The 55,736-nt window shown below is 54.0% G+C and carries 56 protein-coding genes (2 of these 56 cut by a window edge); 27 read left to right on the plus strand and 29 right to left on the minus strand.

Annotated elements, in window-relative coordinates; translation table 11 throughout:
• The 4 genes in view from PAT9B_RS23695 to mdcA are tightly spaced (at most 9 nt apart) and all read right to left on the minus strand, a layout consistent with a single transcriptional unit that may run on beyond the window.
• Positions 1-90: the 5' end (the start) of a biotin-independent malonate decarboxylase subunit beta gene (locus PAT9B_RS23695; RefSeq protein WP_013511830.1), read on the minus strand. It extends 747 nt beyond the left edge of the window; the window shows 90 of its 837 coding nt (coding positions 1-90); the start codon lies at positions 88-90; its stop codon lies beyond the left edge, outside the window.
• Entirely contained in the window at positions 83-382 is a 300-nt protein-coding gene (mdcC, locus tag PAT9B_RS23700) for a malonate decarboxylase acyl carrier protein (RefSeq protein ID WP_013511831.1), read from the minus strand. Before mdcC ends, PAT9B_RS23695 begins: the two co-directional genes overlap by 8 nt.
• A gap of 9 nt (positions 383-391) precedes the next feature.
• Complete coding sequence (locus PAT9B_RS23705) at positions 392-1,258, minus strand: triphosphoribosyl-dephospho-CoA synthase (RefSeq protein ID WP_013511832.1); 867 nt, start codon at positions 1,256-1,258, stop codon at positions 392-394.
• Positions 1,258-2,913 (minus strand): malonate decarboxylase subunit alpha, encoded by a 1,656-nt coding sequence (gene mdcA, locus PAT9B_RS23710; RefSeq protein ID WP_013511833.1) that lies wholly within the window; start codon positions 2,911-2,913, stop codon positions 1,258-1,260. Before mdcA ends, PAT9B_RS23705 begins: the two co-directional genes overlap by 1 nt.
• 565 nt (positions 2,914-3,478) lie before the next feature.
• On the opposite strand from mdcA, the gene PAT9B_RS23715 reads away from it, so the two are divergent.
• From PAT9B_RS23715 to PAT9B_RS23740, 7 genes are all read left to right on the plus strand, one after another.
• The gene (locus PAT9B_RS23715; RefSeq protein ID WP_223300493.1) at positions 3,479-5,434 is read left to right on the plus strand and encodes an FAD-dependent oxidoreductase; all 1,956 of its coding nucleotides are present in this window, start codon (positions 3,479-3,481) and stop codon (positions 5,432-5,434) included.
• 13 nt (positions 5,435-5,447) lie between these two features.
• Positions 5,448-5,606 carry a hypothetical protein gene (locus PAT9B_RS31000; protein ID WP_013511835.1) on the plus strand — a complete coding sequence of 53 codons (159 nt, stop codon included), beginning with the start codon at positions 5,448-5,450 and terminating at the stop codon, positions 5,604-5,606.
• A 15-nt stretch (positions 5,607-5,621) separates the two neighbouring features.
• The gene (locus tag PAT9B_RS23720) at positions 5,622-7,136 is read left to right on the plus strand and encodes a sodium:solute symporter (RefSeq protein ID WP_013511836.1); all 1,515 of its coding nucleotides are present in this window, start codon (positions 5,622-5,624) and stop codon (positions 7,134-7,136) included.
• A complete protein-coding gene (locus PAT9B_RS23725; RefSeq protein ID WP_013511837.1) occupies positions 7,120-7,896 on the plus strand; it encodes an SDR family NAD(P)-dependent oxidoreductase in 777 nt (258 codons plus the stop codon). The genes PAT9B_RS23720 and PAT9B_RS23725 overlap by 17 nt, the downstream gene beginning before the upstream one ends.
• A 75-nt stretch (positions 7,897-7,971) precedes the next feature.
• A complete protein-coding gene (locus PAT9B_RS23730; RefSeq protein WP_013511838.1) occupies positions 7,972-9,150 on the plus strand; it encodes a pyridoxal phosphate-dependent aminotransferase in 1,179 nt (392 codons plus the stop codon).
• Positions 9,151-9,176: 26 nt separating this feature from the next.
• Positions 9,177-9,902, plus strand: a complete 726-nt coding sequence (locus PAT9B_RS23735; protein ID WP_013511839.1) for a Crp/Fnr family transcriptional regulator — start codon at positions 9,177-9,179, stop codon at positions 9,900-9,902.
• A 37-nt stretch (positions 9,903-9,939) separates the two neighbouring features.
• Entirely contained in the window at positions 9,940-10,671 is a 732-nt protein-coding gene (locus PAT9B_RS23740; protein ID WP_013511840.1) for an HpcH/HpaI aldolase/citrate lyase family protein, read from the plus strand.
• Positions 10,672-10,710: 39 nt separating this feature from the next.
• Here PAT9B_RS23740 and PAT9B_RS23745 read toward each other — a convergent pair whose 3' ends face one another.
• Both PAT9B_RS23745 and PAT9B_RS23750 read right to left on the minus strand, forming a co-directional pair.
• On the minus strand, positions 10,711-11,187 hold the full coding sequence (locus tag PAT9B_RS23745; protein WP_013511841.1) for a nucleoside deaminase: 477 nt from the start codon (positions 11,185-11,187) through the stop codon (positions 10,711-10,713).
• The gene (locus tag PAT9B_RS23750) at positions 11,184-12,491 is read right to left on the minus strand and encodes a nucleobase:cation symporter-2 family protein (RefSeq protein WP_013511842.1); all 1,308 of its coding nucleotides are present in this window, start codon (positions 12,489-12,491) and stop codon (positions 11,184-11,186) included. The genes PAT9B_RS23745 and PAT9B_RS23750 overlap by 4 nt, the downstream gene beginning before the upstream one ends.
• A 134-nt stretch (positions 12,492-12,625) precedes the next feature.
• On the opposite strand from PAT9B_RS23750, the gene PAT9B_RS23755 reads away from it, so the two are divergent.
• Positions 12,626-13,516, plus strand: coding sequence for a LysR family transcriptional regulator (locus PAT9B_RS23755; protein WP_190274677.1), 891 nt, complete (start codon positions 12,626-12,628; stop codon positions 13,514-13,516).
• 407 nt (positions 13,517-13,923) lie between these two features.
• Here the strand turns inward: PAT9B_RS23755 and PAT9B_RS23760 are convergent, their stop codons facing one another.
• Positions 13,924-14,712 (minus strand): carboxymuconolactone decarboxylase family protein, encoded by a 789-nt coding sequence (locus tag PAT9B_RS23760; RefSeq protein ID WP_013511844.1) that lies wholly within the window; start codon positions 14,710-14,712, stop codon positions 13,924-13,926.
• Between the two features lie 86 nt (positions 14,713-14,798).
• On the opposite strand from PAT9B_RS23760, the gene PAT9B_RS23765 reads away from it, so the two are divergent.
• Both PAT9B_RS23765 and PAT9B_RS23770 read left to right on the plus strand, forming a co-directional pair.
• The gene (locus PAT9B_RS23765; RefSeq protein WP_013511845.1) at positions 14,799-15,695 is read left to right on the plus strand and encodes a LysR family transcriptional regulator; all 897 of its coding nucleotides are present in this window, start codon (positions 14,799-14,801) and stop codon (positions 15,693-15,695) included.
• Between the two features lie 228 nt (positions 15,696-15,923).
• The gene (locus PAT9B_RS23770) at positions 15,924-17,714 is read left to right on the plus strand and encodes a GGDEF domain-containing phosphodiesterase (RefSeq protein ID WP_013511846.1); all 1,791 of its coding nucleotides are present in this window, start codon (positions 15,924-15,926) and stop codon (positions 17,712-17,714) included.
• A 6-nt stretch (positions 17,715-17,720) separates the two neighbouring features.
• On the opposite strand, the gene bdcA is transcribed toward PAT9B_RS23770, so the two are convergent.
• Entirely contained in the window at positions 17,721-18,434 is a 714-nt protein-coding gene (gene bdcA, locus PAT9B_RS23775) for an SDR family oxidoreductase (protein WP_013511847.1), read from the minus strand.
• A 193-nt stretch (positions 18,435-18,627) separates the two neighbouring features.
• Here bdcA and PAT9B_RS23780 point away from each other — a divergent pair, with 193 nt between their 5' ends.
• The 3 genes from PAT9B_RS23780 to msrA all read left to right on the plus strand — a co-directional run bounded on the left by PAT9B_RS23780 (position 18,628) and on the right by msrA (position 20,262).
• On the plus strand, positions 18,628-18,873 hold the full coding sequence (locus tag PAT9B_RS23780; RefSeq protein ID WP_041526061.1) for a ParD-like family protein: 246 nt from the start codon (positions 18,628-18,630) through the stop codon (positions 18,871-18,873).
• A complete protein-coding gene (map, locus tag PAT9B_RS23785) occupies positions 18,870-19,655 on the plus strand; it encodes a type I methionyl aminopeptidase (protein ID WP_013511849.1) in 786 nt (261 codons plus the stop codon). The genes PAT9B_RS23780 and map overlap by 4 nt, the downstream gene beginning before the upstream one ends.
• A 76-nt stretch (positions 19,656-19,731) precedes the next feature.
• Positions 19,732-20,262: a peptide-methionine (S)-S-oxide reductase MsrA gene (msrA, locus tag PAT9B_RS23790; protein WP_013511850.1), complete on the plus strand. Its 531-nt coding sequence runs from the start codon at positions 19,732-19,734 to the stop codon at positions 20,260-20,262.
• Here the strand turns inward: msrA and PAT9B_RS23795 are convergent.
• Positions 20,259-21,173, minus strand: a complete 915-nt coding sequence (locus tag PAT9B_RS23795; protein WP_013511851.1) for a LysR family transcriptional regulator — start codon at positions 21,171-21,173, stop codon at positions 20,259-20,261. The two genes, msrA and PAT9B_RS23795, sit on opposite strands and share 4 nt — an antisense overlap.
• Positions 21,174-21,300: 127 nt before the next feature.
• Between PAT9B_RS23795 and hpxD the strand changes: the two genes are divergently transcribed.
• Both hpxD and PAT9B_RS23805 read left to right on the plus strand, forming a co-directional pair.
• Positions 21,301-22,332, plus strand: coding sequence for a molybdenum cofactor-independent xanthine hydroxylase subunit HpxD (gene hpxD / locus PAT9B_RS23800; protein WP_013511852.1), 1,032 nt, complete (start codon positions 21,301-21,303; stop codon positions 22,330-22,332).
• A gap of 11 nt (positions 22,333-22,343) precedes the next feature.
• Positions 22,344-23,309, plus strand: a complete 966-nt coding sequence (locus PAT9B_RS23805; protein WP_013511853.1) for a PDR/VanB family oxidoreductase — start codon at positions 22,344-22,346, stop codon at positions 23,307-23,309.
• Here the strand turns inward: PAT9B_RS23805 and PAT9B_RS23810 are convergent.
• Positions 23,306-23,908, minus strand: coding sequence for a LysE family translocator (locus PAT9B_RS23810; protein ID WP_013511854.1), 603 nt, complete (start codon positions 23,906-23,908; stop codon positions 23,306-23,308). The two genes, PAT9B_RS23805 and PAT9B_RS23810, sit on opposite strands and share 4 nt — an antisense overlap.
• 109 nt (positions 23,909-24,017) lie before the next feature.
• Between PAT9B_RS23810 and PAT9B_RS23815 the strand changes: the two genes are divergently transcribed.
• On the plus strand, positions 24,018-24,932 hold the full coding sequence (locus PAT9B_RS23815) for a LysR substrate-binding domain-containing protein (RefSeq protein ID WP_041526062.1): 915 nt from the start codon (positions 24,018-24,020) through the stop codon (positions 24,930-24,932).
• Positions 24,933-24,937: 5 nt separating this feature from the next.
• On the opposite strand, the gene PAT9B_RS23820 is transcribed toward PAT9B_RS23815, so the two are convergent.
• Positions 24,938-25,345: an NUDIX domain-containing protein gene (locus tag PAT9B_RS23820; RefSeq protein WP_013511856.1), complete on the minus strand. Its 408-nt coding sequence runs from the start codon at positions 25,343-25,345 to the stop codon at positions 24,938-24,940.
• A gap of 300 nt (positions 25,346-25,645) precedes the next feature.
• On the opposite strand from PAT9B_RS23820, the gene PAT9B_RS23825 reads away from it, so the two are divergent.
• Complete coding sequence (locus PAT9B_RS23825; RefSeq protein ID WP_013511857.1) at positions 25,646-25,810, plus strand: general stress protein; 165 nt, start codon at positions 25,646-25,648, stop codon at positions 25,808-25,810.
• Positions 25,811-26,191: 381 nt separating this feature from the next.
• Here the strand turns inward: PAT9B_RS23825 and PAT9B_RS23830 are convergent, their stop codons facing one another.
• From PAT9B_RS23830 to PAT9B_RS23840, 3 genes are read right to left on the minus strand one after another with little or no spacing between them, the layout of a single operon-like run.
• Entirely contained in the window at positions 26,192-27,502 is a 1,311-nt protein-coding gene (locus tag PAT9B_RS23830; protein ID WP_013511858.1) for a cytochrome c, read from the minus strand.
• A gap of 1 nt (position 27,503) precedes the next feature.
• Positions 27,504-29,276, minus strand: coding sequence for a GMC family oxidoreductase (locus PAT9B_RS23835; protein WP_013511859.1), 1,773 nt, complete (start codon positions 29,274-29,276; stop codon positions 27,504-27,506).
• 35 nt (positions 29,277-29,311) lie between these two features.
• On the minus strand, positions 29,312-30,031 hold the full coding sequence (locus PAT9B_RS23840; protein WP_013511860.1) for a gluconate 2-dehydrogenase subunit 3 family protein: 720 nt from the start codon (positions 30,029-30,031) through the stop codon (positions 29,312-29,314).
• A gap of 436 nt (positions 30,032-30,467) precedes the next feature.
• On the opposite strand from PAT9B_RS23840, the gene PAT9B_RS23845 reads away from it, so the two are divergent.
• Entirely contained in the window at positions 30,468-31,610 is a 1,143-nt protein-coding gene (locus PAT9B_RS23845) for a LacI family DNA-binding transcriptional regulator (RefSeq protein ID WP_013511861.1), read from the plus strand.
• Positions 31,552-32,013 carry an OsmC family protein gene (locus tag PAT9B_RS23850; protein WP_013511862.1) on the plus strand — a complete coding sequence of 154 codons (462 nt, stop codon included), beginning with the start codon at positions 31,552-31,554 and terminating at the stop codon, positions 32,011-32,013. Before PAT9B_RS23845 ends, PAT9B_RS23850 begins: the two co-directional genes overlap by 59 nt.
• Positions 32,014-32,016: 3 nt before the next feature.
• Here PAT9B_RS23850 and PAT9B_RS23855 read toward each other — a convergent pair whose 3' ends face one another.
• The 7 genes from PAT9B_RS23855 to PAT9B_RS23885 form a co-directional block, all read right to left on the minus strand.
• Complete coding sequence (locus PAT9B_RS23855) at positions 32,017-33,093, minus strand: diguanylate cyclase (protein ID WP_013511863.1); 1,077 nt, start codon at positions 33,091-33,093, stop codon at positions 32,017-32,019.
• A gap of 173 nt (positions 33,094-33,266) precedes the next feature.
• On the minus strand, positions 33,267-35,102 hold the full coding sequence (locus tag PAT9B_RS23860) for a methyl-accepting chemotaxis protein (protein ID WP_013511864.1): 1,836 nt from the start codon (positions 35,100-35,102) through the stop codon (positions 33,267-33,269).
• A 125-nt stretch (positions 35,103-35,227) separates the two neighbouring features.
• Complete coding sequence (locus PAT9B_RS23865) at positions 35,228-35,860, minus strand: aspartate/glutamate racemase family protein (protein WP_013511865.1); 633 nt, start codon at positions 35,858-35,860, stop codon at positions 35,228-35,230.
• Positions 35,861-35,903: 43 nt separating this feature from the next.
• Positions 35,904-37,181, minus strand: coding sequence for a beta-ketoacyl-ACP synthase II (gene fabF / locus PAT9B_RS23870; protein ID WP_013511866.1), 1,278 nt, complete (start codon positions 37,179-37,181; stop codon positions 35,904-35,906).
• Positions 37,182-37,201: 20 nt separating this feature from the next.
• On the minus strand, positions 37,202-38,761 hold the full coding sequence (locus tag PAT9B_RS23875; protein WP_013511867.1) for a DHA2 family efflux MFS transporter permease subunit: 1,560 nt from the start codon (positions 38,759-38,761) through the stop codon (positions 37,202-37,204).
• On the minus strand, positions 38,758-39,783 hold the full coding sequence (locus PAT9B_RS23880) for an HlyD family secretion protein (protein ID WP_013511868.1): 1,026 nt from the start codon (positions 39,781-39,783) through the stop codon (positions 38,758-38,760). The genes PAT9B_RS23875 and PAT9B_RS23880 overlap by 4 nt, the downstream gene beginning before the upstream one ends.
• On the minus strand, positions 39,780-40,325 hold the full coding sequence (locus tag PAT9B_RS23885) for a helix-turn-helix domain-containing protein (protein ID WP_013511869.1): 546 nt from the start codon (positions 40,323-40,325) through the stop codon (positions 39,780-39,782). Before PAT9B_RS23885 ends, PAT9B_RS23880 begins: the two co-directional genes overlap by 4 nt.
• Positions 40,326-40,611: 286 nt before the next feature.
• On the opposite strand from PAT9B_RS23885, the gene PAT9B_RS23890 reads away from it, so the two are divergent.
• Positions 40,612-41,049, plus strand: coding sequence for a VOC family protein (locus PAT9B_RS23890; protein ID WP_041526063.1), 438 nt, complete (start codon positions 40,612-40,614; stop codon positions 41,047-41,049).
• 23 nt (positions 41,050-41,072) lie between these two features.
• Here the strand turns inward: PAT9B_RS23890 and PAT9B_RS23895 are convergent, their stop codons facing one another.
• Entirely contained in the window at positions 41,073-42,086 is a 1,014-nt protein-coding gene (locus PAT9B_RS23895; RefSeq protein WP_013511871.1) for a LacI family DNA-binding transcriptional regulator, read from the minus strand.
• Between the two features lie 283 nt (positions 42,087-42,369).
• On the opposite strand from PAT9B_RS23895, the gene ascF reads away from it, so the two are divergent.
• Both ascF and PAT9B_RS23905 read left to right on the plus strand, forming a co-directional pair.
• Complete coding sequence (ascF, locus tag PAT9B_RS23900; protein WP_013511872.1) at positions 42,370-43,818, plus strand: PTS cellobiose/arbutin/salicin transporter subunit IIBC; 1,449 nt, start codon at positions 42,370-42,372, stop codon at positions 43,816-43,818.
• An 11-nt stretch (positions 43,819-43,829) separates the two neighbouring features.
• Entirely contained in the window at positions 43,830-45,260 is a 1,431-nt protein-coding gene (locus PAT9B_RS23905) for a 6-phospho-beta-glucosidase (protein WP_013511873.1), read from the plus strand.
• Positions 45,261-45,311: 51 nt separating this feature from the next.
• Here the strand turns inward: PAT9B_RS23905 and PAT9B_RS23910 are convergent, their stop codons facing one another.
• The gene (locus tag PAT9B_RS23910) at positions 45,312-46,082 is read right to left on the minus strand and encodes a type IV toxin-antitoxin system AbiEi family antitoxin (RefSeq protein WP_013511874.1); all 771 of its coding nucleotides are present in this window, start codon (positions 46,080-46,082) and stop codon (positions 45,312-45,314) included.
• Positions 46,083-46,180: 98 nt separating this feature from the next.
• Positions 46,181-47,230: an NAD(P)-dependent alcohol dehydrogenase gene (locus PAT9B_RS23915; RefSeq protein WP_013511875.1), complete on the minus strand. Its 1,050-nt coding sequence runs from the start codon at positions 47,228-47,230 to the stop codon at positions 46,181-46,183.
• A 111-nt stretch (positions 47,231-47,341) separates the two neighbouring features.
• Between PAT9B_RS23915 and PAT9B_RS23920 the strand changes: the two genes are divergently transcribed.
• Complete coding sequence (locus PAT9B_RS23920; RefSeq protein WP_013511876.1) at positions 47,342-47,773, plus strand: helix-turn-helix domain-containing protein; 432 nt, start codon at positions 47,342-47,344, stop codon at positions 47,771-47,773.
• On the opposite strand, the gene PAT9B_RS23925 is transcribed toward PAT9B_RS23920, so the two are convergent.
• Entirely contained in the window at positions 47,715-48,539 is an 825-nt protein-coding gene (locus PAT9B_RS23925; RefSeq protein WP_013511877.1) for a helix-turn-helix transcriptional regulator, read from the minus strand. The two genes, PAT9B_RS23920 and PAT9B_RS23925, sit on opposite strands and share 59 nt — an antisense overlap.
• Positions 48,540-48,643: 104 nt before the next feature.
• Here PAT9B_RS23925 and PAT9B_RS23930 point away from each other — a divergent pair, with 104 nt between their 5' ends.
• Positions 48,644-49,531: an SDR family oxidoreductase gene (locus PAT9B_RS23930; protein WP_013511878.1), complete on the plus strand. Its 888-nt coding sequence runs from the start codon at positions 48,644-48,646 to the stop codon at positions 49,529-49,531.
• A gap of 52 nt (positions 49,532-49,583) precedes the next feature.
• Here the strand turns inward: PAT9B_RS23930 and PAT9B_RS23935 are convergent, their stop codons facing one another.
• Both PAT9B_RS23935 and PAT9B_RS23940 read right to left on the minus strand, forming a co-directional pair.
• Positions 49,584-50,405: a Cof-type HAD-IIB family hydrolase gene (locus PAT9B_RS23935; RefSeq protein ID WP_013511879.1), complete on the minus strand. Its 822-nt coding sequence runs from the start codon at positions 50,403-50,405 to the stop codon at positions 49,584-49,586.
• Between the two features lie 134 nt (positions 50,406-50,539).
• On the minus strand, positions 50,540-51,178 hold the full coding sequence (locus PAT9B_RS23940; RefSeq protein ID WP_013511880.1) for a TetR family transcriptional regulator: 639 nt from the start codon (positions 51,176-51,178) through the stop codon (positions 50,540-50,542).
• Between the two features lie 93 nt (positions 51,179-51,271).
• Between PAT9B_RS23940 and PAT9B_RS23945 the strand changes: the two genes are divergently transcribed.
• Positions 51,272-51,943, plus strand: coding sequence for an O-methyltransferase (locus PAT9B_RS23945; protein ID WP_013511881.1), 672 nt, complete (start codon positions 51,272-51,274; stop codon positions 51,941-51,943).
• Here the strand turns inward: PAT9B_RS23945 and PAT9B_RS23950 are convergent.
• Complete coding sequence (locus PAT9B_RS23950) at positions 51,940-52,833, minus strand: LysR family transcriptional regulator (RefSeq protein ID WP_013511882.1); 894 nt, start codon at positions 52,831-52,833, stop codon at positions 51,940-51,942. The genes PAT9B_RS23945 and PAT9B_RS23950 overlap by 4 nt on opposite strands.
• A 97-nt stretch (positions 52,834-52,930) precedes the next feature.
• Between PAT9B_RS23950 and PAT9B_RS23955 the strand changes: the two genes are divergently transcribed.
• Positions 52,931-53,989: an SDR family oxidoreductase gene (locus PAT9B_RS23955; protein WP_013511883.1), complete on the plus strand. Its 1,059-nt coding sequence runs from the start codon at positions 52,931-52,933 to the stop codon at positions 53,987-53,989.
• On the opposite strand, the gene PAT9B_RS23960 is transcribed toward PAT9B_RS23955, so the two are convergent.
• Positions 53,979-54,899, minus strand: coding sequence for a LysR family transcriptional regulator (locus PAT9B_RS23960; RefSeq protein WP_013511884.1), 921 nt, complete (start codon positions 54,897-54,899; stop codon positions 53,979-53,981). The genes PAT9B_RS23955 and PAT9B_RS23960 overlap by 11 nt on opposite strands.
• A 112-nt stretch (positions 54,900-55,011) precedes the next feature.
• On the opposite strand from PAT9B_RS23960, the gene PAT9B_RS23965 reads away from it, so the two are divergent.
• Positions 55,012-55,736, plus strand: partial view of a M20 family metallopeptidase gene (locus tag PAT9B_RS23965; protein WP_013511885.1) — the 5' portion only. Its footprint extends 421 nt past the window's final position; the window shows 725 of its 1,146 coding nt (coding positions 1-725); it begins with the start codon at positions 55,012-55,014; its stop codon lies beyond the right edge, outside the window.

Consider the following 55,736-nt stretch of genomic DNA (forward strand, 5'->3'; position numbering starts at 1 on the left):
ATCAAGCAGTTCGCGTGCGCTGCCAGCATCCAGCAGAGCCAGCGCCCGTTGCCGCGCCCGTAACTCAATAAAACTGCTGTCGTTACGCATGAGCGACCTCCTCAAACACTTGTTCAATGCGGATACGCGCGACACCCGGTGTCGCACCGAAGTCATGAATCACCAGTTGGCCCGCAGGCAACTCGGTAAGTTGCGCCAGACGATTGAACAGAGCGTCCCAGCGCGCGTGGCTGTTATTGACTGAGGTGGTGATAGCGATGTTCAGGACGTGGCTATCATCCGCCGTGAACAGCACCTCCATATCCCCCGATCCCACCACGCCCGCCAGCGCCTTGCCGCTTAGCTTGCGGCTGGACGGGTATGACAACGTTATGTGTTCCATAGCTACCTCTTAATCATTAAATGTTGATGCCTGAGCGCCGGTGATGCGGTCAAGAAACAGCGTGGCGGCCAGTAAATCGGCAGCGCCACCCGGCGAGGCATTGAACTCCAACATCGCGTTATCCAGTTTTGCCAGCGCTCTGCGCCCAGCCGCGTCGGCATAGCCGCCAGCCGCCAGTACCTGGCGTGCACCGTCCTGCATGGCACGCAGCGCCGGTAAGCCAGCCCGGTGCAGTACGCAGGTGTCGGTCAGTGAGGTGAGAATCGCCATCAGCGCATCGATGCGTGCCGCCGTTTCATCGGCACCGGCACGGCGACTGGCATGGAGCTGCGGCAGCGCCAGCCGGGTAATATGGGGAAACCCCTGCTGGGCTTCTTCACGCGCACCGGGTACCCGAAAACGATGTACCACCCGCAACCCTTTGCTGAAGGTTCTGGGGGCAGCGCGGTCTGGCAAGGTGGCCAACCGCGCAGCAACATCGCACACTCGCTGGCTGTCACCGCCCCCCGCCAGCATGGCACCCGCGCTGACCAGCAAGCCTAACGCCCAGATGGCACCACGATGGGTATTAACCCCGGCAGTGGCGGCCATCATTTGCTTCTCACCCTCACGTCCCAGTTGTCCGATGGTTTCCCGCAGCGCGACATCCGCCGGACGCTGCCAGCTTTGCTGTGCTAACGCATAGAAAGTGGGCGTCAGGCTGCGTGCGGATCGCTCCATCAACGCCAGCGTGAGGTCGTGATGCGCCCCACTGCCACGCCGATCCACCAACCCTGGTTTGGGCGTGAGGTTCACTTCTTCAATCAGGCAATCGGTCGCTAGCTGCGCCAAACGATGCAGATGCAATTCAACCGGTGTGGGTGAGAGTCGTTTCATTACCAGCTCCGGAATTTAGCGGGCGGGTTGTAAAGGCCGTCTGACCATTCGACCAGGTCAGCCACGCTGCCAGCAGCCAGCAGTGAGCGGGTGGCATCGGAACGACGAATGCCGATATCTTCCGGGAACACCACTTTGCCGCTGCGGCGCAATTCAGCCACGCGTTTCGCATCCACACCTAAACCGATATCGGTGATACCCGCCACGGCAGCCACCATCGCCCGGCGTTCTTCCAGGCTGGTCGCGCGATACAGGTAGGCAATACCTTCTTCCGTCAGCACGTGGGTGACGTCATCTCCGTAGATCATTACCGGTGCCAGCGGCATACCGGCGCTTTTCGCGACATCAACCGCGTCCAGTTTTTCCACAAAGGTCGGTTTAACGCCCGCCTGGAAGGTTTCCACCATCTGCACCACCAGCTTGCGCCCACGTTGCAGCGGATCTGGCTCGTTGATCATTGCCAGCCACGCCGGTGTGGCATGACGACGTCCGTGCGGGTCATGGCCCATATTCGGTGCGCCGCCAAAACCGGCCAGACGACCCCGGGTGACCGTCGAGGAGTTGCCAAGGCCATCAACCTGCAAGGTGGAGCCGATGAACATGTCCACCGCGTATTGACCGGCGAGCTGGCACATGGCGCGGTTGGAACGCATCGAACCGTCAGCACCGGTGAAGAAAATATCGGGGCGGGCGCGGATGTACTCTTCCATCCCCAGTTCACCACCGAAACAGTGCACGCTCTCCACCCAACCACTTTCGATGGCAGGGATCAGCGTCGGATGCGGGTTGAGTGTCCAGTGCTTACAGATTTTGCCTTTCAGGCCGAGTTGCTCACCGTAAGTCGGCAACAGCAATTCAATCGCCGCAGTATTAAAACCGATACCGTGGTTGAGTGACTGCACCTGGTGCTCAGCGTAGATGCCCTTGATCGCCAGCATCGCCATCAGGATATGTTCCTGTTTGATCAGACGCGGGTCACGTGTGAACAACGGCTCAATAAAGAACGGTTTATCCGCCACCACCACGTAATCAATCCAGGAACCTGGGATATCCACGCGCGGCAGATCGCACTCGTCATCCACCAGTTCATTGACCTGGGCAATCACGATGCCATCGTGGAAAGCCGCTGCTTCTACCAGTGCCGGGGTGTCTTCGGTACTCGGCCCGGTATAGAGATTGCCTTTACGATCGGCTTTGTAACCGGCAATCAACGCCACGTTCGGTGCCAGATCGACATACAGGCGTGAATACAGTTCGATATAGGTGTGGATAGCGCCGATTTCGAGGATGTTATCCTCCAGTAGCTGCGAAATACGCAGACTCTGCGTCCCGGCGAAGGAGAAATCGAGTTTACGGGCAATGCCTTTTTCAAAAATGTCGAGGTGCTCGCTGCGACCGACACTGGGCATGATCATATGCAGATTATTGACTTTGGCCGGATTGACCTGCGCCAACATGCGCGAAAGAAAATCGGCTTGTTTTTGGTTGTTGCCTTCCAGCACCACCCGATCGCCCGGTGAGATCAACCGTTCGAGCATCTCTGGCATTTGATCGCTCGGTAGCACTTTACCCGCTACCTGCACGGATGCCAGTCTCCGCTGTTTTTCGATGCGCCGCGTATTCCAGACGCGCGGCGTATGCTGTCCTGATGACATGACTAACCTCCTGAATTCGCGAATCTCAATGATTGCTTCAACTGGATTCAGTCTGGCTCCCGGGGGGGATTCCATCAATCAAGCAGCGGGACAGATCGTTAGCCTGAGAGTAATGATTGGATGTGTAAAAACTTGATGAGGATCAACGACACCAATAGCAAAAGGCAGGTTGATGTCGTCCTGTTGACAGCGGAGCTGGTGACAACACCTGTCGCGCTACCTCTCCCTTTATATCTATATTTTTTTCATATCACATTTATATCCTGGCGGTTGATATTTACATGTTAAAGTCCAGCAGTCGTCAATTATCTCATTGGGTTAACACTTTTCTTCCTTTTATTTTTACTGCGCGGCATTCCCTTTTCTTATACCAGGAGACTTAATGCCATGAGTGTAAAGTAAGTTACAGATGAAAAAATTGCTCTTGCTATAAATAGCTAACCAGGGAATTCAAACTGCCGTTAGCACGGCACGAATAAAAGCTGAAATACCGGAAAACAGCACACCTGAAAATAAAATAACTTTTCCTGATGGAAAAATGTATGAAATGTTGTGGGTGCGAGGCATGCGTAAAATGAACACTGATATTTTATTTGAAAAGGTTCAGATCGGCCCTTTGCTGTTAAAAAATCGCTTTGTCATGGCACCAATGTCGGTACATATGACGCATGATGGCAGCGTAACAGCAGAGGAAATTGCATTTTATGAGCGCCGGGCACAAGGCGGAAGCGCAATGCTCATCGTTGGCTCTGTCTGTATCAAGCCTGATGGTGATTTTGGAGGACAGCTGTATATCGACCGCGATGAATGCATTCCCGGACTGAAAGCCCTCACTGACGCAGTACATCAATATGATTGTCTGATTTCCGCACAAATTCACCACTCAGGTCGTGAAACCAGCATTAATGTCACCGGTCATCAACCGGTAGCACCTTCGTATTTCGAGCCTGAAGTCTACTCAATATTTAAAGCGGAATACTCACCACCGAGAGAATTGTCAACCGCAGAAGTCGCAGAATATGTTGAATACTATGCTCAGGCCGTGTGGCGTGCAAAACAAGCAGGCTTCGATTCCGTTGAATTACACGGCGCGCATGGTTATTTGATTTGTGCCTTTATGTCGCCTCTGACCAATAAAAGAACCGATCGTTATGGCGGAAGTTTTCTCGGACGGATGCAGTTTATCAACGAAATCATGTCACGTAGCCGTGCCCTTGTCGGGGATGAATATCCCATTACAATCCGCATTGTTGGCGATGAGTGCCGTGAAGGCGGTATCGATCCGCACTTGTCGGTACGCATTGCCCAACATCTGGAGCAACTTGGTTTTGCGGCGATCAGTGTGTCTGCAGGCATGTATCCTTATATCCGCACGGTTCCCAATACTTACCACAAGAAAGGGGTAAATCTGTATCTGGCAGAAAACATCCGCGATGCCGTCTCAATTCCCGTGATGGCCGCCGGACAACTCAGTTCACCCGATATTCAGACCGAGGCGATTGTCAGAAAAAAAGCGGATTTGATTGCCCTGGGGCGAGCGTTAATTGCCGACCCGGATTATCCAAACAAATTAAAACTCGGGGCACTGGATGACATTGTTTTTTGTATCGCCTGTAATAAAGGATGCCATGACCGCACGGCAGGAGAGCGAGCCGTAAAATGTATGTTGAATGTGCAGACCGGGCGCGAAACATTGAGGAGCTATGACATCACGCCTGCCGCGCAATCCCGCAAAATCATGATCATTGGTGGCGGGCCTGCCGGCATGGAAGCCGCCCGCGTCGCTGCATTGCGCGGGCATCAGGTTTCCTTATTTGATGCCGGAGCTGATATTGGCGGTAAGATTGTCCAGTCCGCTCTGGCTCCCGGTAAAGAGAGTTATCTCGAGGTGCTGGCCTATTATCGTCGCCAGCTGGCAAAACCTAACATTAAAATTCACACCGGATATACAGTCACCCGCGAAGACATTGCTCGCTCTGGCTCAGATGCGGTCATTATCGCCACAGGTTCACTTGATAAAACCCCGGTGATTGCGGGTCTTCAGCCTGAAAAAATGCTGTCTGCGCAACAGGCTTTTTTATTTCCTCAGCAAGTGGGGCAACGCGCGGTGATCATTGGTGGCGGTGCCGTCGGGGCCGAGCTGGCACATTATATTATGTCAGTCCGGAAAGTCGAAATCTATGTTATCGATCCTCAGGAATATATTGCACACGGAATGCCGCAGGATTCAAGAATCTGCCTGCTTGATGAACTCAATATGGATACGCAGTTCCACACCATCAGCCAGGCACGTGTTAGTCGCATTGATGACGACCGTGTTTATTATCAACAACAAGGTTCCGAGCATTGTATTGACGGAATAGACAGCATCATTATTTCAACCGGTTCAACGCTCAATAATGCATTAAAAAATTCGGATGGTGATGTCATAAAAAATCTAAAAATTATCGGTGATGCGGAAAAGCCGGGGGATATGGTCAAGGCAATTCGTCAGGGTTACGAAGCAGCCTTAGCAATTTGAATGAGGTAACATCATGCAAACATGGGTAGTAATGATGGGCTGTGAATTTCTCCTTTTCGCCTTAGCAGCCATTATGGTGATTATCTGGATGCGACGTCCCGATGATCATTTAGATGAAATGCTTAAAAAAATTGAGATGCAAAACTCCTCAGACTCACGCAATGGCAGCTAACCCGGGGCGAATTACATGAGCGATCAACATTTCTATATGATATTTTTTGCCGTCTTTATCGTCATTAACCTGATTCTTGCTGTATGGGGTTGGCTGAAGATGCGTAAGGGTAAGTCGGGTGATGATGTTGAATATTTCCTCGGCGGCAAAGTTACCCCTATTGTCGTATTAGCCTTTTCCTATTGTGCCACGTCTGTCAGCGCCGGGTCATTTATTGGCGATCCGGGTTTTATTTCTACCGTCGGTTGGCCCTATTATTGGTTTACCGTCTTCACCGTACCAGGACTGGTGATTCCAGGCTTATTTGTGATCCGCCGACTGCGCTTGCAAAGTAGCCGTTATGGTTCTCTTTCGTTAACCGATTATCTGTGCTCGCGCTACAACAGCAGTAGCATGAAGATCTATATCTCTGTGGTCATGGTGATCTGCTACCTGTTTATGCTGGTCTCGCAATACAAAGGCGCTGCCCTATTGTTGCAAAGTTATACCGGTATTGATTTTTCTACCGGCTTGCTGGTGATGATGGTCGCTGTGGTGTTCTTTGTGAATGTCGGGGGCTTTCGCTCCGTTGCCTGGACTGATTTCTTCCAGGGCGCTTTCATGACCATCCTGGCCGCGGCGCTGGTAACCGTTGCGCTGATGAAGATTGGTGGCTTTACCGGTCTGGAGTCGTCTCTACAGGATGTCGCGCCCAATTACCTGCGCACTTACGATAAGGGGCCTGATGCTATTTTTCCCTGGTATTCTATTCCCTGTATCGCCTTATTTGGCTTCTTCATCATGTTTAGCCAGCCCTATATTGCCTCGCGCTATCTGGCAGTACCTAACATCAGTAGAAAGAAAATTGGTCAGTTTCTGCTCATTACCCTGGTGTTGGGAGCCATGTTCAATGCCATGATTTTCCTTGGCCTGATTGGACACGTGTTATTTCCCAAAGCCAACCCGGACTATCTCACGGTGACGATGACCAGAGAATTTTTCACGCCTGTGTTGTCCGGCATCATGATGATTGGTTTCTTCTCCGCTATGTTGTCCACCGCTTCAGGATTGTTACTGGTGATCGGACAGTCAATTGGCTCCGACCTCTATGCGCATCTCAGTAAAAAAGCCACGCCGCGTAAAACGGTATGGGTGACTCAGGCCAGCATCATTGCCTCTGCCCTGTTCGTCCTTTATTTCAATATGGTCAAACCACCTGCATTGCTACAGGTCTTTATTTTCCTGTCACTTTCCGGTGTGGGTTCGATGTTAGCCGTCCCGCTGTTTGCTGGCGTGTCCTGGCGCTACGCCCGCAAGGAAGGTGCCTGGTGTGCCCTGATTGCCGGACCTGTGTCTTATTTACTGATGGATTATGTGTTCCATATCAGTTGGACCGTCTCAATGGGGCTGTGTGTCGTACCGCCCGCCATCCTGATGGTGGTGGTGTCGATGGTGTTGAATAAAGTGAAGGGTATCGACCATAAACTGGTTGAACTGCACGGGCTTGAAGCACCCGAAAAACGGGAGATCCGCCATGAATTTGCAAAATAAAGTGATGGTTATCACCGGTGCTGGCAGTGGCATTGGCCGCGCAGCAAGTTACCGCTGTGCGGAGCAAGGAGCGACCATTGTCGCGCTTGATATCAATGGCAGCGCCGCAGAAATTACCGCACAGCAAGTACGCGACAAGGGTGGAAAAGCGCTGGCATTCGCCACCGATATCACCGATCGCCAACACGTTGCTGCCGCCATTGCCCAGGTTGTCGCGGAGTTTGGCCATATCGATGTGTTATTCAACAGTGCAGGTTCTACACGCCTCGCCACTATTGACACACTGAGTGATGAGGATTTCGATTTCATTATTGATCTCAATCTCAAAGGAACATTTATCGTATGCAGTGAAGTCTTGCAGCAGATGATTCCCAGGCGTCAAGGACGGATTATTAACTGTGCCTCTTATTGCGGTGTGCGGGAGGAATACGCCAATAGCGCGTATTGCGCCGCGAAAGCCGCGGTGATTATGATGACGAAAGTCATGGCGCTTGAGATGGGTCAACATAATATCAGTGCCGTTGCCCTCTCTCCCGGTAACATTGATACAGAACTCCTGCAATCTGCTTTAAAAACACGTGCAGAGATCGAAGGGGTGGAAATAGCTAAACTGTACCAACGTATTGGTGACAAAGTGCCACTGGGTCGGGTTGGTAACCCGGAGGAAATAGCTGCTCTTGTTGCTTTTCTGAGTTCCGACATTGCGCATTATATTAACGGTGAAAACATTATGATGACCGGCGGTTTCGTCATGTCGTAATCTACAGCACCAAACGATTCACGCCTGTGCGTACAGGCGTGAATTGATTCCGATCTATTCGAAAAAAGGTTGAAGATGAAACACGCTTTTAATCAGGCCGACAGAATGGCCAATGCACCGCTGTCTAAAATTCGCGATATTATTGAAAAGTCTTTGGCCTATGAAAAAGCGGGACATGATGTTATTCATCTGGAAATTGGCGAACCCGATTTTGACACACCAAAAAACATCACTTTATCCGCCATCGATGCATTAAATAATAATGATGTTCACTACGGCCCGGTTATGGGTAAAGTGTCATTAAGAGAAAGCATTGCTAAAAAATATCAGCAACAATATGGTCTTACATATACAGCAAACGAAATCATGATTACCCAGGGTGTCGCCCACGGTATCTTCCTGGCGATGATGGCGTATCTCAATCCGGGCGATGAAATTCTGGTTCCCGATCCAGGTTATCTTTGTTATTTCACGGTACCGGAAATCGCAGGTGCTAAAGCCATCAGCTATTCTCTGAATGCCAGTCAAGGTTATCAGGTTGATACAGCGCTTCTGGAGGCGTTAATTACCCCCAAAACGCGCATGATTCTGGTAAACAGTCCAGCTAACCCAAGTGGAAGCGTGCTGGATGAGCACTCGTTAATGGCCATTGCTCAACTGGCTATCAAACATAATTTGTTGGTCGTCACCGATGATATCTACGCTGACATTCTTTTTGAGGGTGAATTCAGCACTATCGCTATGCTGCCGGACATGCGCGAGCGTACCATTGTCTTAAACGGCTTCTCAAAGTATTACGCCATGACCGGCTGGCGTATCGGTTATCTGCTCTGCCCACAGACATTGATCGACCCGTTAATGCGACTCAGCTTCTATAGCATTGCTTGTCCGGTGAGTTTTATTCAGACGGCGGCGGAAACCGCGCTTAACAGCAATGATGATGCCAGCCGGGCCATGGTCGCAGAGTATCGCCGCCGCCGCGACTTTCTCTATCAACAACTCAACACGCTGCCCGGTTGCCGTTGCCAGAAACCCGCCGGAACCTTTTACATCATGCTTAACATAGAGGGCACCGGAATGACATCCGAGGCGTTCTGCCAATACATCCTTGAAACCTGTTACGTCACCCTGGTACCCGGCACTGTCTTTGGGGCAAAGGGAGAGGGATATGTTCGGCTTTCTTATGCAACATCGATGGAAAATCTAAAGATCGCCATCGACAGAATGAGTCAGGCGTTATTACTTATCCGTTAGCATTCATATCCATCTTAAGGAGTTGCATGTATCATCTTCCTCACATTTACCTGTCAGGCAATGAGCGTCAACCGATGGAGATTCCAAAATTTTATTTTTCGCACGTGTTTGATGACCTGAAGCCACTGTTTTTACAGCATGCTACCGGGCGTAAAATATTTAAAAAAGGTGAATTGATTTTTTCATCGGAATCACCGTTAGATTTTTGCCTGTTGATTGAGAAGGGCCTCAGTAGCTATTCTGTCATCCATGAATCGGGGGCGGTCAAAACGCTATTTTATCATGCTGAGGGCAGTCTTTTTCCGACTTATTCCTCAATGCGCACCTACCGTTTGCTGGAATACAATATGGCGGTAACCGATGTTGAAGGCATCATATTACCGCAAAAGAAACTGAGTGAATTAATGCAGCAGCATCCTGAACTCATGCAGCGGGTGCTCGCCTCTTATCTGGATATGTTCAACTTCCTGATATTTGATTCAATTAATCAGAGTTACAACAGCGCATTTGTGCGTGTGTGTAACTTTCTTTACCTCTACTCTGAATATATGCAAGATTCAGGCATGCAGTTTTATGACATTAATCTGACGCATGAAGAAATATCCAATGTAGTGGCAGTATCACGCGTTCAGGTTTCATATATTCTCAGCAAATTAAAGAAAGAGTCCGTCATTTCATCTTCACGCGGACGCATTCGTGTAGAAAATAAAGCCATGCTGGGAAAATACTGCTCAGGCGAGACGTTAGGGTGATCACGCGTTAGAGGAACAGACAACTTGAGGGTTTCACATGTTATCAACCAAGACCGGTACATTCTGTCAATTAATGAGTCCCGTGGCTGCTGAGAGCCTTTGCCTGGCAGGTTTTGACTTTCTTATCGCCGACGCTGAACACAGCGCATTATCCGACGCGGCTTTATTAAACTTTGTGCATGCAACCAGCCGATGGCCGGAAAAACTGTTTATTCGTGTGCGCGACTCCCTGCGTTCAACCCTACTTCGTAGCATGGATATGGCTCCTGCTGGGATTATTATTCCGGATGTACATACCCTCGAAGAGATCAAGCAGATTGTGCGTCACACCAAATATTACCCACTTGGTCATCGTGGTGTGGCATTTGGTCGCAATGCGGCTTATGGGATGGACCCCACGCTAAAAACGGGCATGGAAAACTTTTTTTCCGGAGTCAATACCCGTTGTCTGGTGATTCCTCAATGCGAGACGCTTGGCGCGCTGGATAATATTGAACAGTTCTGCGCTATTGATGGTGTTGACGGTATTTTTGTTGGCCCCTACGACCTCAGCGTAGCCTGCAATTTACCCGGAGAACTCAGGCATCCGGTGATTCAGGAGGCTATTGCGCGTATTTTACGCGCATGCAAGTCACAGCAGAAAATCGCCATGATTTTCGCGGCCGATAAAGTGACTGCGACGGCGTATGCGCAGCAGGGATTTGATTATATTGCTGTCGGCACCGACACGCAGTTTATGTTGCAGGGCGCGGCAACACTTCTGTCCTGACTCATGCCCCAGGGTCGGCCCCGGCCGACCCACCTGCAGTTACCTTGCGCGCCAGAACGATCGTTGCAGCGCAAAAGTCTCCTCATCCAGCGCATCAACCGGCCCCACTAAGCGGATGGCTTTCTGCCCGTGCGCAAATACCGTGGCGGCCGACAGGCTCATCGTCGGGTTCTCTTCATGGCTGCCGGTGCACGCCAGCAAACGCGTTTCACTCATGCCAAATACCACCCGACCAATATTGGCCCAGTAGATCGTTCCGGCGCACATGCAGCAGGGTTCCACCGCCGTGTAAAGCGTGCATTGCCACAAATATTCCGCTGAGAAGTTCGTCGCCGCGATCCGCGCCAGGGTTGATTCCGCATGATTCACCGTGTCGATATTGCATTGCGTCAGCAAAACCGTTTGCTGGTCTGGAGCCACCAGCACCGCACCAAACGGATGTTTACCCAGCGCAATGGCGCGTCGGCCAACCTCATTGGATAAACGCAGAAAGTGAATATCGTGGTCATTGATCATCTGCGCGCCCCGTAACCATTCAGGATGGCGTTCAGTACCACGGCGGTAAAGCCACCGAGGAAAATGCCGCTGTCGAAAATCAGTTTTAAAGACGGCGGCAGTAGGTGAAAAATCGCCGGAAAGGCCATTGGCACAATGCCGACCGCAATTGAGACAGAGATAATCAGGATATTCTTTTCATTGCTGAAATCGGTGTTTTTCAGCTCCTGTATACCGGCGCTGATGGTCATACCAAACATCAGAATGCCTACCCCACCTAATACCGGGCTGGGAATGGCCGCAATGATCGCACCCAGTTTAGGGAACACGCCCAGAACCACCAGAATCCCCCCCGCCGCAATCAGCACCACCCGACTGGTCACTTTTGTCAGCATGATCAGACCCGCATTCTGCGAAAACGCGTTGTACGGAAAGCTGTTCAGACACCCACCGAACAACGTGGACAGTCCGTCGGCGCGGATGGCATCTGCCAGGCGGCGTGAGGTGGTTGGCTGGCCGATCAGTTTGTCGATCAACAACACGTTGCCGGTGGTTTCGGTCATCACAATCAGCATCGACAGACACATCACCACAATCGGCGCAATATGAAACTCAGGCAGGCCAAAGGCGAATGGCAAGCTAAAACCCAGCCACCCGGCACTGGCAACCGCCGAAAAATCCGTCATGCCACACAGGTATGCCAATACTGAGCCACAAAACAACCCAACCAGGATGCTGAAATTACGCATTACCCCCCGAGTGACGCAGTAGAAAATCAGGGTGAGGATTAAGGTTCCTGCCCCCAGCAGCAACTTATCGATGCTGGCGAAATCAGGCGCATCGGGATTGCCACCGCCCAACCAGATCGCGGCAGCGGGCATCAGCGAAATACCGATCAAGGTAATGACACAGCCAATCACCACTGGCGGAAAAAATCGCACCAACTGGCTGAAAATCGGTGCCACCAGCAAAGTAAATAACCCACAGGCCATTGCCGCACCGAATACTGAAGTGATGCCAAATTCATGACCGACCATCAGCATTGGCCCCAATACCACGAAAGAGCAGCCCTGAATCAACGGCAAACGCGCACCAAAACGGCCGATGCCCACTGATTGCAAAATGGTGGCTAATCCCGAAGTCAGTAAACAGGCATTAATCAGTACCATGGTTTCGCTCGCTGAGAGTTTCAGCGCTGCGGCCAGAATCAACGGAACCGTCACCGTTCCTGCATACATGACTAACACATGTTGAAATCCCAACGACAAAATACGCCTGGCAGTGAGCGGATTATCTGCCTGCCCGCTGTTTAACACGTTTTCCATACCACCCCCTAAAAATGCAATATCGAATGATTGACCGCTCGACTATATGTAATTAAAAATGGCAACTGATAATTAGCTGCTTTCAATAAAACTGAAAGGTTGGGCGTCAGATGAAGTATTCATTGGATCAACTTATGACTTTCGAGCAAGTCGCTCGCTCAGGGTCATTTTCTGCGGCCGCACGGGTGATGAAGCGTTCGCAATCATCGGTGAATATGGCGATGAGTAATCTTGAGGATGAATTTAACGTCAGTCTGTTTGTACGTTCGCCGCGCCAGATCAGCCTTACCCCGGAAGGCAACACCCTGCGGGAATATGTGAAAACAGTGCTGGAACAATGCAATGCATTGGAGCAGCGCGTTAGCGCTTTCAACATCGCAACCGAGGCGCACGTCAGCCTGGCGATCGAAGTGCCCTATACCACGGTTGCCGCCGTACTATACGAATTTGCTATGCATTTTCCTGACGTGGATATCCATGTCCGCGAGCCGTTTCAGGGCGATGTGGAAGCGATGGTGCGCAAAAATGAGGTGGATGTCGGGATCTCAATGGCGCGCCCGGTGGACAGTGACACCATTGAGTTCGCGCAGTTAGGCAAACTGATCATGGTGCATGTCGTCAGTTCACAACATCCGTTAGCCCAACGCCTGCCGGTATCCTTTGCCGATCTTCACCGCTGGCGGCATATCACGTTTGGCGAACAGCAGAAGACCATTTCTACCACCGAATATCTCGGCAGCCCGATGACCTGGCGCGTGGAGAGTTATAACGCCATGATTGATGCTGCAATTGCCGGCCTGGGCTGGGCCTCCCTACCCCGCATATTTGTACAACGTGAATTGGAACAAGGCGTACTGACCGAATTGCGGCAACAGGAATATCCGCATACCGACTGGATTGTGGGCGTAGATCTGTTGTGGTCACGCAAAAAGAAACCGGGTCGGGCGCTAAGCTGGCTGATCGATCGTTTAATTAAAAATAAAATATTTGAACGCGATGCAGCAGGAAATAGCACAACACTTTAAACAACAGGAACAGTAACGGGTATGGATTTTCATTGGGTCGTCCATTAAAATATGGATTAATTACAGTACGTTATATCAGTTTTCACTTCCTTTTCTCGATAATTTCCTTCACGCTGATTATTATCACAGCCGAAAATGATAATTATCGGGTTGATAGCATCAGGTTAATTCATCGTTTTTATTTATGTCTTTATTCATTCACACGCACTAAACCCTCGCCTGGGATTAAAAATCTAATCATCACGGTCAATTTAATTCGCCGATCATTATCTGTACACCGCTGTCCTCGTTGCTATTATAGCGACGCAAAGCACACACACAGCAACGTGCTGCGTACGAGATTTTTCCTTAATTAACTGTGCAGCATTTCAACCCGCCTCGTGCGGGTTTTTCTTTTATGTCAGCACTCATTTGATGGATAAATTACGTTGACCGAAAATTTCCTTCGCAGCAAAAATCCCGTTAAGCGCCGCCGGGAATCCGGCATAAATCGCCATTTGCTGAATAACCTCAACAATTTCTGACGGCGTTGCTCCAACATTTAACGCAGCACTAATATGTACTTTTAACTGCGGTTGGGCCGTTCCCATGGCGGTCAGCATCGAAATAATCACCAGCTCTTTGGTGCGGTTATCCAAAACGGAGCGCGACAATATATCTCTGTAGGAGAACTCAACCACAAATCGGGCCAGGTCAGGCGCAATATCCTGCAGGCTTTGCACCACGTTCTTCCCTGCACCAGCACTTATCGTTTCAAGAGCGGCCATTCCTACGGCATAACGATCAACCGCAGCAGCCTGTGATTCAGGCATAAAATGCAGTTTGCGCGCGGTAAAGACTTCATCTGCCAGTCCCACGGCGTTTCCAGCAGCAGGAAAACCGGCAAAAACCGCACACAGCATAACGATTTCGATGATAGCCTCCGGCTCGCATCCCACATTGAGTGCGCCTGCCAGATGATATTTGAGTTGTGGCTGCGCATTTCCCATCGCTGCAAGCGCCGCAACAGTGCACAGTTGGCGCGTCGGCAAGTTAAGTTCGCGACGAGTCATAATCTCGCCGTAGCAAAACTCAACGATAAAACGAGCCAGATCCGGTGCGACTTCCTGCATTTTCTGCAGTGGGCCATCATAATTTTCCCCACCCACCCACTGCAAAATTTCCAGACCTGAATCATAGCGTGTTGATATTGACATGGTTTTCTCCTGAGATAATTGACATAACCCACTCTACAATTCAGCCACACATGTTTCGAATACCCTTTTTGTGATACCTTTTCGGTATGAACAACGCCATCGATCTTCGCCAGTTTCGCTACTTCCTTGCGGTCAGTGAGGAACGCCACTTTGGTCGCGCAGCGCAACGATTACATATTTCTCAGCCACCGCTCAGCCGACAGATTCGTCAGCTTGAGGAACAACTGGGCGTGGCATTATTTGTACGCAACGCCAGCGGCGTAGTTCTGACTCTCGCGGGAGAAAAGTTCCTTCCAGAAGTGAAGCGCACTCTGGCACAGGCGGAAAAAGCGATTGCCGCAGCCAGGTCGGCGCAGGACGCAGCACAAGGAAAATTGGTTATTGGCTACACCACGGTGTTTGATCGCAGCGTTTTCCCCGACGTGTTTAACCGCTTTCAGCAGCGCTTTCCCAACTGGCAATTGATCACCACCGGAAATCACTCCATAAACCTGGTGAGGAGTATCAGAAACGGCGTGATGGATGTGGCGTTTATTGGTTTACACACTGAGGTTGAGGGTCTTGAGTCTGAGGTGGTTCATCAAGAAGAAATGGTTGTTGCGCTCCCCGCAAAACATCCTCTGGCACGTAAAAGGAAGATCAGCTTTAACGAACTCAATGAGGAAGCGATGTTCTGGTTCGAACGTTCGTTAAACCCCGGCTTTTATGATTATTGCCAGACGTTCTTTAACCGCATCGCCTTCCGGCCCAGAATGCTACCCGAGCCGCCAGATCATCACATCCTGCTTGGATTGATTGCAGAGGGTAAGGGTTTCGCACTTATCCCATCATCACTGAAAAATATTAAACGTCAGGGCGTCGTATTTCGCGAACTGAAGCCAGCAACCGATACTTTCTCCATTGGTATCAGCCTGGTATTTCTTAAATCTAATCCCTCTCCGGCCCTGCAATCTTTTCTGACAATGGTCAGAAATGAATTATAACGCCCCCCAATACAGCATTAACTTCCTTCGTTTTTAGTCAGCTCCGCCGCAGGGCAGACGTAAAGAATCCGTTAATACAAATAAAAATGACAAAATCTGGTGACAAGCCTATGATAATCAACTTAAAAAGTTTGGCCGGTAATGACCGGAATAACCAACTCAGCAGATTTCAATGATTCGTTTTCATTTTAATTTTCGCATCTGAATCAGGGTCAGGGCGGAGGGATGATGTACATAAACGACAGTAGCGATGCGGGCTCCCAGCATCTTGCGTTGCAGGTGCTGCGGGATCCGGATGAAAGCCGGGATGATGTACTGAGAAAATTTACCAGCCTCGTCAGTAAAACATTGGGGATCCCCAGCAGTTTTATTTCGGTCATGGATGACGACCACCAATACATAAAGGCTGCACATAACTTTGTGGTGGGAAAGACCGCCCGGGTAGATTCAATGTGCCAACACGTGGTGGATGGCGATGGTGCCATGGTGGTGCCTGATACCTGGCAGGATACGCGTTTTGCCACCAATCCCTATGTGACCGGGGAACCCTTTGTCCGGTTTTACGCCGGGGTGCCGTTAAAGAATCGCGAAGGCCTGGTGCTTGGCAGCCTGTGCGTGGTTGACCGTGAATCCCACCCTTTCAGCCCGGATCAGTTGATTACCCTTAAGTTACTCGCTGAACTGGTGATGTCATTTCTTGAAGCCTGGCATGCCGTCGGTTATACCGACCCGGTGACCGGTCTGCCCAACCGTCAGCGTTTGATACGTGACCTGCAATCTCTTTCATCTTCCGGTGATACCGCACCGCGCCGCTTGGTGTTGATCGACTGTATTGATATGCCCAGAGCGTATGAGTTGGCTCGCTCCCTGGGTATGGCACCGGTTGAGGGACTGTTGAAAGATGTCGCCACCTTGCTGCCGCTGCGGCTGCGTCCTGGTAATGACGCGTTGCTCTATACCATCGCGACCGGCCGCTTTGCGGTGTTGACGAAGCATGACAGTCGATTAAGTGCCGCCTGGGTGGCCGCAAGGCTGGAGGGGATCAGTGCGGATATGGGCGAGGGGCTGTCCGTCGACCTGACCACGCACGCCGGGGAAACTGACTTTATCCCTGGCCGACTTTCAGCGCATGAAATTCTCCGCCGTGCGGTCAGTGCGCTGCATGAAGCGATCTGCCGCAGCGTACCTGCCATGAGTTTCAGCCTGGCGTCGGATGAACGCCGGACCGAAGATTTCACCCTCGTGAATGATCTGGCATCGGCCCTGAAGCATGATCGGGAACTGTATCTGGTTTATCAGCCTAAAATTTGTTTGCAGAGCGGTGAGCCGCTCGGTCTGGAAGCGCTGATCCGCTGGTCGCATCCGCTCAGAGGGGAATTGTCACCGGCAGAATTTATTCCGCTGGTGGAACCCACCACCTTAATGGAAGAACTGACGGAATGGGTTGTTTTCCATGCCATTGACCGTCTGAAGCGCCTGAAAAATAGCGCGATTCAGTTGCCCATCACCGTCAATGTCAGCGTCAGAGATTTCAGCAAAAAAGGGTTTGCCGACTGGCTCGAAAAACTGATGATTGATGCCCGCTTACCAACATCCCTGCTGGGCATTGAGTGTCTGGAAACCGAACGAATTATTGAAAGCCCCGCCGCCATTGATGGACTGGAGATGCTTAAATTGCGTGGGTTCGGCATCTCACTTGATGACTTCGGCACCGGTTACAGCAACATCAGCTATCTTCGTCGCATGCCGTTGGATGTCATCAAACTGGACCGCTCCATCATCAACGGCCTGTCGACCGACACCGCTTCTCGCATCATCACCAAAAGCATCATCGCCATGTTGAAAGAGCTGGATTATATGGTGCTGGCGGAAGGGGTGGAAAACAGGGAAACCCTTGAGGCGTTGAAAGAGTTTGGCTGTGACCAGGCGCAGGGTTATTTCTACTCCCACCCACTGCGGGAGGAAGAGCTGGATAACTGGCTGGCCTGGAAACTGCGTAACGTTACTTGTCAGCGTTAACCCTGATCAGGCACCAAATGCGCCGTCGATGGTATGCATGGCACCGGTCACGAAACCGGCTTCCGGACCCGCCAGCCATGCCACCATCCCGGCCACTTCTTCCGGTCGCCCGTGGCGTTTGATCGCCATAAAGCCGTGCATCAACTCTTTCAATGGCCCTTCCGCTGGGTTGGCATCGGTATCAATCGGCCCTGGCTGAACCACATTGATAGTGATGCCGCGCGGGCCGAAATCACGAGCCAGCCCGCGCGCCATGCCCTGAAGGGCTGATTTGCTCAGGGCGTATGAAGCCATACCGGGTACCGACATGCGGTCGCCGTTCACCGAACCCATGATGATGATGCGTCCCCCTTCCGGCATCTGGCGTGCCGCTTCGACAGAGGCAAAATAGGGTGCGTTGATATTGATACGAAACAACCGCTCAACTTCGTCGGGGTCCTGTTCTAACGCATCACCAAAGGCGATGATCCCTGCATTGACCACCAGGATATCCAGGGGGCCACTGTCGCGCACTCTGGCAATCACCGCATCACGGTCGGCGCTGTCGGTCTGAAAAGCCTGGCTGCCCGTTTCCTGCGCCAGTCGTCTGGCGGCCTCGGGCGAACCGGCATACGTGAACAAGACCGTTGCACCCTCTGCGGCGAAACGCCGCACAATCGCCGCACCGATTCCCCGACTGCCGCCCAGCACCAGCACTGACTTACCGTTAAAATAAGACATCAGGCACTCCTTCATGACTTGAGGTAGCCGCCATTGGCTACGATGCACACAGTTTAGTCGACGTTCGCAGCACGTTAGCGGACAAACGCTTCGGCGGTCGCGTTTCTGGACCAGCGAAAACTTTATCTTTCAAAATCAACTCACCCGGCGTAACCTATATATAAACCATATACGTTTCATATAGGCGATGATGATGGGAATCGTAAAAATCTCCGATCTGATGCATGAGAACCTGCGCGTGGCGAGCACCGCGCTGAGTCGTTCCATCAATGCGCAGGCGGAACACTGGATGAAAATCGGCATGCTGGCCGAACTCTATCCCCAGCTCAGTCACCAGGAGCTGACGCGCCTGTTAATGCGCGTGGAAATCGATGGCGGCTCCGATCTGGCGAAGCTGCTGAATGCTTCTTTACCCACTACGCAGGGAATTGCGCAATGAACAACATCAAACTGCACTCCGCGCAGGAAATCGAACTGGCGCGTGCAGCAGGTCACGACGCCGCCAAAGTGCTGGCCATGATCACGCCTTACGTCAAACCGGGTGTCACGACCGACGAACTGGATCGTATTTGCCACGATTTCATCGTGAACGAGCTGAAAGTCATTCCGGCCAACATTGGTTATCACGGCTATACCCGTACCGTCTGCACCTCGATCAACCATGTGGTGTGCCACGGCATTCCCGGCGAGAAAAAGCTGAAAGAGGGAGATATCGTCAATATCGACGTGGCGATTATTAAAGATGGCTGGTACGGCGACACCAGCCGTATGTATTTTGTCGGCGCACCGTCGGTACGTGCTAAACGTCTGGTGGAGATCACCTACCAGTCAATGGTGGCGGGCATACGCGTAGTCAAACCAGGGGCTACGCTGGGTGATATTGGTGCTGCCATCCAGCAGGTGGCGGAAAAAGCCGGTTTCTCGGTGGTGCGTGAATATTGTGGGCACGGCGTGGGCGAAATCTATCATGGCGAACCGCAAATTCTGCATTACGGTACGCCGGGCACTGGCCTGGCGCTGGAAGCAGGCATGATTTTTACCATTGAACCGATGATCAATGCCGGTAAAGCGGGCACCAGCGTGTTGTCCGATGGCTGGACGGTGGTCACCAAGGACCGTTCCCTGTCGGCCCAGTGGGAACATACGGTGGCGGTGACGGAAAGCGGGTTTGATCTGCTTACGCCGTGGCCGGATGGCACCGGCGCATACGAAGCCATTTGATACAACCAGCGATGGCGCTTTTCCTTATCGTCAGGTAGGGTAGCGCCATCATTTATTTCAGGGTCAGGATGTCAGTGTGAAACAAGAAAGCGCAATTTTTGCCGGTGGTTGTTTCTGGTGTACGGAAGCGATTTTCCAATCCATTGATGGCGTCATCTCGGTCGAGAGTGGCTATATCGGCGGCCATGTTGCCTCTCCCAGTTATGACCAGGTGTACAGTGACACCACCGGTCATGCCGAGGCCGTGCGCATCGTTTTTGATGCGGATACCGTCAGCTACGACGATCTGCTGGATATCCACTTTGCCACTCACGATGCCACCCAGCCCAATATCAAAGATGGCGTCGAGCGTTCCCGTTACCGCTCTGCCCTGTTCCCGACGTCGGAAGCCCAGCGTCTCGCCGCTCAGCAGGGCATTGCGCGTGCGGCAGAGGAACTCGGCGCACCGCTGGTGACGCAACTGGAACCGTTGAACGAATGGTATCCGGCTGAGGATTACCACCAGAACTTCTGGGAAAAAGAGGGCCAGGAAAACGCCTTCTGTATGATGAATATCCCGGCCAAGCTGCAAAAACTGCGCAAGAAATTTCCGCAGCAAGCACGCTAACGCCGCTGCGGCGTCATCTCTTCAATCACTTCAGTGATGCGCTGAATCACCTGCTGCGCCGCACGTGACAATTGTCGCGAGGGCGCAGTACACAGCGCCAGCGTCAACGGGCGTAACACGCTATTTTTCAGTGGCACAAAACACAGTTGCTGTTCTGCCACTTCGCTCATCACATCCAGCAAGCTGAGCACACAGATGCCGGTTCCTTGCGTCACCAAGCTACGGATCAGGCGGATATCATTGCAGGCGATAATGTTATCCGGTGCCAGCCCCTGTTTGCGATATAGCGCGGCGACACGTTCGTGTACCACCAGCGATTCGCCAGGGATGATATGCCGTTCACCACTCAACTCGCTCAGCGATAACGCGCTACGGCCACTCAGCGCGTGTTGCGGTGGCAGTACCACCCCCATCTCCAGCTCGGCAAAGGCCAGCACATCCAGACCACTCTGCCCGGCCGGGTCAAGAATCAGGCCAAAATCAATTTCTGACTGGCGAATCAACTGGCTGATGGCATGGCTGTTGTCGACCGTCAGCTCCAGCCGCAACCATTGATGCTGGCGGGCAATCTCCGCCAGCGCATCGGCCACCACCCCTTTGGTCAGCGACTGCACCAACCCGGCGCTGACATTACCGCGTTTCAGTCCCTGGATATCATCAAAACGTTGGCGGGTAACGCGAAATTCACGCTGCCAGCGCATCACATCGTCATACAACAGTTCTCCGGCAGTGGTCATGCGCAGCCCATCGGGCAGACGTTCAAACAAGGCCGTACCGAAACTCTCCTCAGCCTGCAAAATTTGCCGGTTAATCGCGGATGCCGACACATGCAACTTCTCCGCCGCCTTACGCAAACTGCCGCTACGCGCCACTTCGGCAAAATAAACGGCAAATCGGGAAAATGGACTCATGGCTCACCTGTACTGATTTTTGCAACACAGAATTGAATTAATGCTGATGGATTTGTACAGGCATGATTATTCACAATGACCGGACAAAAATGAAGACTTTATTGTGAGCCACAGACAGGACATCGCTATGAACACACTCACCCCACCCGCCCACTGTACGTTTGAACCTGATGACTGGCTGCGCCTGGCACGCCAGTGGCACCCGGTTGCCCGTTCCTGCGACGTAACCGGTGCACCCACGAAAGCGGTGCTGCTGGATGAGCAACTGGTGGTATATCGCATCAAAGGTCAGGCCGTGGTAGCGCGCGATGTGTGCCCACACCGAGGCGTCCCGTTAACCCTTGGCTTTCATGATGAAGAAGGCGTGGTTTGTCCTTATCACGGCCTGCGGTTTGGTGAAGACGGCAAGTGTAACCGTATCCCTTCCAGCCCCGGTCAGCCGATCCCCGCCAAACTGAATCTGATCAGCTATCAGGTAGAAGAGCGTTATGGTCTGATTTGGGTGTGCATGGCACCCGATGCTCACCACCCGGCCCCGCTGCCGGTGATGCCGCACTGGGACGATGCCGGATTCCAGCAAATCAACTGCCCGGGCTTTGATGTGAACGGTTTTGCTGGCCGTCAGGTGGAGGGATTTCTCGACGTGGCCCATTTCGCTTGGGTACATACCGAAACCTTTGCGGATGCCACTAATCAAGTGGTACCGCCCTACAATCCGGTTGAAACCGCATATGGTTTCGCGGTGGATTACTGGAGTTCGGTCAGCAATTTTGCCGCCGATAGCGGCCAGCAGGCACCGGCAGGATTTGAATGGCTACGCCATTTTGAGATGCACCTGCCCTTCACCGCCACGCTGACTATTCATTTCCCGGGCGAAGCCCGGCTGGTGATCATGAACGCCGCCTCACCGGTATCGGCACGTAAAACCCGTATGTTTGCCCCGATCGCCCGCAACTTTGATCTGCACATCCCGGTTGAAGATGTGCATGCGTTTAACCAGCGGGTGTTTGAGGAAGATCGGCTGATGGTGGAAACCCAGATGCCGGAGCGCCTGCCGCTTGATCTGACGCTGGAGGCCCATATCCCGGCCGATCGCAGTTCCATTGCTTATCGTCGCGGCCTGAAACGTATGGGCTTCGGTGAATTTTTCCTGGTGTAACGGAGGCGACGATGAGCACAACATTACAGGTGGTGGTGGACGGGATGTACCGCCAGGGGCGTCACAATCTCGCGATCAATCTGGTGGCGGAGAACGGCCAACCGCTACCGGGCTGGCAGCCTGGCGCGCATATTGATGTCCATCTGCGTGATGGGTTGGTGCGCCAATATTCCCTCACCGGACAGAGCGACAACAGCCACCACTATCAGATTTGCATTGCACGGGATAAGCAGTCACGCGGCGGATCGCGGTATGTCCATGATATGCTGCGCCCCGGTCAGGTGATCAGCATCTCGCCACCGCGCAATCTGTTTCCATTGATCCCCGCCGGGAAAGTGATCCTGATGGCAGCCGGTATCGGCATCACGCCGTTGTATGCGATGGCGGAAGCGCTGGAGGCGGCAGGCGTGCCCTTCGTGCTGCATTACTATGTGAAACAGCGCGGCGATGAGGCGTTTTTACCCGAACTCTCCAAACCTTTTCAGCACGGTTTCTGTGAAATCTGGCACAGCAGCGAAGGCCGCAGTCCACGTCACCATGCCCCGGCTGAATTACTTGACCCGGCTGAAGATACGCATCTTTATCTGTGCGGTCCGGAAGGCTTTATGAGTCACATCCACACCGCAGCGATTGATCAGGGCTGGCGTGAGGCGAATATTCACACCGAGGCCTTTAAACCACAGACCACCATCGCCCAGGCAGGCGAGGAAGGGTTTACCGTCACCCTCGCCTCCAGCGGCCAGCAGTGGCCCGTCGCACCGGGCCAGACCATCGCCACGGTGCTGCTGGAAAACGGTGTCGATGTGCCACTCTCCTGCGAGATGGGGATGTGCGGTGCCTGTCTGACCCGTGTCACCGCAGGCGAGGTCGATCATCGGGATACGGTACAATCTGCGGCAGAAAAGTGTGCCCCCGAGCAATATATTGCCCTGTGTTGCTCACGCAGTTTGTCTCCCAATCTGGTGATCGAACTTTAAAACAGTTCATACAGGTTGTAACCCATACCCACCAGCGCCATCAGCAGCAGCATGCCCTGGGAAGCCCTTTCCAGCCGACGCTGCTGCATCCCTTTAGCCCAGCGCCGTACCGCGAGGATATAACCGGCCATCACGCAAAAATCGAAGGCGATCCACAGCAGAGAGAGCAGCAACAGGCTGGTGCTGATATGCGGCGTTACCGCGATAAATTGCGGAAATAAAGCGGCGAAAAACAGAATATCTTTCGGGTTCGACACCCCCACCAGAAACCCCTGCACTATCCCGCCCTGGCGCATTGGAGAAGCATGTTGTGCCGGGGCAGCGCGCAAACCACGCCAGGCACCATAACCGATATACAAACACCCGGCCAGCGCAGCCATGCGCAGACTTTGATCACTGAGGGTGACCAATCCAATCAACATCAAGGCGGCCAACGCAATCAGTAGCAACGAGGCACCATTGGTGCCAATCACGGTGTGAAACGCGCGGCGGCTACCATGGCGAGCCGCGGTGCCAGTCACCAGCGCCACCACCGGGCCTGGCGTTGCCAGCAGGGTGAGAATCGAAAACAGATAGGTACAAAGCAATGGCATATTCATGATTGGCATCGGCAAAGAAAACGGAACGCCAGTATTGCCAGTCACACCGCAGTTGAAAAACGGATAAAACTGCCGTTGAATGTGAGTTTAACTCAATATGGCAAAAATAATGTCGCTTCCTCCTCTCTACGCCCTGCGCGCCTTTGCCTGTGCAGCGCAGTACGGCTCCTTTAGTCAGGCTGCGGCCGTGCTGCATGTTACGCCCGGGGCCATCAGTCGGCATATTCGCACGCTGGAAGAGCTATTTGGCTGTGAACTCTTTATTCGTCGCGGGCCAAAGGTAGAGGTTAGTGCCGCAGGCCGGGTGCTGGCAGCACAATTACAGGCAGGATTCGACAGTCTCGAACGCGCCTGTGCCGCCTTCAGCCAGCAAGGTAAACGCCTGCGCCTGAAAGCCCCCTCGACATTAACCATGTGCTGGCTGCTGGATGTGTTGCAGGCATTTCGTGAGAAAAACTCAACACCGGAAGTGGCGATCAGCAGCGTCTGGATGGCAACTGACAGCGTCGATTTTAGCCGCGAGCCTTTTGATTGCGCGATTCTGTTGGGCAACGGTGATTTTGGCGCGGGTACCGAGAGTCGCCTGCTGTTTAAAGAGTGGCTGATTCTTGTATGTACTCCCGCCCTGAAAAACCAGGCACAACGCGATCTTGCACATTGCGAACTGATTCACCCCACCGCCGACCGGCGCGACTGGCGGCGTTGGTTGCAGGGGGTAGGTCTGGCACCTGGCGCTAACCTCTGGCAAGGCAAAGTTTTCGATACCCTGGAGCAAGGCAATATGGCGGCGATCAGCGGCCACGGTATTTCCGTAGGAGACCTGTTGCTCAGTCTGAATGCCTTGCGGGATGGGCTACTGACGCTGCCCTTTCCGCAGGCCGTGGCAACCGGTGACGGCTATTATTTTGTCTGGCCCGCTAACGCCTCCTTCGGTGCCGCACACGAAATCCTGCTCGACTGGCTGCGGCAACATACCCCGCCAGCGCCCCCTGCCGGGATCGCAAGGTTATCACTGGCGGAATAAGCGACTTAACGTGGGGCGTTGACCAACGGTAGCACCTGTTTTTCGGTCAGGGGAGCCAGCGGCAGTTCATCATGCTGAGGATCAAACCACACGACCTCGGCAATTTCGGCGGCCGGGCTGAATTGGGTGATGGTCGTTTCAACGCGAAAAAGCTCAGCCACCAGCAACTGACCCGGCTCATTTGCCGCCTGATCGTGGAAACAGCCAAGATAATGGCAGGCATCCGCGTCGAAGGTAAAATTCAGCTCCTCGCGTAATTCCCGTTGCAGCGCCTGTTGCGGCGTTTCATCACCATCAATTTTTCCCCCAGGCTGCATAAACCAGGAGGTATTCTTTTTGCGCACCAGCAAACACCTGCCGTCATTATCGGTGATGACAGCAGCGGCGATACGAATTGTTCCAGTGGAAACCATGTTCTCTCCCTGTTATTACTTGATCGATTTTGATTCTCATTCTCTTTAATCGCTATCTTAATCATCAGCGACAGAACTGCAAGATAAAGCTGGAAATTAGATAGCCAACTAACGAACAAAAATAAACTACCCATCCCGCATGTATTAATTAATATTCGCATGAAAAGATCGGCAGAATTGCCAACTTAGGATTATTCCTAGTTTGCCTTAATTAAAATCACCGCTACAGTTATTCATGCTTCCTGATGTGAGAAGAAGCGCGTCCTGTTAATCGGCAAATACATCGAAGAGGAATAAACAATGACGCAACGTCGTGGTGGTTCAGGTAACTTTGCAGAAGATAAGCAACGCGCGGCTGAAGCGGGTCGCAAAGGTGGTCAGATGAGTGGCGGAAATTTCCGCAATGACCCAGAGCGTGCCATCGAAGCCGGTCGAAAAGGAGGAAAAATCAGCCGCCGCAAGTAACGAAAACGCTCAGATATTCCATATTAATTCTCTCTTTTGCGGTAACGCTCAACCTGACAATGCCTTCAGGTAATGTCTGGCAAGCTTATATTGGCCGCAAACACCAGGCTATTTCCCCACCATCTTATACAAACCCTCGATTTAATTTGTACAAGATTATATTTCTTGTACAAATTAAATTAGCGCAATATATGTTTATTCCTGCGCAATGGAATAACTGCCTGTCGCGCTAACGTTATAATAAATCATGATTTATTGCATCCTCGATACCACTTTCCCGGCGGGGGGATGTCCGCGCCGCCAAGTCCGAGCGCTGAAGATCGATGCAACAATTGTGCGTCGCTACCGTCCGACACGGATGGGTAGCGACGCGGTTATGCTTTAATGCGCCGCCATCTGCGCCGGGCGCTTCAGCGTCGCTCGCGCTTTCGCCACCTCGTCAGCAGTGACAGCGGGTGCCGCATTGCCCCAACTGTTACGCAGGTAAGTCGCGACAGCGGCAACCTGCTCATCCGAAAGCTTCCAGGCAAAGGAAGGCATCGCACCACTGGTTGGGTTACCCTCGGTCACCGCCCCACGTCCACCCTGCAACACGGTGGTGATAATGGAAGCGCTGTCATCCGCCATCAGGCCAGGATTCCCGGCCAGACTCGCCGCCAGGTTAGGGATACCCTTCCCATCGCTGTTGTGGCAGGCGGTGCAGTTTGCTGAATAGACATTCTCACCCATCTTCATCTGCGCATTATCCGTCGCCAGCGGCTGTGGACGCTGGGCATGCGAAGCCGGTACCGACTTCAGGTACACCGCAATGGCCTGCAAATCCGCATCGGTCAGGTGTTGCGTCGAGTTAGTCACCGCTTCCGCCATCGGACCAGATGCTACCGCAACGTGGTTGCTGCCCAGCTTCAGGTACTGCACGATTTGGTCATTACTCCAGCTACCGATGCCGGTGTATTGATTCGGCGTAATATCCGGCGCGTGCCACTCCGCCAGATTGCTGCCCTGCAAATACGCGCTGGTGTCACCGCCAATCAGGTTCTTCGCCGTATGACAGGCAGCACAGTGCTCCGGTCCTTCGACCAGATATGCGCCCCGGTTCCACGCCGCTGACTGACTGGCATCGGCCTCGAATCCGGCATTTTTAAAGAACAGCAGATTCCAGCCCATCATCGCGAGACGGATATTGTACGGGAAGCCAAGATTGGTCTCCGGCACCTGGTAATGCACCGGCTGCACCGAACGCATATAAAGCCACAGATCGTGCATATCCTGATCGGTCAACTTCACGTAGGCGTTGTAAGGCATCGCCGGATAGAGATTCTCACCCTCTTTCCCCTTGCCATGACGCACCGCGCGGAAGAAATCCCGTTCGGTCCAGTTGCCAATCCCGGTCGCCACATCGGGCGTGATATTGCTGGCATAGATTCCGCCAAATGGCGTACTGATGCGGTAACCGCCAGCCATATGCAATTTGCTCTCTGGCATGGTGTGGCACGCGGTACAGTCGCTGGCGATTGCCACATAACGACCGCGTGCCACAGCGGCAGCATCGGCAGCCGCTGGCGGTTGGCTGGTCAGTACATTGTCACTGGCGACCTCATCCGCAGACGTGTTCCCGTTTTGCCACAGCAATGCCGCAGCGACGGCGGCGGCCACGATGACCACGCCACCTGCAATTGTTGTTTTTTTCATGTCACACCTTCACCAGCGGGCCAGGGTTTTTCAGGTACTGTTCGATAATGGCTTTCGCCGTCCACAGGCTGAGTGCACCAATGGTGCCGGTTGGGTTGTAGCCCGCGTTATTCGGGAAGGACGATGCGCCCAGCACGAAAACGTTGTGGGCATCCCAGCACTGCTGGTAACGGTTCAGCACCGAGGTTTGCGGATCGGTACCCATCACGGCACCACCAATGGTGTGGTCGCTGGCAAAGTTGTAAGGCGAATACGCGCCGGAGGCCGAATTAGTGCCGATGACCAGATCAGCGCCCATCGCTTTACCAATCTCGACGCTTTTCTCTTCGATAAATTTGGCTGAGCGACGATCGTTATCGTTGTAGTCAAACGTGACACGCAGCAACGGATTGCCGTTGTCGTCTTTGTACTCCGGGTCAAGATCGAGGTAGTAGTCTTCGTGTGAGTAACTGGTGCCCTGACCGAAGATAAAGGTGGCGTTCTGGAAAGCGTGGGTGTAGGCCTTTTTCCACTCTTTGCCCCAACGCGGTGTGCCCGGCGGCAGCGCATCGGCGTTACCAATCGGTCGCGCCCCGCGAGCCACCACCAGAATACCTGCGCCGCCAATAAAGCCGAGGCCGGTATGGTCGAAGTTATCTCCGTTCCAGTCATCCACCTGCGAAGACAGCGCACCGGCACCGATATACTGGTTAAGGTTCTCATCTTTAAAGAAGATGCTGGCACCCGATACGGTCTGGAAGCTATAAGCACGGCCAACCACCCCGGTTTTGCTGACCGGATTATAAGGCACGCCGATTTTCGACAGCAGCAACAGACGCACGTTTTGCATCTGGAATGCGGACAAAATGACGATATCCGCCGGTTGTTCCCACTCTTTTTTATTCTTGTCGATATAGGTCACACCGGTGGCGGTTTTGCCATCGGCAGATTTATTGACACGCACCACCGCCGAGTCAGTCAGCACGGTGAAATTCTCACGCTGCATCAGCGCCGGGATCACGCAGGCATTGGGGCTGGATTTGGAGAAGTTGCCGCAGCCGTAATACAGGCAATAGCCGCAATAGGTACAAGGCCCCATCCGCACACCCAGCGGGTTGACGTAAGCTCGCGACGCTTGCCCGGCAGGCACCATAAACGGATTCAGGCCGATTTTTTTGGCGCCTTCAGCAAACAGATCCGTCAGACGCATGCTTTCCAGCGCAGGAAGCGGGTATTCGCTGCTGCGGTTACCCTCGAACGGGTTACCATCCGGGATGATTTTGCCGTTCAGCTTACCGGCTTTACCCGAAACACCGGCAATCTTCTCGAAACGATCGTAGAAAGGTTCCAGTTCATCATAAGTGACGCCCCAGTCTTGCAGGATCACCCCTTTGGCGATTTGCGATTTACCGTAACGCTGCACTGTTTGGCTGTAGGGTTCGAAATCAAACGGCGTAAAACGCCACGCCATCCCTGCCCAGTGCGTACCGGAACCGCCAACGTTATAACCCAATTCATTCAGGTTCCATTCGCGGCTCGGCAGCGCTGTTTGGGTAATGTTATTACGGAAAGTGGTGGTTTCGACGGCGGGCGGCAGCAACATGCTGCGGCGGGTATCCCAGCGCAGTTCATCGGTATCAATCGATGGCGGGAAATCGGTGGCGGTTTCAAACCACGGGCCACGTTCAATGGCAACGACATTCAAGCCAGCGCGGGTCAGCTCTTCGGCGATCAAAGAACCACACCAACCCAGGCCGACGATGGCGACATCAGCTTTTGGACGGACATTAGTCATGTTCAGAACTCGTTATTGTGAAGCAGGCAAAGAAATTAAAGGGTGTTATCGATCAGGCTGGTCGGGATGATGTTGAGCTTCTGCCCTTTCTTCGCCAGCAGGTCACGGAAGTCATAGCGTGCACCGGGGAAGCCAATCATCTTCCAGCTCGCCATGTCTTTATTGCCACCGTAGATCGGATCAGAAAGGAAGCCTTCGCGCACGTTTTGCAGCAACAGCTCGAAGAACACCTTGGTTTCTACCTGCTCACCCAGATCGAGCCGGTTGGCTTCCATCGCCTGCAATACCGCGTCCTGCTGCTCACCGCTCAGCGCCACAAAGGCTTTGCCATATTGTTTTTGCATGGCGTTGTCGAGGGCGGCGATACCGAGGCGGTAACGTTGAGCTGGCGTCAGTGGTGACTGTGGACCTTGCTCTGGCGTGCCTTTCACAAAACGTCCCAGACGGTAAATGGCCACAGCATTGCCGTAATCACCGGCCAGTTGACGATCGATAAAAATGGCACAACCCGCTTCTTTGCCGCTGATACTCATCTCATCCGCCGGGATAAAGCGCTCGGCAATGGCACCCACGGTGTCGAATTCGTGTTGCGTCAGATATTGCAGTCCACCTTTCCTCGGTGGTGCGGGCGGCGTTTGTACTTTGCCGGGTTCCCACGGTTGACCGCCGTTAACCACCTCAGCCTGCGCCAGCGTGGGGATCGAGGACGCCACTCCCAATGCGGTGATGGAAGTGAGAAATTCTCTGCGTTTCATATTTTCCCTGCCAATGAATTTGTCACATTGCAACCCAGGCTAAATAACAGACGTGTTTTAGCCTGGCGATAAACTTGCCATAAAGAAAAACTGTATGAATTAAATACAGGCGTGCCCGTTAGGCTGTTAATAAATTCAGGTAAGTGTCTTTACATTCAAATCAAGGAATTAATTAAATTTTAACAACGTTGCAAAGGTTAATTTCTCACCCTGCAATTTGAAAGGATTTTATTGATGGTTTTCCATCATCGAAGATTTTTAATTTTAGCGGCGACAAGTTGTACAGTGCGGATTTGTTTCGCAACATTTCGCCACTTGTCAGCGAAGATTGACTGAGCATAATACGGCGAAAAAAAACACCCTGCTGTGATGTAAAACCCAAACTTTGCTGCCGAACAAAACGGCACGATTTTTAACCTGGTGCTCTGAGGAAAAAATGAAAAAACTCACCCTGATTAAGGTGGCCGAGTTGGCCGGGGTTGGGATTGCGACCGTCGACAGGGTATTGAACGAACGGGGTGGAGTGCGGCCTGAGACGGTGCGCAAAGTGCTGCGTGCGGCGCGTGCCGCCGGTTTGCAGCGCCTGTTGCCAGAGGAAACACAACAGCCGTGGCAAATTGAAGTTTTTCTGAGCAGCAATGGCACCTGGTTCTTTCAGCAACTGGCAGAAGAGTTCGCGCAGATCGCCGACCGGCTTGGTTATCGGAAAATTAAATTATTCCGCACCCTTGTGGCAGAATCGCAACCAGAGAAGCTGGCAGAAAAGATAAAAAAAAGCAGTGAATTGCGCGACGGTATTATCGTGTTTGGTCATGATTACCCGGTGATTCACGAGGCATTATTATATTGCCAGCAACGTGAGGTTCCGGTGATTTCACTCGCCAGTGACTTGCCGGGTTCATATCGTTTATGCCATGTCGGTATCAATCAATATCAGGCCGGAAGAACGGCAGGATTATTAATGAGCCGCAGCATGCCAATCGAAGGCGAGGTGATTATGGTCAGCGGTCGTTTTGATTTCCGCGCCCATATTCAGCGTATTTCCGGTTTCCGCGATGCCATTAGCCAACGTGCTCCCTGGCTACGTTTGCGTGAAGTGCTGGCGGGGGAAGATGAACGCCATAAAATACGCGCGCTGCTGCACCAGACATTAGAACAATCGAACAATGTGGCCGGTTTATATAATTCTGGTGACAGCAATAATGACATCAGTGAACTCCTGCGCCAGCACGGTCTGGCAGGACGCTGCTGCTACATCACTCATGAACTCTACGATGTCACGCACCGGTTATTACAGGAAGATGTACTGGCTTATACCCTCGATCAGAATGCACACCAACATGCCGAGCTGGCTACCCGGCTGCTGCTGCGTTATCTGGAGCAGGGTTATCAGCCTGATATCTATCAGGATGGTAATATGGAGTTGCGGATTGTGACAGCGGAAAACCTGCCATCGCGGTATGATGCAGGCTCACTTCAGAGCGCGCGAAACGCGTCGCGATACCAAAAGGAGCAGCACGATGGCAGCACGGGAACATCATTATCAGGTGACGGTACGCTGGACCGGCAATCGCGGTGACGGCACCGCCAGTTACACCGCGTATGATCGCAACGGCGAATTGTTGGCAGCGGGTAAACCCACCCTGCCCCTCAGTGCCGATCCGGCGTTTCGTGGCGATGCCAGCCGCTGGAACCCGGAAGAGCTGCTGTTGGCCGCCGCATCCGCCTGCCATAAGTTGTGGTATCTGCATCTGTGCGCCGATGCCGGAATTAACGTGGAAAGCTATGAAGATGCCGCAGAGGGCACCATGGTGGAAGGAACGCGCGGCCACTTTACGCAAATCATCCTGCAACCGCGCATCACTTTGCGCAACCCGGCAGACACCGAGCGCGCAAGAGAACTGCATCATCAGGCACATGACGCCTGTTATATTGCTAACTCGCTTAACTTCCCGGTCAGCTGCGAACCCACTTTCGTCTGACCATCAGGCCGCGCCTGCCAGTACCGGTTGCCACAAGCGCACACCGTTACGTCCGGCGCGTTTCACCTCATACAGGGCTTCGTCCGCATGGCGCAGCCAGTAGCCCAGCGATTCCGCGCTGGCGGCGGACGCAATGCCGATACTGACTGAACAACTGAAATCCGGCGCTGCCGGTAAGCGCAGTTGCGCAATTTTCTCTTTCAACCGCTCTGCCAGCTGCACCACGGATTCATCACCGGCATGATGGACAATCACTCCTAACTCATCGCCACCAAAGCGAGCAGGAATATCCTGTATGCCGACATAGTTACGCAACAAGGCGGAAATTTCCGCCAGCAGAAAGTCGCCCGCTTCATGCCCCCAGGTATCGTTAACCGCTTTAAAGTTATCGACATCAATCAGCAGCAAGTAGGCGCTACTGTCACCCCGGCGGGTGCTGAGGAATTCACTCTCCAACCGTCGTTCAAACAGACGCCGGTTCGGGATCTCCAGTCCGGGGTCCATCAGCGCAATCCGCTCCAGCTCGCGATTACGTTTGCGCAACTGCCAGGTAAGATTGTACGAGGCCACGCTGAGCGCCAGCATATACACCGTCGCCAGTGGCAGCGTCAGCCAGACCGTTTGCATGCTAAAGGTGAAGCGAAAGCCGATGCCATCCACCAGCCAGACCAGCATAAAGGTACAGAAAAAGGCCTGAAGTGCCGCAATCAGTTGCGCACCGCCCCCGGCGGCATAACGGTCCGAAGCCAGTACCGCCATAATAATAAACGATGGCATCGGGCTCATGCCCATTAAGGCCACCCAGGCACCGCCAAAGGCGGCATCCAGCGTCAGGTTACGCCGTTCCGTCGCCGTGGAGTCTTCCGCATACAACGCCAGACGCCAGGCAATCCACGGCCAAATAAACGCGTTAGTAAACAGCAGCCCGCACAGTTCGAGGCTACGGTCCATTTCCATTAAAACCGAAAGAATAGGGAAGAAACACAAGATCGTGCCGAGCTGGCGCATCAAAAACATGCGGCGAACGAAGCGTACCGAACGGCGCTTCAGGTGATTATCATCAGGTGAGTAGTAATTCATTCACGGGAAATATCAGACCGACAAGACATGCAGTTTATCGGAAAAGAACTAAACAGCGCGTATTTTTTCAGATTTTTTCCCTTGCAGCCCTACAACAGCACAATTTTCTTACATGATGCGGAAAATAAACGCAGCGCAGACGCAATACTTGCGACCTGCACTGCGTAATTTGGTTAGTTTGCCGCGCCTTGCAGACGGAACTGCGCCACCAGACGTTCCAGCATCAGCGCCTGTTCTTCCAGTGAGTTAGCCGAAACCGACGACGCACTTACCAGCGAGGCGTTTTGTTGTGTAGTGGTATCCAGTTCACCCACGGCACGGGCGATCTGCTCAATACCACGGCTTTGCTCATCGGACGCCGCCGAAATCTCTTCCATGATTTCATTCACCCGCGCAATGCTACCGAGGATTTGATCCATGGTTTCACCGGCACGCGCCACCTGCTGATGGCCATTGCTGATACGGCTGACCGACTCACTGATCAACTGTTCGATATCTTTTGCCGCCTGGGAACTGCGCTGCGACAGGTTGCGTACTTCACTCGCCACCACGGCAAAGCCACGGCCCTGCTCACCGGCACGCGCCGCTTCTACGGCGGCGTTCAGGGCAAGGATATTGGTCTGGAAGGCAATGCTGTTGATCACCGCAGTGATATCGGCAATTTTCTTCGAACTGTCGGAAATCTCACCCATGGTACTGACCACATCGCGGACCGCAACGCCGCCCTGATTGGCATTGCGCGTGGCTTCAGCGGCGATCTGGCTGGCCTGGCGCGCATTCTCGGCATTATTTTTCACTGTCGCGGTGAGCTGCTCCATGCTGGCGGCGGTTTCAACCACCGCCGCAGCCTGCTGCTCAGTACGTGAAGACAGATCGAGATTGCCCTGATTAATCGCGCTGGCCGCCTGCGAAACGCTGTTGACGCTACTCAGTACGTCGCCAATCATGCTGCGCAAGCGTTCATTCATTCGGCCCATCGCGGCGGTTAACTTACCCAACTCATCGCGGCGGTCAGTGGCAAACTGCGAACTGAGATCGCCGCTGGCAATGCGCTCCGCCAGCTCCAGGTTATGAAATACCGGCTGGGTAATCTGACGGATGATGTACCACGCCACCAGCACGCCAAACAGGATCGCCAGCCCGCCAATCAGCAGTGACAACGTCGCAGAACCGTTAGCCAGTTCATCGTTACGCGTTTTCACAATGGTGATGACTTTCTTGATGGCCGCACTGCTTTGATCACCCGCTACTTTCACGCCATCTTCCGCGCTGCGCAGTTGCGCATACGCCTGAGCGGCTTGCAGACTGAGGTCTTTAAAGCGTTCGGTATCCTGCCACAGCGCGGTAAAACCACCCTGCTGTTCCGGCGGCAGTTGCGCCAGCAACGCTTTCATCCCCTCATCGGCACTACGGAAGTGGGCTTCAAGCGCGTTACGCAACGCTTCGCTGACGTTAAAACGCAGCGCCAGTGCCTCTTCGCGCACATTGCTGATGGCAAACAACTGGTCGTAAATCTGGTTGGTTAATTCCGGGTTGGTTACCGGGGTGCGGATCAGCTGGGTGTAACGCGAGGTGGTGTCCTGCTGGCTGATGTTATCAAGCTGAGCGCGCAGGCTGTTCAGTTGCTGAGTGGCTTGCGTCATCGCGCCAATACGTTGCTGAAAATCGGTCAAATGGCGGACAATTTCGTCGATAATCGGCGAGGCATCTTCTGACCAGTTGAGTTTTTTTGCTTCCGCGGTCAGTTGCTGCGCATGGGTGACATACTTCGCCATCACCGCACCCGATTGATCGTCGCCGTACAGGTATTTCAGACGGTTAATTTTCGCCTGGAACACCTCAATGTTGATGTCATAAATCAGGTTAGTTTTCTGATAGATATTATGAATTTCGTTGAAGCGCTGTACGCTCAGCCCGGTAGCGAGCGCCACCAGCAACAGCACAATGCCGAATCCTGCCGACAGTTTTCGGGTAATGCGCACGTTTCGCAATCGCGATACCAATCCCATGTTTCCCACTCCTGCGTTTATCATTTTTGTAAGGGTTACTGAGAGGGTTATCGGAGGGATTAGGGAATTGTTTATTGCGGAGAGCATAAAAAAGTGCGCCGCGACAACCGTGGCGGCGCACTGTGTTACTGCGGAGCCAACTGACTGATAAACAGCCCTGCCGCGCTGACGGCATCAACGGCGACGCCACCCAGTTGCGCGCGGATGCTATCGCCAAGCGCAATGGTCGAGAAACCCGTGCAAGAGAAGGCGATCACCTCAATGCCTTCGCGATACAGGCTATCGGCACAGGCCAGCGCACTGGCGCGACCTGCTGCCGTCAGCAGATCGGTGGTGTTGCGAATCCCCTCGGGCCGGGCATAGCGTACTGACTCACCCAACAACTGGCGGAACGGTGCCGGTGCCGTCGTACCAATGCCCATCACCGCTACCGGACGTTTTAACATCCGGGCGATGCTGGCCGCAGCGCTACCGGCACTGATCACCGGCACCGTAACCGCCTCGCGCAACGCTGCCAGACCCGGATCGGCGGCGCAACTGAGAAACAGCGCGTTGCATCCCTCAGCTTCCAGCTGCTGACCCAGCGCCACAATTTTGGGTACCGCCTGGGCTTCGCTGGTGTCATCAAAAATACCGGTGTGCTGATCAGGGATCGCCCGGCTGACCGAAGCGATGCCATACTCCTGGTGAATCAACCGCCCGTGTTCCTCAACAAAGTGCTGATCAGGGTGGGTCAAAACACGAATAATCCCCAGCATGTCCAAACTCCTGCATGATGTCGTTGTTATTTTGCTGTCGCCGTCAGCCAGGCCAACGGCGGAAGATCAGGCTAGCATTGACACCGCCAAAACCAAAACCATTCGACAACACATACTCCATCGGCATTGGACGCGCCGTTAACGCGACCAGATCCAGCCCCTCCGCCGCCGTATCCGGCTGGTGCAGATTCAGCGTCGGCGGCGCTAACTGGTCACGCAACGCCAGAATGCTGAAGATCGCTTCCACCCCACCCGCTGCACCTAACAAATGGCCGGTCGCCGATTTGGTTGAGGTGATCGCTACCGGGCTGTCGGCAAACAGCGCACGAATCGCCGCCAGCTCACCTTTGTCACCGACCTGGGTCGAGGTGGCGTGCGCATTAATATGCTGAATCTCCGCGGGCGTAATCCCGGCCTGACGGATGGCGGTGGTCATCGCCCGGCGTGCACCGCTGCCATCTTCCGGCCCGGCGGTGAGATGGTATGCGTCGGCACTGGTGCCATAGCCCACGACTTCCGCCAGCGGGGTCGCGCCACGCGCCTGCGCATGCTCCAGCGATTCAATCACCAGCAGCCCGGCCCCCTCACCCATCACAAAGCCATCACGCTGCTGATCGAACGGTCGTGAGGCGCTGGCGGGTTGGTCATTAAATCCGCTGGAGAGGGCTTTCGCGGCGGCAAATCCGCCGAGGCTGACGCGGTGAATTGCAGCTTCACTGCCGCCGCACAGCGCAATATCCGCCTCACCGCTGCGGATAAGACGCACCGCATCGCCAATCGCCTGCGCCCCGGCCGCACACGCCGTCACCGGTGCACCAATCGGCCCACGAAAACCATGCGCGATCGAGACATGCCCAGCCGCCAGATTGGCGAGAAACGACGGTACGGTAAAAGGCGACAAACGACGAGGACCCCGGCTGTGGGTGGTTTCCACTGCCGCCGCGATTTCGTTAAAGCCGCCGATACCGGTCGCGATGATGGTCGCGGTGCGCTCTCGCAGGGCTTCCAATTGAGGAAACCACTGCGCCTGCGTGAGTGCCTCATGCGCGGCCACCAGGGCGAATTCAATAAAACGGTCCATTTTTTTACGTTCTTTGGCCGGGATAACCGCCAGCGGATCAAAACCATGCTGCGGGTCTTGTTCTACGGAGGGTACCTGCCCAGCGATTTTACAGGGAATATCCTGCACGATGTCTTCCGGCAATGGACGGATCCCGGACTGCCCTTGTACCAGGGCGCGCCAGACGTGTTCTACGCCGCACCCCAATGGGCTGACAATGCCCATCCCAGTGACGACGATGCGCTTTAACGAGATATCCATATGATCTCCAGATGTGATGATTAGGTTTTTGGTACTTTCATGAACGGCACCAGCAATGCGGCAATAAAGAATCCGATCATGATCAGCCAGAAAGCATCCGCAAAAGCCTGCGTTTTGGCTTCACGGAGCGTCAGTGCCGCAAGGTTTTTCAGCGCGGCAGTCTGTGCAGCATCGGGGCTGAAGCCCTGTTGGGTCAGTGCTGCGGTGGAAGAATGCATAAATTCGCCCAGCGTCAGGCTGGCACTGTTGAGATGGTCGGCGAGACGGCTGTAATGCAGGTTGGTGCGATCATTAAGTATAGTGCCACACAGGGCGATACCGATGGCCCCGCCGAGGTTGCGCATCAGGTTAAACAGCCCGGAGGCCAGTTTGAGGCGAGTGGGTGGCAGGCTACCCAGTGTCAGCGTCACCGTCGGTGCCACGGCAAATTGCTGGGCCATGCCGCGAAACGCCTGCGGCAGCAGCAGTTGGTCCGCGCCCCAGTCGTGGGTAATCGGCACAAAGCTGTACATCGACACACCAAAGGCAATCAGACCGGCGGCCAGCAACCAGCGTAAATCCACCCGATTCGCCAGCCACGAATAGAGAGGAATCGACAATACCTGAAACAGGCCGGTGGAGAAAATCGCCAGGCCAATTTCCAGCGCGCTAAAGCCACGTACCTGGCCGAGAAACAGCGGCGTGAGGTAGATGGTGGCAAAAATGCCGACACCCGCCATAAATGAGAAGTAGCAACCCAGCGTAAAAGTGCGATCTTTCAGGGCGCGCAGATCCATCACTGGCTGTGCATGGCGCAGCGTGCGGATGATAAACATCACGCCACACACCAGCGCCAGCCAGCCGGTGAGGGTCAGGGTGCTGTCGTCAAACCATCCCCAGCGCGGCCCCTCTTCCAGCGTGTATTCAAGGCATCCCAGCGACACCGCCAGCAACACGATGCTGAGATAATCGGCCCCGCGCAGCAGCGAGGTATCCGGCGAGTCGATTTTCACCAGCGCCGGCACTGCCAGCGTGATGTAAATCCCCGGCACCACATTGATGAAGAACAACCAGTGCCAGTTGAAGTTCTCGGTGATCCAGCCCCCGACGGTGGGGCCAAGCGTGGGTGCCAGCGACGCCAGTCCGCCAATGGTGGCGGCGGCGATCACGCGCTGTTTGCCCTGGAAGAAAGCAAAGGCGGTGGTAAACACCAACGGGATCATCGATCCGCCCGCCAGCCCCTGCAAAGCGCGAAACGCAATCATGCTCTGGATATTCCAGGCCCAGCCGCACAGTACGCTCATCAGGGTAAAACCGGCCGCTGACGCCGCGAACAACCAGCGCGTTGACATCACCCGCGCCAGCCAGCCGGAGAGTGGAATAATGATAATTTCCGCAATCAGATAGCTGGTCTGCACCCAGACGGTTTCATCATCACCCGCCGACAACCCGCCGCCGATGTCGCGCAAGGAGGCCGAGACAATCTGGATATCCAGCAGCGCAATAAACATGCCGAGACACATGGTGGCAAAGGCGATGACTTTTTTGCTGACCGGCATCTCTAATGCCGGTGCCACAGGTAAGGCGGTCTGGCTGCTCATGGTGCGGGTTTCTCATCAACCGTTACCGTTACGGACAAGCCGGGGCGCAGCAGACCCAATTTCGCCGCATCGCCATCCAGCGCAATACGCACCGGGACACGTTGAACGATTTTGGTGAAGTTCCCGGTGGCGTTTTCCGCTGGCAGGATACTGAAGCGCGAACCGGTGGCGGGTGACAGGCTGACAACATGGCCGGTAAAGGTACGGCCCGGTAGCACGTCGGCGACGATTTGCGCCTGCTGTCCGGCCTGTAAATGCGCCAGTTGGTTCTCTTTGAAATTGGCATCAACCCACAAACCCTGAGCAGGCACCAGCGACAGCAGCTGCGTACCGCTGCTGACATAAGCGCCGGACCAGGCACGGCGGTTACCGATCACCCCATCAAACGGTGCACGAATCTCGGTGTAGCCGAGATTGAGTTTCGCCATCTCCAGACCTGCCTGCGCCTGTATCAGCGCCGCTTGTGTCTGCTTCTCACGCGCATCCAACACCCCCAACTGGCGTTCTGCCACGCTTTTATCGGCACGGGCTTTGCTCTCCTGCGCCACCGCCTGACGGTAATCCGCCTGCGCATAGTCACGGGTTTGCGCCGAGACCGTCTGCACCAACGCCCCATAGCGCCGGTTATCACCCGCCGTTTTCTCCGTCAGCGCCTGCGCGGCATTCACCGCAGCCGCCGAACCGGCGATGGTGGCAAGTTGTAATTCTCGCGTGGCGGCGATATCCGCCAGCGCCGCCTGCTGGGCTTCCACTTCTCCGCTGGCTTGCATCAGGGCGGCCTGATAATCACGCGCATCAAGACGCACCAGCAGGTCACCTTTCTTCACCTGCATATTGTCCTGAACTGCAATTTCCTGCACGTAGCCCGCCACTTTGGCGGAGATGGCGCTAATATCGCCTCCCACATACGCATCATCGGTCGACTCAATAAAACGCCCGGACTGCCACCACCACAGGCCGTAACCGGCGGCCACGACCGCGGCAGCGACCGCCACCAGCGGGATCATTTTACGTCTGTTCATTTGCTGGCCGCCTCTTTCGCAGGCGGAACAAATTTCAGAGCGGGCTCACCCGCGCGCTTCTTCTGGATGTATTCATGGCGATAGCGAATCACGGCTGCCGCTGCCGGGCCGGGTACGATCGAATACTTATCAGCAGTCAGCGGTTCTCGCGTCTCACTATCCACCATCATCGCCTCTACCGGGCGTTGTGTGGCGGTTTCCACCAATTGCACCTGCCGCCCTTCCGGCGAGAAGTGGCGACTGCCCCACTCCACCAGCGCCAGAATCACCGGGCGGAAATCACGACCCATAGGAGTGAGATGATATTCATAACGCGGCGGCGTGCTGCTGTAGCACACCTTCTCCAGCAACCCATCCTCCACCAGCTCCTTCAGGCGGCGGGAAAGGATATTTGGCGCGATGTCGGCATTCTTTTGAAACTCATCAAAGCGGGTAAATCCCGCCAGCGCATCACGCAGGATAATCATGCTCCAGCTATCGCCGATGCGCCCAAGGCTACGGGCGATAGGACAAGGAGCGTGGCAAAGCGGCTCGTTTTTCATCTTTCTGGCTCGGGTTGGATCTCAATGCGCACAGATTTTCATAGTCACTATCAAAATGCAAGTCACTAAAAAAAGCATAGCTCAGAGTGCGAAGTTGATGAAGGGGTGTAGCGGCGCGAGCAGGTGTGTTGCATCCATCGGTTGAACTCACAGCGAGGAGCGGACATTCGCAATTTATCGATAAAAGATGCAGGCTTGTAAAACGGTCGCGCATTTATCGTGTAGAAATAAAGCAGGCTTTTTATATAGTTGGATGATGAACTTTGAAAACTCAGCAGGTAATCGCATGATATTAAGTGTTAATCACGTTGGTTTTTCAGTTAAAAACATTGAAGACTCATTATTTTTCTGGACTCAGATTCTTGGAGGTAAATTATTACGTGAAGGAAAAATGTCTGGACCTATAATCGATGAGGTAACAGGTGCAAGGGGAGCTGATGTACGAATGGCTTTGCTTGAACTGGCTGATATTCAAATTGAATTACTACAATACAATAACATTGAGCAGCCAGAAGAACCTTCAGCGCCCTATATCCCAGGCTACGCTCACCTTGCTTTTATAGTTGAGGATCTTGATACGCTCTTGGGCAAAGCATCGGACTACGGCTGGAAGACGCCCGGAAAACCTCAGACAGTGTTGTCAGGACCCATGCAGGGAACCCGGGTAATATATTTACAAAGCCCTGATGGTCAGACGCTTGAATTGATGGAACGCAGTCAATGAGGTGGAGCCATTGATATTCCTGTTTAGCCATACGGCCCCGGCCCGATAGATTCGCGCATCACCAGACGAGCAGTGAAATTTTTACCCTGCGCCATCTCGCCACCGTCCAGCATCGACACCAGCTGCTCAATGGTCTGCTGAACCATCTCAGTGACCGGAATTTTCATACTCGACAGCGCAGGAATGGTAAACGGAGCCAGCGGGATATCATCAAATCCCACCACCGAAACCTGTTCCGGCACGGCCAGCCCGGCGGCGGCAAGTTGCTTCATGGCACCAATCGCCATGTCATCGTTACTGGCGACAATGGCGCTAAAGTGGCAACCACGCGCCAGCAAGGTTTCCACTGCGGCCATACCACTTTGTGCATGCCAGCGTCCTTCGACAATCAGCGCATCCTGTAGCGCGATGTGGTGCTGTGCCAGTGCCGCCTGGTAGCCGGCGAGACGTTCCACGCCAGTGGGGGAATCCAGTGAGCCGGTGATAAACGCAATGTCCCGATGCCCCAGCGCAATCAGTTGATTGACCGCCAGTGCGCTGTTGGCTTTTTGATCGGAATAGATACAGAAACTCTGGTGCTGCCGCAGGCGGCGATTGATCACCAGAATCGGTTGTTTGTGCTGCGAGATGATCTCATCCATCTCATCGATGGAGAGAAAACGTGGGTAGATAATGATGCCATCACAACGTAAATCCAGCAGAAACTGAATCGCCGCCCGTTCTTCGGCAGCGCTGTGTTTACCGTCAGCCAGGATCAGCTGGCGTCCCTGCTGCTCCATCAGGCGTGCCGAATGAGACATCAGTTCGCTAAAGTAACTGCCGCTATACAGCGTATTGGTAATCACCAGCCCGATGGTTTGCGTGGATTTGACCGCCAGATTGCGTGCCAGCAGGTTTGGCCGGTAATCCGTCTCAGCGATCGCGCGCAGTACCCGCTCGCGTTTTTCCTCACCCACATAGCCATTCCCCGATAACACGCGGGATACCGTTGCCTTTGAAACACCCGCTTTTTTCGCGACTTCGAGAATGGTGGTCATCGTTTTCTCAGCTAAATCAAGACGAATCGTAGTTTACCTAACCTGCTCATAGATTAGGAAATTTTTCTCCTGACCGCTGCCCCGTCGTCGTCACAATAAAGTGATGACCATCACAATGTTTTAAATCAAATTTCAAATCTCTTGTCAGGTTATAAATACGACTTCATTATTTTGTGAAACCGGTTTCTCATGATGAGAAATTGAACATCTGGCGGCCTCTGCCCTACAGCTGATGCACGACCGGCCAGATAAGCGACCTATTTTGATAAGAGACGAAAAATCCATGTCGAAGAATTATGCCGAAATCTCCCGCGCCATCGTCCTGGCGCTGGGAGGTGCCGAGAACATCGAAGCTGTGACGCACTGCATGACCCGGCTGAGATTTGTGGTCAAAGACACCGACCAGGTCGATAGCGCAGTGCTAAAAGCGATCCCCGGCGTGATGGGCGTGGTGCACGCGGATACCCAGTGCCAGGTGATTATCGGCAATAACGTCGGCCAGGCCTTTCAGGAAGTGCTGAAGCTGGCCACACCCGCAGCCACGGCGGGCCCAGCACCCGTGCAACGGAAAATCACCTTAAAACGGATTGGCGCGGGAATTCTTGATGCGTTAGTCGGCACCATGTCGCCACTGATCCCCGCTATCATTGGTGGTTCAATGGTGAAATTGCTCGCCATGATCCTCAATATGACCGGCGTATTTGCAGAAGGGTCTTCGACGCTGGTGATCCTCAACGTCATTGGTGACGGTGCATTTTTCTTCCTGCCAATCATGGTTGCCGCGTCAGCCGCGCTGAAGTTTAAAACCAATATGTCACTGGCGATTGCCATCGCTGGCGTGCTGGTGCATCCCAATTTCATCGACCTGATGGCTAAAGCCGCGCAAGGCCAGGCGGTGGAGTTTGCTTATATCCCGGTGACAGCCGTCAAATATACCTACACCGTGATCCCCGCGCTGGTGATGACATGGATTCTGTCGCACATTGAACACATCATCGATCGTATCACCCCGGCGGTAACCAAGAACTTCCTCAAACCCATGTTGATTGTGTTGGTTGCTGCGCCGATCGCCATCGTGCTGATTGGTCCACTGGGCATCTGGATCGGTAGCGGTATTTCTGCGCTGGTTTATACCATTCACGGTTACCTTGGCTGGTTGTCCGTGGCAATTATGGGGGCGCTGTGGCCTCTGCTGGTGATGACCGGTATGCATCGCGTGTTCACCCCGACCATCATCCAGACTATCGCGGAAACCGGCAAAGAAGGGATGGTGATGCCATCAGAAATTGGTGCCAACCTCTCTCTCGGCGGCTCCTCCCTCGCGGTGGCGTTTAAAACCAAAAATCCGGAACTGCGTCAGACGGCGCTGGCCGCTGCGGCGTCGGCGATTGTTGCCGGGATTTCGGAACCGGCGTTGTACGGCGTGGCGGTGCGACTGAAACGCCCGCTGATCGCCAGCCTGATCAGTGGTTTTATCTGTGGCGCAGTAGCCGGTATTGGTGGTCTCGCCAGTCATTCGATGGCCTCGCCCGGTCTGTTCACCAGCGTGCAATTTTTTGATCCCAATAACCCGATGAGCATCGTCTGGGTGGGGGCGGTGATGGCGCTGTCGGTGGTGCTTTCGTTTGTTTTGACCCTGGTGCTGGGCTTTGAAGATATCCCGGTTGCGGAATCCAGCCCCAAAACGCCAGCTGCGGCGGTTGACGCTGCAAAACCTGTTAACGCCAATTAATTGAGGTATTCATGTCTGAACTGACATTTCCTGCGGGATTTTTATGGGGCGGTGCCTTAGCCGCCAACCAATCGGAAGGGGGTTATCTGGCAGGCGGCAAGGGACTGACCACCGTGGATATGATCCCACATGGCCCGCATCGTATGCCGGTTAAACTTGGGTTGGAGAAGCGTTTTACCCTGCGTGAAGACGAATATTATCCCAGCCATCAGGCCATTGATTTCTACCATCGTTACAAAGAAGACATCGCGTTGATGGCAGAGATGGGGTTTAGCGTGTTCCGTACCTCGATTGCCTGGAGCCGTCTCTATCCCAATGGCGATGAACTTCAGCCCAATCCGGAAGGCATCGCTTTTTATCGTGAGGTCTTCAGTGAGTGCAAAAAACACGGTATCGAGCCGCTGGTGACGCTGTGCCACTTTGATGTCCCCATGCATCTGGTGACGGAATACGGCTCGTGGCGTAACCGCAAAATGATTGAGTTTTTCGCCCGCTATGCGCGTACCTGCTTTGAAGCCTTTGACGGCCTGGTGAAATATTGGCTGACGTTTAATGAGATCAACATCCTGCTGCACAGCCCGTTCTCAGGTGCAGGTCTGGTGTTCGAAGCGGACGAAAACCCTGAGCAGGTGAAATACCAGGCAGCGCATCATGAACTGGTTGCCAGCGCGCTGGTAACGCGGATTGCTCATGAGGTCAACCCGCAAAACCAGGTCGGTTGCATGCTGGCAGGCGGTAACTTCTATCCGTGGTCGAGTAAACCGGAGGATGTCTGGGCGGCACTGGAGAAAGATCGCGAAAACCTGTTCTTTATCGATGTCCAGGCGCGCGGCGCTTACCCTTCTTATTCAGCCCGTGTGTTCCGCGAGAAAGGGGTGAAGATTGAGATGGCACCTGAAGATAGCGAGATCCTGAAAAACACCGTGGATTTCGTCTCCTTCAGTTATTACGCCTCGCGTTGTGCTTCGGCCGAGATGAACGAGCAAAACAGCAGCGCCGCCAACGTGGTGAAATCCCTGACCAACCCGCATATCAAGCGCAGCGAATGGGGCTGGGGCATTGATCCGCTGGGACTGCGTATCACCATGAACATGATGTACGACCGTTACCAGAAACCGCTGTTCCTGGTGGAAAATGGTCTTGGCGCGCGTGATGAGATCAACGCTGACGGCGAAATCCATGATGATTACCGCATCAGTTATCTGCGGGAGCACATTCACGCCATGGCGCAGGCGATTGACGATGGCATCCCAGTGATCGGTTATACCACTTGGGGTTGTATCGACCTGGTTGCCGCCTCAACCGGGGAGATGAGTAAGCGTTACGGTTTTGTCTATGTCGATCGCGACGACCACGGGCAGGGTTCGCTGAACCGTATGCGTAAGAAATCGTTCTGGTGGTACAAGAAAGTCATAGCCAGTAATGGGCGGGATTTGGCGTAGCTCGGATTTCCGCAGGGCGGCTAATTTGGCCGCCCTCTGACGAGGCAACTGTCATTGTACTGACTCCAGTTCCTTGGGTACAACTATTTGGTATCTCGGGATATACACCCCGTTATCCACAATGGCCCTTTTCCCTTTACCAAGATCTATTTTTTCTTTTTTTAAATAATTGAACCAGTCATGTCCGGCCTTATCTGCCAAATACATAAATAGACGTTTAACTTTAACCGATGAACACTCTTCCAACAGTTTCTGAACGGCAATCGGCCTTAAATTATTAAGCCCTTCCATTAATTCGTAAACTTCCAGTAACGGTTGCGCTCCCGGAACAAGATAAAGGCACTCCATCACAGCACGAGCAGGGCTGGATACTTTAACGCTAAAACCTCTATGCTCAATATCTACCAAACCGAGTTCAGGGGGTAAAAAGCCAGACAACTTAAAGTTTACCTGCCTATCCCACTCTTGTTTTGCAAACCAAAGCGGTGGTTTGTCATCCGGCGTGCCGAATAACATGACGCTCTTCTCAGCAAGCCCCAGATAATGGGATTTGCCTTGTAGTGACAACGCCGTTTTAGCCCCCGGATGCAGGTTCATACCCAGTTGCGATTGTAATGCGTAAACACCTCCCAGATAGTCAACTTCATCATCCCAACGAACCATTGCGCCAGTACCTATCGTTCTGAACCACTGGCTCTTTCTGTACTGTTTCTGCAACTCAAGGCTGTAACCTTGTTGTGACAACCACGCTGAAGTAAGCACGATTCCTGAAGGAATCATGCTTAGTAAAGAGTTTATTTTTGATGTTTTTTGGGTATTCATACTACCTTTATAGGCGGTTTTTTAACCCAGAGCAACAGGGAGGTTTAAAAAAAATCATTTTACGGTATTATTTATACCTAAAAGAGATGAAATATTTACTACCAGCGTGTAGCCTGCATATCGATCACGAAACGGTACTTCACATCGCCCCGCAACATACGCGCAAACGCGTCTTCAATCTGTTCACCGCCAATCAGCTCAATATCCGCCGTGATCTGGCGTTGCCCACAGAAGTCCAACATCTCCTGCGTTTCTTTGATGCTGCCGATAGATGAACCGCTGATACTTAGACGGCGATTCACTATCGGGGTGACGTCAGGAGACGTGTGTGGCTGTTCCGGAATCCCCACCAGCACCAGTTTGCCGTTGGTTTTTAACGTCGCCAGGTAAGGATTGAGATCATGCGGGGCCGAGACACAGTCGATGATCAAATCCAGCGAGGCCTGGCAGGCCGCCATCTGTGCAGCATCACGCGAGATGACCACCCGTTTCGCACCTAAACGCAGCGCATCTTCGCCCTTCTGCGGTGACGTAGTGAATAACGTCACATCCGCTCCCAAGGCGGTTGCCAGTTTTACCGCCATATGACCTAAACCGCCAAGTCCTACTACCCCGACGCGGTCTCCGGCTTTCACGTTAGCGTAGCGCAGTGGCGACCAAACGGTGACGCCCGCACATAACAGCGGAGCGACACCGGCCAGCGGCAGATTGGTCGGGACGGCCACGACAAAGTGTTGATCGACCACCACATGCTGCGCATAGCCACCCCAGGTGCTGCCACCGGTATATTTATCGGTGCCGTTATAGGTCGCGGTCCAACCGGCCTCACAATATTGCTCTTCCTGCTGCTGGCAGAAATGACAGCTTCGGCAGGAATCGACCATCACGCCCACACCGACCACATCCCCAACCTGAAAATGGCTCACCGCCTCGCCTGTAGCGATCACGCGTCCGACAATTTCATGACCCGGCACTAAGGGGTAGTTACTGACGCCCCACTCATTGCGCGCCATATGCAGGTCCGAGTGGCAAACGCCACAGTAGAGGATTTCGATTTTGACATCCTGCGCCTGCACGCTGCGCAGCGCGATCTGGCCGGATAAGAGAGGTTGTGTGGCATGGGTTGCGACTAACGCGTTGATTTTCATTGCGCCTCCGAAAGCTTGTGGCAATGGCTGTGTGAAGGCGGCAGACTATAAAGAACAAGGTTCAGAATTGATAGTAGTCACCATTTGGTGACCACCTGAGGAGATAAGCTTATGCCTGCCTGGGTTGACGGTAAACTGATGTTCTTCGCGGATTCACCGCCGCGCCGCCTGATGGATCTTTTTTCCCTGAAGTGGAGCAGCATGGTGTTGCATGCGCTGTATCACTGGCCGAACCAACGCGCCCGCACTGGGGAACTTCAGCGCAGTTTGCAGGGGATTTCGAAGAAGATGTTGTTTCAAACGCTGAAAGAACTGGAACAACGCGGCCTGATCGCGCGTCATGTTTATGAGGTGGTTCCGCCGAAAGTCGATTATCGCCTGACACCGCTCGGCATGACCTTTGCCGCCCCGATAGAACAGATGTATCAATGGGGACTGGAGCATCAGGCCGCGCTGGACGAAATGGCCGCTAACTACCGCGCAGCTACGGGCGCGCCATCAGACGCATCATGCACATCTGGTCCTGCTCCTGACGCGGATTAAACACCACCAGGCTCAGGCCGGGTTTACCCTCCACGGCGAAGGTGCTGTACTCCAACTCCAGCACCCCTTCATCCGGTAGCAAGAGTTGCTTGATCCCTTCGCCATGCTGGCTGACTTCCTGCGATTGCCACAGCTGGCGAAAAGTTTCGCTCATGGCACACAACTCGTCCACCAGCGCACGCACATGCTCGCTGGCCCCGGTGCGCGCCACATCGGCGCGGAAGTTTGCCACCATTCCGCGTGTAACCTTCTCCCACTCGGGCAAGCGCTTTTTCATCTGCTCATCACGAAACATCATGAGCAGGATATTGCGTTGCTCGGGCGGCAGTTGCGCGTAATCGGTAAACACTTTGGTGGCGGCCCGATTCCATGCCACCACTTGCCACTCGGCGGTTTTCACCAGCGCAGGCGTGGCTGGCATGCTGTCCAGCACCCGTTGCAACGAGGGTGAGACGCTCACCCCGCCCTGCCAACTGACGCCCGGCAGACGGTTCTGAGCCAGCAAAAACAGGTGATCGCGCTCGGCGGCGCTCAGCTCCAGCGCCTTCGCTAACCGCTCCAGCACCACTTCTGACGGCGCACCGCCTCTGCCCTGCTCTAGCCAGGTGTACCAGGTGGTGCTGACGCAGGCGCGAACCGCCACTTCTTCGCGGCGCAAACCCGGCGTGCGACGGCGCTGCATCGGGTAACCGAGTCGGGCAGCATCCAGCCGCTGGCGGCGTTCGCGCAGATAATTGCCCAGCAGATTATCGTCTTGCATCGTCATGGTGTTTATCCTGTTAGTCTCAATACTCGTATAAGCTCACGTCTGTTCACCCGATCGCAGGCTTTTATCATAGTGCCTGTTAACAGCCTGTGAGGAGCACGAATATGCGAATTTTTGTGACCGGAGCGAGCGGCTTTGTCGGCTCAGCCATTGTGAAAAAACTCCACGCGCGTGGTCACGCGGTGCTGGGGCTGGCGCGGAGCGATGCGTCAGCTGCCCAGCTGCACCAGCAGGGCGTGACGGTGTTACGCGGCGATCTGGAAGACAGTGCCAGCCTGCGCGCAGCAGTGCGGCAAAGTGATGGCGTGATTCACGCTGGCTATATCCATGACTTTAGCCGGATGGATCATGCCGCTGCTGTCGATCAACAGGCGATTTTAGCCATGGGTGAGGAACTGGCCGGTTCCGATCGGCCACTGATTGTCACCTCCGGTACTGCGTTGGTTGCACCGGGACGATTGGCCACCGAGCAGGATCAACCGGTCGCAGGTGCGCATCCGCGTTCAGCTTCCAACGTAGCCGCACTGACGCTGGCGGAAAAAGGGGTGCGCGTGGCGTTGGTGCGCTTACCGCCCACCGTTCATGGCGCGGGCGATCATGGTTTTGTGCCGATTCTGATTAACCTGGCAAAGGAAAAAGGCGCGGCGTTTTACGTGGAGAACGGGGAAAACCGCTGGCCTGCGGTCAATCGTTTTGACGCTGCTGAGCTGTTTTGCCTGGCGGCGGAACAGGCGCAGGCAGGCACCATTCTGCATGCGGTGCAGGAAGAAGGCATTCCCTTCCGCCAGATCGCAGAAACCATTGGTGCAGGGTTATCTCTGCCGGTAAAAAGCCTGACACCAGACGAGGCACAGCAATGGCTGGGCTGGATGGCGCGTTTTGCCGCTACCGATAATCCGACGTCCAGCGCCTGGACACGTCAGACCTTTAACTGGCAGCCAGCGGGGCCAGGGTTGTTGCAGGATATGCGCGAAACCGATTATTTTCGCTAGCAGGACGAGCAGGGTCGCGGCGTGATTCACATCGCGCCGCGACCCTAAATGATTAAGCAAACGGAAATTCACGCGCCAGCAGGCGTGCAATCACATTCAGTGCCCCTTCATCATTGTTGCTTTCGGTTTTGTAACGCGACACCGCACTGACGGGTGCGGCAGCATTCGCCATCGCAAAGCTGTAGCACGCCTGACGCAGCATTTCGAGGTCGTTCGCGCTGTCGCCAATCGCCAGCACTTCACAATCATCGATACCCCATTTCTCCTGCAACAACGCGATACCATGCGCCTTATGACAGCCGGGGATAATCAGATCAACAAAACCAAAGCCGCTGGATACCGGGTGCATGATGTTTTCGATCGCATTCAGTTCCGTATGCAGACGCACCAGTAACGCCTCAACGCCTTCGTGTGCCAGGTTCAGCGAAAATTTAAAGATGGTGTCATCGATATCGTAGAGGTTGTCGCGTTTTTCCAGACGATGATAATGGTTGGCGAGCATTGCCATGACCTCATCCGGCATCGAGGTATGCACATAGGCACCGTTACGACCACACACCACGGTACTGATCTCCGGCTCTTTTGCCAGAATGTCGAGAATTTGATGTACCGCTTCCGGAGCCAGTTCACCACAGAAAATCTCTTCGTTGCTGTCCGATACCCAGGCGCCGTTCTCTGCCACGAAGGCAATTTCGTTTTTGATTTCAGGAAAATAGCGCAGCAGCTGATAATATTGATTGCCGCTGGCGACCACGAAACGGATGCCCTTCTCTTTCAGCAACGCGTACTGACGCAGAAAGCGCTGTTTGTTGTACTGCTTGTTGTCATCCAGAAACGTGCCATCCATATCCACCGCAATCATTTTCACTGCCATTTTGCTCTCCTGTATCTGTGCGCCGTCAAATCCATCCGGCTTCAAAGGTTTTATTCAGCTTACTCGCGGTGTGGATTAATGAGAATGTGAATTATCAGATTGTTCACCGCTTTCAGAGATTTCCAGACCAATTATTACTGCAAATTGCCGCCTTTTTCCCTGATCCAGGCACAGAACATGGCAGCCATATCCGCCGCATAAGCCTGAATTTCTTCTGATGAGCGCGGCGTTTCCGAAAACTGCTTCCCCACATTTCCCAGGGTGCTGTTGAGCACATCCGCGGCCCTTTCGCGCGCATCTTCAGGTAACTTCGGCAGCACTTCGCGTAAAAATTCGCTGACGATGTGCTCACCGGTGGCTCGTGCCTGCTGGACTTCCGGCGCATCACGATAAAGTGGCGCCGCGTCGTTGAGCGCCGTGCGCATCGCCGCCTCTTCGCATTCCGATTGTAAAAAGGCCAGGGTTAAATCGTGCAATCGCTGCCTGGCACTGCGTGTTCGATCACGCAGAATATCCCCCAGCAGCCCACCCGTGCGCTGCCACTCCTCACTTTGCAGACGGAACAGAATCGCCGCCTTATTCGGGAAATATTGGTACAGCGAGCCAATACTGACCCCGGCACGCTCAGCGACCCGCGCGGTGGTAAAGCGCGTTGCACCTTCCTGCGCCAAAACCTGAGTAGCAGCTTCAAGAATCGCGAAAACCAGCTCACTTGAACGGGCTTGCTTTGGCTTTTTCCTTTCTGAAATCCGTAGGTTACGACGCTCGCTCATCCCTTTTTCCTGAACGCGAATAGTGAAATGCGATGAATTCATCGTATTCTGAACGCAGGTCGAAATCCACCGTACAACACAGGAAAAATTGTGATGAATACCTTAACTTCCGCCCCGCTCGCGCCACTGCTGGCTTATCTGTTCGAACTGGCAGACAACATCACCCCGGCCAGTCACGCTGGACTGGCTGCGCTGTCTGAAGAGGAACACACTCGTCTGATGCAGAGTAAAACCGCGTATCGCGAACTTTATAGCCAGCTTAAAGACGTTCCGTTGGCAGTCTCACGCGAGACCGGTAGATTGCTGTATATGCTGGCGCGCAGTAGTAAGGCGAAAAACATTGTTGAATTTGGTACTTCATTTGGCCTTTCTACGCTGCACCTGGCCGCCGCGCTACGCGATAATGGCGGCGGGAAGGTGATCACCAGCGAATTTGAACCCGCCAAAGTGGCGCTGGCGCGCAATCACTTTGCCGATGCGGGTGTCAGCGATTTGATTGAGATACGTGAGGGCGATGCATTAGAAACATTAGCCACAGATCTCCCCTCTGCGATCGATATGCTGGTATTGGATGGTGCCAAAGCGCTTTATCCTGACATTTTGCAGTTGGCAGCGGCCCATCTGCGGCCTGGCGCACTGATTATTGCTGATGACGCCGATTACAGCCCGGCGTATCTGGCACGCGTGCGGGCAAGTGGGGGTGGCTTCCTTTCCCTGCCATTTGGTGACGATGTCGAAGTGTCGGTGTGGTTGGGCCAACGCTAAAATCCCGGCATCATCTGGATGGCGGCGCAGAGTCGTTCTACGACGGTTCTGACGCGCTGCGGAATAAAACGCGCGTCGGGAAAAACGGCATACAAGTAACGATCCGGCAAGCGGTACTCCGGTAGCACCTGCACCAGGGTACCCGCTGACAACGCCGCAGCACCCAACGGCAGTTGCAGCCCGCCAATGCCCAATCCGGCGGTAATCGCCTGCATCAACACCTGGCTGGTGTTGGCTCTGAACACCGTATTTACCGGGATGCTGAGGGTTTCCTCGCCAGACATTAAGGTGAGAGGTGCGTCTTTCGCGATGCCGGCGAAACGCACATGGGGAAAGTCCCGCAACTGCGCCACCTCGCGTAGCGGTTGATCGCCGAGTAACGCCGGGGACGCCACCAACACCGTGGTGACGCGCGCCAACTGACGCGCTGCCATATGCGCCGGGGGCTGTTCCGCCAGCCGCAGAGCCACATCAACCCCTTCGCTGATCACCTCAGCCAGCCGATCATCCAGCGCCACATCCAGACGGATGCCCGGATGTTCCTGCTGGAAACGCAGTAGATGCGGCAATAACAGTTGTCCAATGCCGCTGGGAAGCTGGATATGCAGGTTGCCCTGCAATTGCTGGTGCGCCGGTCGCAGTTGTACCTCAATGTCATCCATCGCTTCCATCAACGGTCGAATCTGTTGCAGATACTGTGCACCCGCTTCTGTCAGCGCCATCGCGCGGGTGGTCCGTCGCAACAACACCACGCCTAACTCCGCTTCCAGCGCGGCAATCTGCTGGCTGATCGCCGATTGCTTGCTACCAGTTTGCCGTGCAGCCGCAGAGAAAGAACCCGCTTCTGCCACCCGGATAAAGGTGGCGATGGCATTGAGTTTGTTGTTCATTTATTAAATTCTGTGATAAGTGACATCAAATATGAGGGATATAACCACAAAAAATAATAGATGAGAATGCCGCTATCACATCCTTCGGAGATCATCTATGCATCACTCATCACCGCAAAACGTTGCGCTGGTTGCAGGCGCCACCGGCATCGTCGGCAGTAAACTGGTAGAGACGCTGCTGGCGCAGCAGTGGCAAGTTATCGGGCTAACCCGCCAACAGACACCAGCCACGCAGCCCATCCCCTTGGTCAACGTTGACCTGCTGGACAGTAGCCGTAGTGCCGCAGTTCTGGCCGGACTGACTGACGTGACCCACATCTTCTACAGTGCCTGGCTGGATGCCCCCGACTGGTCAACGATGGTGGAGCCTAATCTCGCGATGCTGCGCAACCTGGTGCAGGGCATCGATGCCGTTGCACCGTTACGGCATGTCAGCCTGATGCAGGGATACAAAGTTTATGGTGCCCATCTGGGCCGTTTCAAAACCCCGGCACGCGAGAGCGATCCTGAGGTTGCGGGCGCGGAGTTTAATGCAGCACAGCTGGCGTGGCTTTCGGCATACCAGCGGGGCAAATCCTGGTCCTGGAGCGCACTGCGTCCGGGGGTGGTCGGTAGTCAGGTAGCCGGTAATATGATGAACCTGGCGCTGAGTATCGCGCTGTATGCGTCGTTATGTCGGGCGCTGGCGTTGCCGTTACGTTTCCCCGCGTCACCCGCCACCTGGAACAGCATGGTTGATCATACAGATGGAACCTTGCTGGCCGCAGCAACCGTTTGGGCAGCAGAAAATGATGCAGCACGTAACCAGGCGTTTAACGTTAACAACGGCGACCTGTGGCGCTGGAGTGAACTCTGGCCCGCCATTGCTCGTTGGTTCGAACTTGATTGTGCACCTGCCGCTGCGCTCTCTTTCCAACAGTTGTTCCGCGACTATCGCCCGCAGTGGCAGACGTTGGCTGAACAGGCCGGACTGCGACAAACCGATCTTCTGCAATTAAATGACGGACGCTTTGCCGACTTTGTTTTTAGCTGGGATTACGACATGTTCGGCGATGGCAGCAAAATTCGCCGTGCCGGTTTCAGTCACTATCGCGCCACTGACCAGATGTTTTTTGATCTGTTTAGCCAATTCCGTCAGGCGAAAATCATTCCTTAATTTCTGACTCATAGAAAAAGTTACACAACAGCTGCCAGAGATAGCTGGCAGCTGGGGTGAAGCGATGATCGACGCTACGCAGCAAATGGCACTGGCTTTCGCGCGCGATACGGTGGTCAATGGGGATCGCCCGTAATCCCTGCTCCAGCAAGGCGCGCGGCACCGCCTGTTGCGTCATAAACGCAATACCCAATCCGGCCTGACACAGCGCCAGCGCACTGGAAAACAGGTTGCAGCAATATGCCGGGGCCAGCACCTGCCCCTCACTCTTGAAGATGGCGCTGAGGTAACGTTGCAGGCCAAACGTATCGCTCATGGTGATCAGTCGGTGCTGGGTCAACTCCGCCACCGTGATCAATGGAAAGTTAGCGATCGCATGTTCCCGGGTAACGATGGCGCAGATGGGCCCGCGCACAAAGCTATGGCTTTTTAAGCCCGGCGGCCCGGCCGTGCCAAAACCGACCGCCATATCCACCTCACCGCGCATAATCAGATCAACGGTGGTTTGCATGTCACCCGAACTGATATCGATAAACACCCCCGGCCAGGCGACGGAGAACTCCTTCAAAACATGGTTAACCACCTCTTCCACCATGCCCTGGCCGATACGCAGCGTCACCGATCCGCCGCGCATATGCCGCATATCCCGCAGTTGCCGCTCCAGCAGTTTGCGTCGCTGCGTGGTCTGCGCGTAGTCCTCGGCCAGTAGCTTACCGGCCTCTGTCAGCACCACATTGCGTCCACGTCGTTCCAGCAGCGGCAGTTGCAAGCTACGCTCCAGTAACGCCAGCTGACGGCTAACCACCGAAGGATTAATTCCCAGCGCATCGGCGGCACGCCGGATGCCGCCCTGCATCCCTACTTCATATAAATAACTTATCGCTTTCTCGGGATAAGCGGCACTGGTCATAAGAGAAGCCTATCTGTTGCTTTCAGGTCAACAATTCTAGCATTTCCAGTTCATTTTTAACCGTTGGCTTTTCTGCGCATACTGCCGTCTGGACTAAGGCAGGAAAACATAAATGAACCATATAAAAAATTACTTACAGCAGCACGCCGACGAGATTCTGGGTGATATCAAACGACTGGTGCAGGCGGAATCCCCCTCACTCGATAAAGCCGCCGTCGACAGTTGTGGCGAAGTGCTACAGGGTATTTTTCAACAGCGACTGGGGATCAGCGCTGAAGTCGATCATCAACCGCACTATGGCAACCATCTGCGCTTTGCGCTGGGTGAACATGGCCCGCAAACCACGCTAATCGGCCATTTTGATACCGTCTGGGATCATGGCGAGTTAGCGCTACGTGAAGAAGATGGCAAATTCTATGGCCCGGGCGTACTGGATATGAAAGCCGGGCTGGTGCAGGCCATCTGGGCGGTACGCGCCCTGGTGCAACTGAATTTGCTGGCCGATCAACGCATTGTGTTCCTGTGCAACAGCGACGAAGAGGTGGGTAGCCCCAGCTCCAGCGACTGGATTGGCCGCCATGCAATCGGCTCAGAGCAGGTGCTGGTGGTAGAACCGGCGGAAGTGGGCAGCGGTGCATTGAAAATCGCGCGCAAAGGTACCGGACGTTATGACGTGGTGATCACCGGACTGGCGGCCCATGCAGGCAACAATCCCGAAGAAGGGATCAGCGCGGTGCAGGAGATGGCCTATCAAATCCACGCCCTGCACGCCCTGAACGACCCGCAACGCGGCACTACGGTAAATGTCGGTATCGCCCATGGCGGTAGCCGCATCAA

Source organism: Pantoea sp. At-9b (assembly GCF_000175935.2).
GTDB lineage: Bacteria > Pseudomonadota > Gammaproteobacteria > Enterobacterales > Enterobacteriaceae > Pantoea.

Excerpts from the sequence above, each read along its gene's own strand:
- PAT9B_RS23840 (WP_013511860.1), bottom strand. The coding sequence starts at position 30,031 with ATGAAACGCAGAGAATTTCTCACTTCCATCACCGCATTGGGAGTGGCG.
- PAT9B_RS23735 (WP_013511839.1), top strand. The coding sequence starts at position 9,177 with ATGTATCATCTTCCTCACATTTACCTGTCAGGCAATGAGCGTCAACCG.
- PAT9B_RS23895 (WP_013511871.1), bottom strand. The coding sequence starts at position 42,086 with ATGACCACCATTCTCGAAGTCGCGAAAAAAGCGGGTGTTTCAAAGGCA.
- PAT9B_RS23960 (WP_013511884.1), bottom strand. The coding sequence starts at position 54,899 with ATGACCAGTGCCGCTTATCCCGAGAAAGCGATAAGTTATTTATATGAA.
- PAT9B_RS23945 (WP_013511881.1), top strand. The coding sequence starts at position 51,272 with ATGAATACCTTAACTTCCGCCCCGCTCGCGCCACTGCTGGCTTATCTG.
- fabF (WP_013511866.1), bottom strand. The coding sequence starts at position 37,181 with ATGGATATCTCGTTAAAGCGCATCGTCGTCACTGGGATGGGCATTGTC.
- PAT9B_RS23910 (WP_013511874.1), bottom strand. The coding sequence starts at position 46,082 with ATGAATACCCAAAAAACATCAAAAATAAACTCTTTACTAAGCATGATT.
- PAT9B_RS23765 (WP_013511845.1), top strand. The coding sequence starts at position 14,799 with ATGAACAACGCCATCGATCTTCGCCAGTTTCGCTACTTCCTTGCGGTC.
- hpxD (WP_013511852.1), top strand. The coding sequence starts at position 21,301 with ATGAACACACTCACCCCACCCGCCCACTGTACGTTTGAACCTGATGAC.
- PAT9B_RS23810 (WP_013511854.1), bottom strand. The coding sequence starts at position 23,908 with ATGAATATGCCATTGCTTTGTACCTATCTGTTTTCGATTCTCACCCTG.
- PAT9B_RS23955 (WP_013511883.1), top strand. The coding sequence starts at position 52,931 with ATGCATCACTCATCACCGCAAAACGTTGCGCTGGTTGCAGGCGCCACC.
- PAT9B_RS23815 (WP_041526062.1), top strand. The coding sequence starts at position 24,018 with ATGTCGCTTCCTCCTCTCTACGCCCTGCGCGCCTTTGCCTGTGCAGCG.
- PAT9B_RS23880 (WP_013511868.1), bottom strand. The coding sequence starts at position 39,783 with ATGAACAGACGTAAAATGATCCCGCTGGTGGCGGTCGCTGCCGCGGTC.
- PAT9B_RS23835 (WP_013511859.1), bottom strand. The coding sequence starts at position 29,276 with ATGACTAATGTCCGTCCAAAAGCTGATGTCGCCATCGTCGGCCTGGGT.
- PAT9B_RS23940 (WP_013511880.1), bottom strand. The coding sequence starts at position 51,178 with ATGAGCGAGCGTCGTAACCTACGGATTTCAGAAAGGAAAAAGCCAAAG.
- bdcA (WP_013511847.1), bottom strand. The coding sequence starts at position 18,434 with ATGTCTTATTTTAACGGTAAGTCAGTGCTGGTGCTGGGCGGCAGTCGG.
- PAT9B_RS23715 (WP_223300493.1), top strand. The coding sequence starts at position 3,479 with ATGCGTAAAATGAACACTGATATTTTATTTGAAAAGGTTCAGATCGGC.
- PAT9B_RS23935 (WP_013511879.1), bottom strand. The coding sequence starts at position 50,405 with ATGGCAGTGAAAATGATTGCGGTGGATATGGATGGCACGTTTCTGGAT.
- PAT9B_RS23890 (WP_041526063.1), top strand. The coding sequence starts at position 40,612 with ATGATATTAAGTGTTAATCACGTTGGTTTTTCAGTTAAAAACATTGAA.
- PAT9B_RS23755 (WP_190274677.1), top strand. The coding sequence starts at position 12,626 with ATGACTTTCGAGCAAGTCGCTCGCTCAGGGTCATTTTCTGCGGCCGCA.
- PAT9B_RS23830 (WP_013511858.1), bottom strand. The coding sequence starts at position 27,502 with ATGAAAAAAACAACAATTGCAGGTGGCGTGGTCATCGTGGCCGCCGCC.
- PAT9B_RS23820 (WP_013511856.1), bottom strand. The coding sequence starts at position 25,345 with ATGGTTTCCACTGGAACAATTCGTATCGCCGCTGCTGTCATCACCGAT.
- mdcA (WP_013511833.1), bottom strand. The coding sequence starts at position 2,913 with ATGTCATCAGGACAGCATACGCCGCGCGTCTGGAATACGCGGCGCATC.
- PAT9B_RS23850 (WP_013511862.1), top strand. The coding sequence starts at position 31,552 with ATGGCAGCACGGGAACATCATTATCAGGTGACGGTACGCTGGACCGGC.
- PAT9B_RS23750 (WP_013511842.1), bottom strand. The coding sequence starts at position 12,491 with ATGGAAAACGTGTTAAACAGCGGGCAGGCAGATAATCCGCTCACTGCC.
- PAT9B_RS23825 (WP_013511857.1), top strand. The coding sequence starts at position 25,646 with ATGACGCAACGTCGTGGTGGTTCAGGTAACTTTGCAGAAGATAAGCAA.
- PAT9B_RS23865 (WP_013511865.1), bottom strand. The coding sequence starts at position 35,860 with ATGCTGGGGATTATTCGTGTTTTGACCCACCCTGATCAGCACTTTGTT.
- PAT9B_RS23925 (WP_013511877.1), bottom strand. The coding sequence starts at position 48,539 with ATGACGATGCAAGACGATAATCTGCTGGGCAATTATCTGCGCGAACGC.
- map (WP_013511849.1), top strand. The coding sequence starts at position 18,870 with ATGAACAACATCAAACTGCACTCCGCGCAGGAAATCGAACTGGCGCGT.
- PAT9B_RS23875 (WP_013511867.1), bottom strand. The coding sequence starts at position 38,761 with ATGAGCAGCCAGACCGCCTTACCTGTGGCACCGGCATTAGAGATGCCG.
- PAT9B_RS23705 (WP_013511832.1), bottom strand. The coding sequence starts at position 1,258 with ATGAAACGACTCTCACCCACACCGGTTGAATTGCATCTGCATCGTTTG.
- PAT9B_RS23915 (WP_013511875.1), bottom strand. The coding sequence starts at position 47,230 with ATGAAAATCAACGCGTTAGTCGCAACCCATGCCACACAACCTCTCTTA.
- PAT9B_RS23845 (WP_013511861.1), top strand. The coding sequence starts at position 30,468 with ATGAAAAAACTCACCCTGATTAAGGTGGCCGAGTTGGCCGGGGTTGGG.
- PAT9B_RS23780 (WP_041526061.1), top strand. The coding sequence starts at position 18,628 with ATGGGAATCGTAAAAATCTCCGATCTGATGCATGAGAACCTGCGCGTG.
- PAT9B_RS23770 (WP_013511846.1), top strand. The coding sequence starts at position 15,924 with ATGTACATAAACGACAGTAGCGATGCGGGCTCCCAGCATCTTGCGTTG.
- PAT9B_RS23805 (WP_013511853.1), top strand. The coding sequence starts at position 22,344 with ATGAGCACAACATTACAGGTGGTGGTGGACGGGATGTACCGCCAGGGG.
- PAT9B_RS23950 (WP_013511882.1), bottom strand. The coding sequence starts at position 52,833 with ATGAACAACAAACTCAATGCCATCGCCACCTTTATCCGGGTGGCAGAA.
- PAT9B_RS23930 (WP_013511878.1), top strand. The coding sequence starts at position 48,644 with ATGCGAATTTTTGTGACCGGAGCGAGCGGCTTTGTCGGCTCAGCCATT.
- PAT9B_RS23720 (WP_013511836.1), top strand. The coding sequence starts at position 5,622 with ATGAGCGATCAACATTTCTATATGATATTTTTTGCCGTCTTTATCGTC.
- PAT9B_RS23725 (WP_013511837.1), top strand. The coding sequence starts at position 7,120 with ATGAATTTGCAAAATAAAGTGATGGTTATCACCGGTGCTGGCAGTGGC.
- PAT9B_RS23760 (WP_013511844.1), bottom strand. The coding sequence starts at position 14,712 with ATGTCAATATCAACACGCTATGATTCAGGTCTGGAAATTTTGCAGTGG.
- PAT9B_RS23920 (WP_013511876.1), top strand. The coding sequence starts at position 47,342 with ATGCCTGCCTGGGTTGACGGTAAACTGATGTTCTTCGCGGATTCACCG.
- PAT9B_RS23730 (WP_013511838.1), top strand. The coding sequence starts at position 7,972 with ATGAAACACGCTTTTAATCAGGCCGACAGAATGGCCAATGCACCGCTG.
- PAT9B_RS23745 (WP_013511841.1), bottom strand. The coding sequence starts at position 11,187 with ATGATCAATGACCACGATATTCACTTTCTGCGTTTATCCAATGAGGTT.
- PAT9B_RS23860 (WP_013511864.1), bottom strand. The coding sequence starts at position 35,102 with ATGGGATTGGTATCGCGATTGCGAAACGTGCGCATTACCCGAAAACTG.
- PAT9B_RS23855 (WP_013511863.1), bottom strand. The coding sequence starts at position 33,093 with ATGAATTACTACTCACCTGATGATAATCACCTGAAGCGCCGTTCGGTA.
- PAT9B_RS23905 (WP_013511873.1), top strand. The coding sequence starts at position 43,830 with ATGTCTGAACTGACATTTCCTGCGGGATTTTTATGGGGCGGTGCCTTA.
- PAT9B_RS23740 (WP_013511840.1), top strand. The coding sequence starts at position 9,940 with ATGTTATCAACCAAGACCGGTACATTCTGTCAATTAATGAGTCCCGTG.
- PAT9B_RS23885 (WP_013511869.1), bottom strand. The coding sequence starts at position 40,325 with ATGAAAAACGAGCCGCTTTGCCACGCTCCTTGTCCTATCGCCCGTAGC.
- ascF (WP_013511872.1), top strand. The coding sequence starts at position 42,370 with ATGTCGAAGAATTATGCCGAAATCTCCCGCGCCATCGTCCTGGCGCTG.
- mdcC (WP_013511831.1), bottom strand. The coding sequence starts at position 382 with ATGGAACACATAACGTTGTCATACCCGTCCAGCCGCAAGCTAAGCGGC.
- PAT9B_RS23795 (WP_013511851.1), bottom strand. The coding sequence starts at position 21,173 with ATGAGTCCATTTTCCCGATTTGCCGTTTATTTTGCCGAAGTGGCGCGT.
- PAT9B_RS31000 (WP_013511835.1), top strand. The coding sequence starts at position 5,448 with ATGCAAACATGGGTAGTAATGATGGGCTGTGAATTTCTCCTTTTCGCC.